The organism is Allocoprococcus comes (genome assembly GCF_013300725.1).
Taxonomy (GTDB): domain Bacteria; phylum Bacillota; class Clostridia; order Lachnospirales; family Lachnospiraceae; genus Allocoprococcus; species Allocoprococcus comes_A.
The window spans coordinates 1-57,671 of sequence record NZ_JAAIMM010000012.1 but is presented as its reverse complement, the minus strand read 5'-3'; the positions used below and the strand labels follow the sequence as shown (position 1 = coordinate 57,671).

The window sequence follows — 57,671 nt, the reverse complement described above, 5'->3', positions numbered from 1 at the left end:
AGCCGGATATGAATGTGGTTTCGTATTTGAACGTTTCAACGATGTCAAAGAAGGAGACCAGGTAGAAGCATTCAAGATGGTGGAAGTTCCTAGATAAAGAAGGGTAGAAAATGAGAAAAAACAGCATTAAGAATACAAGAGTAAACGCAGAGGTACAGCGTGAACTGAGTACTATTCTGCGCGGAGGAATCAAGGATCCGCGTGTTGCACCGATGACTTCGGTTGTAGCGGTAGAGGTTGCTCCGGATCTTAAAACCTGCAAAGCATATATCAGTGTCCTGGGCGATGAAAAAGCCCAGGCTGATACCCTGAAGGGATTACAGAGCGCAGAAGGCTATATCCGCCGCGAACTTGCTCATACACTGAATATGCGTAACACACCGGAGATCAAGTTCGTACTGGATCAGTCCATTGAATATGGTGTCCGGATGTCAAAGAAAATTGATGATGTAACCAGAGATTTACGGGAAGAGGATGATTAGTATGTTATTAGATGCAATTTCAAAAGCCGGGACGATCGCACTGGGCGGACATGTCCGCCCGGACGGGGACTGCGCAGGTTCCTGCATGGGATTGTATAACTATGTCAGAGAGAATTTTCCTGAAAAAGAGATTGATGTTTATCTGGAAGAGCTTCCGAATACACTGAAGTTCATGAAAAATACAGATAAGATCCGGCATGAAGTGACGGAAGAAAAAACCTATGATCTGTTTATCGCACTGGATTGCGGGGATATAGGAAGACTTGGATTTTCAGCAGTTCTTTTCAAAAAAGCGGCAGTAAGATTCTGCGTAGATCATCATGTGAGCAACCAGAGTTTTGCAGACCAGAACTATATCATGCCGGATGCAAGCTCGACAAGTGAGCTGATCTACGATCTGCTGGATTATGGGAAGATGTCTGTGGAGACTGCCGAGTGCCTTTACACGGGAATGGTGCATGATACCGGTGTGTTCCGTTATTCCTGTACCCATCCGTCGACCATGCGCGCGGCAGCATCACTGATGGAAAAAGGGATTGATTTTACAAAGATCATTACAGAGACTTTTGATGAAAAGACCTATGCACAGAACCAGGTTCTGGGGCGAGCATTGCTGGAAAGCTTTCTTTTTATGGACGGAAGATGTATTGTATCTTACGTCACAAAAGAAGAGATGGATTTCTACCAGGTAAAAGCGAAACATCTGGATGGAATCGTAAGCCAGCTGAAACTCACAAAAGATATCGATGTTGCAATTTTTATGTATGAGCTTGAACATGGAACCTTTAAGGTAAGTCTGCGATCCAGTGAAAAGATAGATGTAAGTGTAGTTGCAAGCTATTTTGGCGGCGGCGGACACGCAAGGGCAGCCGGATTCTCCATGACTGCCACACCGCATGATATCATCAACAATCTGGCAAGAAGACTGGAACTTCAGTTTAACAGTGGGAGCGAAGCGGAATGATACATGGCGTACTGAATGTATATAAAGAAAAAGGTTATACGTCCCATGATGTGGTTGCAAAGCTGCGCGGGATCGTAAAGCAGAAAAAGATCGGGCATACCGGAACCCTTGATCCGGATGCCGAAGGAGTACTTCCGGTCTGCTTTGGAAAAGCAACAAAGCTTTGTGACCTGCTGACAGATAAAGATAAAACCTATCAGGCGGTTCTTCTTCTTGGTCAGGTGACGGATACACAGGATACTTCCGGTCAGGTTCTGGAAAAGCACAGTACAGAAGATCTGACCAATGAAAAAGTGGAAAATGTGATCCGCAGCTTTGAGGGGGAATACGATCAGATTCCGCCGATGTATTCGGCACTCAAAGTTAACGGGAAAAAGCTTTATGAGCTTGCCAGAGAGGGCAAAGAAGTAGAGCGGAAAGCACGGAGAATCACGATTCATGAGATCCGGATCCTGGAGATCAGTCTTCCGGAGGTAAAACTGGAAGTGACCTGTTCAAAGGGAACGTATATCCGTACGCTGTGTCATGATATCGGTCAGAAGCTTGGCTGTGGCGGATGCATGAAAGAGCTTTTGAGAACACGTGTAGAGCGGTTTGAACTTCAAGACAGTATCCGGCTCGGTGAAATCGAACAGCTTCAGAAAGAAGGGATTCTGGAGGAGAAGATCATCGCGATAGATGAAATGTTTCCGGCGTATGCAAAGGTCGTACTGCCACCGAAAACGGCTGCGGCAGTACGGAACGGGAATAGTTTCAGAAGAAGAGAGATTTCACAGGAAACAGCATTAAAGGAGTATGAGAACGAAGAGAGAGTCCGTGTGTACGATGAATCCCATCAGTTTATTGCGATTTACTGTTACTGCAGGAAAGACGATCTCTTCAAGATTGTTAAAATGTTTTTTGATGGAAATGAAAAAAGTAATTAAAGAGGAAAGAACATGGACTATATCAGAGGTCTGGAAGCCTATCAGGATTCCAGAGAGGCAGCAATCACACTCGGTAAATTTGATGGAGTTCACAGAGGACATCAGAAGCTGATCAAAAAAGTATGTCAGCTGAAGGCGAAAAAAGGCGTTCGTTCTGTTGTGTTTGCATTTGATATGAATCCGCTTTATGAAAAGCTTGGAAAATCAAGAGAAGGGATCATGTCCAATGAGGAGCGCAGATGTCTTCTGGACGGGAAAGTAGATGTACTGCTGGAATGCCCGTTTTCCGAAGATGTCACAAGTATGTCGGCAGAGGATTTCATCAGGAAGATCCTGATTGAAAAAATTCATGCCCGGTATATTGTGATCGGAACGGATTTCCACTTTGGGCATGACAAGCGTGGCGATGCAAAAATGCTTGCAGAATATGCGGGTGTGTATGGATATGAACTTTTTGTGATTGAAAAAGAGATGTATGGAGACAGGGAAATCAGCAGCAGCTATGTTCGTGAAGAACTTCGCAAAGGTAACATGGAAGCGGTGAATGATATGCTTGGATATGCATATACTGTACGGGGGAAAGTAGAGTATGGACAGCAGCTTGGCAGAAAACTGGGATTTCCGACTCTTAATGTGCATCCGGCTAAAGATAAGCTCCTTCCACCGAACGGAGTTTATCTGGACAGCGTGAAGATTGACGGAATTTGGTATAATGGTATCGGAAATGTTGGATTCAAACCGACGGTATCAAGTGATAAACGTATGCTGATCGAGAGCAATCTTTTTGATTATAGCGGTAATGCATACGAAAAAGACGTAGAAATTCAGCTTTATCATTTTAAAAGACCGGAGCAGAAGTTTGAATCGGTAGAAACAATGAAGGCGCAGATTGATCAGGATATTGCTTACGCAAAAGAATTTTTCCGTTATCATCATAAGAAATAACAGAGCCGGTGAAAAAGCTCAGGAAATGCGGTCATTTACAGGCGGCCTGCGTTGCTGGTCACAGATACTGTGAACAGTAACTATGAAAACCTGCCAGATGCAGAAAAACCTGCCAGATGCAGAAAAACCTGCTTGACAGGATCCGGGGCATATGGTACACTAGGCAAGTATGAAAAACCGATGTTCGGCAGATGGATTCTCCAACCACTGCTTAATATCAGGCAATTAACAGTATATTTAGGAGGTAGTGACAAATGATCACAAAAGAAATGAAAGAACAGATTATCAAAGAATATGGAAGAACAGAAGGAGATACAGGATCTCCGGAAGTACAGGTAGCTCTTCTGACAGCTAGAATCAATGATCTTACAGATCACTTCAAAGCTAATCCGAAGGATCATCACTCAAGAAGAGGACTTCTTAAGATGGTTGGACAGAGAAGAGGACTTCTTGCATACCTTAAGAAGAATGACATTGAAAGATATCGTTCACTGATCGAAAGATTAGGTTTAAGAAAGTAAGACATATTTTTACAGGGAGCGAAAGGCATCGGATGGATGTCTTCGCTCCCTGTTTGTTTTCGCAAACAATGAGCCGAACCGGTACAACGTGCATCCTCCATGCCAATCAGCATAGTGATTAACACGGGAGTGACCAGTAACCCGCGTTTTGCCCCATTCTAAAGTTAGTTATATAGAATCTTGCAAGAGATGTAAGGATATGATATAATACAAAAGATTGTGGGTAGAGATTGTGTCCGAGACCACTGAAAAGTATATTTTGAGAAGTGTATTTTTCAGTAGTTTCGGAGATTTTACCCGTCAGATAAACAGATTAAGAAGGAGAACATTTATGTACAAAAAGTTTGAAATGGAACTTGCAGGCCGTACACTCCGCGTAGATATTGGAAGAGTTGCCAAACAGGCGAACGGCGCAGTACTTATGCATTATGGTGATACAGTTGTACTTTCGACAGCAACTGCATCCGACAAACCAAGAGAAGGAATTGATTTCTTCCCACTCAGTGTTGAATACAATGAAAAGCTTTACGCAGTAGGAAAGATCCCGGGAGGATTCAACAAGAGGGAAGGAAAAGCATCTGAAAATGCTGTTCTTACCTGCCGTGTGATCGACCGTCCGATGAGACCGCTTTTCCCGAAAGATTACAGAAATGATGTAACTTTGGAGAACCTGGTTCTTTCTGTTGAACAGGACTGCTCACCGGAGCTTACTGCTATGCTTGGATCAGCAATCGCAACCGCTATTTCGGATATCCCGTTTGACGGACCGACAGCTTCTACCCAGGTAGGACTTGTTGACGGAGAACTGGTATTCAACCCAACCGCAGAGCAGAAAGAAAAATCAGATCTTGCACTTACAGTTGCTTCTACAAAAGAAAAGGTTATCATGATCGAAGCAGGAGCAAATGAAGTACCGGAAGATAAGATGATCGAAGCTATTTTTGCAGCACATGAAGTGAACCAGAAAGTCATCGCATTCATCGACCAGATCGTTGCAGAATGCGGAAAACCAAAACATGACTATGTAAGCTTTGCTGTACCGGAAGAACTTTTCGCAGCAATCCAGGAGGTTGTAACTCCGGAAGAGATGGAAGTTGCTGTATTTACAGATGACAAGCAGACAAGAGAAGAGAACATCCGCAAGATCACAGAAAAGCTGGAAGAAGCTTTTGCCGACAATGAAGAATGGCTTGCCAAACTTGGTGAAGCTGTATATCAGTATCAGAAGAAAGTTGTCCGCAAGATGATCCTGAAAGATCATAAACGTCCGGATGGTCGTGAGATCGAACAGATCCGTCCGCTGGCTGCAGAAGTTGACCTGATCCCGAGAGTACATGGTTCTGCAATGTTCACTCGTGGACAGACACAGATCTGTACGATTACAACTCTGGCACCACTTTCTGAAGCACAGAAAGTAGATGGACTTGATGAAGCAGAAACATCCAAGAGATATATGCACCACTACAACTTCCCGTCATACTCTGTAGGTGAGACAAGACCTTCAAGAGGACCGGGACGTCGTGAGATCGGACACGGAGCACTTGCAGAGAGAGCACTCGTACCGGTACTTCCGTCAGAGGAAGAATTCCCGTATGCGATCCGTACTGTATCTGAGACATTTGAATCCAACGGTTCTACATCTCAGGCAAGTGTGTGTGCATCTTCTATGTCACTTATGGCAGCCGGTGTACCGATCAAATCTGCAGTTGCAGGTATCTCATGTGGTCTGGTAACAGGTGCTACTGATGATGATTATCTGGTACTTACAGATATCCAGGGACTGGAAGATTTCTTCGGAGATATGGACTTTAAGGTAGCAGGTACACACAAAGGTATCACAGCGATCCAGATGGATATCAAGATCCATGGACTGACAAGACCGATCATCGAAGAAGCAATTGCGCGTACAAGAAAAGCAAGACTTTACATCCTGGATGAAGTTATGGCTAAGACAATCGCTGAGCCAAGAGCACAGGTTGGCAAGTATGCACCGAAGATCATCCAGATGAACATTGATCCGGCTAAGATCGGTGAAGTTGTAGGTCAGAGAGGAAAGACCATCAACGCAATCATCGAAAAGACAGGCGTTAAGATTGATATCACAGACGAAGGAAGTGTATCTATCTGTGGCGTAGATGCAGACAGCATGGAACAGGCAAGAAAGATGATCGCTACCATCGTAACAGACTTCGAGGCAGGAATGGTTCTTGAAGGTGATGTTGTAAGCATCAAAGAATTCGGCGCATTCATCGAATTTGCACCGGGCAAAGAAGGAATGGTACACATTTCCAAGATCGCTAAGCAGAGAATCGATCATGTAGAAGATGTTCTTTCTATCGGAGATCACGTCAAAGTGGTTTGCCTTGGAAAAGACAAGATGGGACGTTTGAGCTTCAGCATCAAAGATGTTGCAGAATAGAGTTTTATAAAATCAGAAGGACTTTACCAGTATCGGTAGAGTCCTTTTTTAGTTCTATTTTTCTCCCGCTTTCCATATACATTCTTTAAAGAGAGGTGGACAAGATGAGAAGAGAAAAGAAAGATCAGATTCTGGCGGTGCTTCCGGAGAAAATCCGTGGGATCCTGCTGAATCATGGACTGGATTTTGAGAAGATCCAGGAGATCCGGCTTCGGGAAGAACAGCCGCTTGCAGTGAAAAAGGAAGGAAAGGAAGAACTTTTCACCCATCGGGTGACAAAAGAAGAACTGCGTGAAACGATGGAATATGTATCCAATTATTCCCTGTATGCATATGAAAATGAACTGCGCCAGGGGTTTCTGACGATTGAAGGAGGGCATCGGGTGGGAATTTCCGGGAAAATTATTCCGGAAAAGGGACAGATCCGGAATTTTCAGTATATTACATCGATCAATATCCGAATCTGCCATGAGATCACAGGCTGTGCGAATAAGCTGTTTCCTGTGATCCTTGAAAAGGGAAGACTTTGCCATACCATGATCATTTCCCCGCCAGGTGGGGGAAAGACTACGCTTTTGCGGGATCTGGTGCGGCAGATTTCGGATGGAAACCGCTGGGTGGAAGGAAGAAATGTGGGCGTGGTGGATGAACGTTCAGAGATTGGAGGATGCTACCGTGGCGTGCCACAGAACCAGCTTGGGATGCGGACGGATATTCTGGACAACTGCCCGAAAGCAGAAGGAATGATGATGCTGGTGCGGTCCATGGCGCCGGAGGTGATTGCGGCGGATGAGATCGGGACAGCGAAGGATGTAGAGGCGATCGAGTACGCCATGCACTGCGGGGCAACCATGCTGACGACGGTGCATGGTTCCGGTATGGATGAGATCCGCGAAAAGCCGCTGGTCAGCAATCTGGTAAAGGAAAGGTCTTTTGCCAGATATGTTGTGATGAAATCCGGGAAACATGTAGGAGAAATTGAAGGGATTTATAACGAACGGGGAGAAAAACTGTGTATCTGAAAATGGTCGGATGCCTGGGAATTGTGGCGGCGACATCCGGCTATGGATACAGCAGGGGAATGGAATATCAGAGGCAGATCACGGATACCGGAGAACTGCAAAGAGTGATCAGGCAGCTTGCGGGAGAAATGGAGTATACTTATGCACCACTCGCCCAGGTATGCGCTTCTGTTTCACGAAGATGCGGTCAGAACTACAGGATCTGGCTGGAACATCTGGCAAAAGAATTGGAGATGCCGTCAAGAAGTCTTGCAATAATCTGGGAGAGGTGCTGTGAAAGCGATCTTGAATGTCTGCTCCTTGGCAGGGAGGAAAGGGTACGTCTGCAGGAGCTTGGGATGCAGCTTGGCAGCCTGGATAAAAAGCAGGAAACACAGATTTTCTTGCAGTATGCAGAATTTCTGGAAGAAAAAAGAGGCAGTCTTTTAAAAGAAATTCAGGAAAAGCGGAGGCTCTGTAATCTCCTGGGTGTTACAGCAGGACTTTTCCTGACAATTTTGATTCTGTAAATAGGAGCGGAACATGAGTGTAAATCTGATATTTAAAATTGCGGCAGTCGGGATTCTGGTTTCTGTCCTGGGACAGGTGCTGAAACACAGTGGAAGAGAAGAGCAGGCATTTCTCACCAGTCTTGCAGGACTGCTCCTGGTTTTGTTCTGGATCCTTCCTTATATTTCAGATCTGTTTGACGATATCAGACGGCTCTTTGCTCTGTAAAGGAGGGAAAAGATGAGTATCCTTAAGGCAGTCTGCATCGGGATCGCAGGGACTTTCCTGGCATTGCAATTTCAAAATTCCAGAAAAGAATATGGGATCTATCTGGGGATTGCGGTCAGCATTTTCCTTTTTCTCGGAATGAGCCAGAATCTGTCGGTGATCCGGGAGACGCTGGAGCTGGTTGGCAGCTTTGTAAAGATTGATGCGGTATATCTGACGGCAATGCTGAAAATTCTGGGTGTGACCTATCTGGCGGAATTTGCGGCAACAATCTGCAAGGATGCCGGTTATCAGACGATCGCCGGACAGATCGAGGTCTTTGCAAGGCTCAGTATACTTGCAATCGGAATGCCGATATTAAAAGCACTGCTTCTTGCAATCCGCGAACTTGGACAGTAAAAGGGAAGAAAAATGAAACATTATTTTCAGAAATATGGCATAGCATGCATGATCGGACTTGTAATCTTCGTACTGATACTGCCGGTACAGGTATTTGCGGCAGGGGAAGATTCCTCTTCGGCAAACAGCCGGACAGAAGATAATATGACAGAAACGGATCTGGAAAAAACACAGGAGGAAACGGAGCAGAAAATCTGGGATCTGACAGAAGTAAAGGATCTGGATACGGCAATCCGGAAACTGTTCCCGGAAGAAAAACTGCATTTTCAGGATCTTGTTGAGTCTGTGATCCGGCAGGATGAGAACCTGTCTGCCGGGCAGATCAGAAACTTTGTGACGGATCAGTTTTTCTATGTGCTGAAGGTCAATAAACCGGTGCTTGCATCTATCATTTTTCTGGTGCTGATCGCAGCGGTTTTTTCCAGTTTTTCGGAAGTGTTCCAGAACCGTCAGATATCACAGACCGCCTTTTTTCTGGTATACCTGTCTGTGATTACAGTCGGCATACGGAATTTTCAGGTGGCAGCCGGGGAGGTACAGCAGGGACTCGAAAATCTGATCCTCTTTATGCGAGTGCTCTGTCCGGTCTACTTTGTCTGTATGGCGGTCGCAGTGGGAAGTATTTCTGCGATCGCATTTTACAATCTGGCGCTTTTCCTGATTTTTCTTGTGGAACTTGTGATTTTGAAATGGATCGTTCCACTGATCCAGATCGCACTTCTGATGGAAATCCTGAACAATCTGACAGAGGAGGAATTTCTTTCTAAGGCAGCGGAACTTTTGCGACTTATAATCGGATGGAGTCTGAAAAGTCTGCTTGCCCTGGTGACGGGGATCGGGTTTATCGAGCGGATCATCAGTCCGGCGGCAGATCAGGTGAAAAGGAGTGCCTGGACAAAAGGCGTGGGAATGATTCCGGGAATCGGTGATATAGTCAGCGGGACAAGCGAAGTCGTGCTTGGAAGTGCGGTTCTTTTAAAAAATGGAGTTGGAATTGCAGGGGCACTGCTTGTAACGGGAGTTGTGATGATCCCGGTCATCAATATGGGAATCCTGACGATTCTTTACAAAGGAACGGCGGCACTTATCCAGCCGGTGTCTGATAAACGGATCGTGGAGGCCATCAGTTTTACCGGGGAAGGTTATCATATGCTGCTAAAGACGGTGCTTGCGACGGCGGTCCTGTTTCTGGTGACACTTGCAGTTGCGGCATCGGCAGCTTCGTAGGAGGGATAAAATGATACAGCTGGTTTACAGGTGGATGCAGAATCTCGCCGTTTATATGATTCTTGTAACCGCATTCTTGCAGGCACTTCCAGAGAACAGCTACCGGAAATATGTCCGTTTTTTCTGTGGACTTCTTCTGACGGTTCTGCTTGCCCAGCCGGTTCTGAACCTTATGGGGGCAGCCGGACAGGTGACGGAGCTGTACCGGACGGCGGAGTATGAGCAGATGGTAAAAGAGATGGAGCATGCGGCGGATTTGCTCGAAAAGGGCGGTGAGTGAAGATGTTTGAAATCCGGAAAATAAAAAAAGACAAGTGGCTGATCATATTGCTTGTCGGACTGCTTCTGGTTGTGATCGCGATGCCTGTCTCCGATATAAAATCAGATCAGACACAGGATGAACAGCAGATGCAGAAGGTGGAAAATGCATCGGAGGATACTTATACAGATGCACTGGAAACACGGCTGGAAAATGCACTGGCAAAAGTAGAAGGAGTTGGAAATGTCAAGGTGATGATCACCCTGGCATCTTCCTCGGAAAAGGTAGTGGAAAAGGACCAGGAGATGACAAGTGAGGTGCAGGAAGGGGAGAGCGGAGGGAAAAATACCAGTTCTTCAGAGACGGCAGTTTATGCAAACAGAAATGGAGAAGAAACGCCATATGTGAAACAGGAATTAAGTCCCCGGATAGAAGGGGTTCTCGTAATTGCAGAAGGCGGAGATAATGCCGTCGTGATTGAAAATATCACAGAGGCTGTGCAGGCATTATTCGGAGTAGACACGCATAAGATAAAAGTAATGAAACATAACTAAAAAAGAATCTTATAGGAGGAAGGCTAGTGAAAAAAGTATTTAAGAAAAATCAGATTGTGATTGCGGTTCTTGCGGTGATGATCGCAGCGGCAGGATATCTGAACTATTCCGGAAAAATTTTTGGCTCGAAAAACAAAACAGCAGAGACGGGAAGCGAGATGGCAAATAAGGAGCTTCTGGATATTTCGGATCAAGATACAGAAAGTGACAGTTCCCTCCAGACAGCGAATGACGACCAGGTGGACGGGAATCCGGGAGAGGCGGTGCTGACAAACGGATCGGCCAGTGCGCTTGTGGCACAGGCAAAAGTGAACCGGGAGCAGGTGCGGGCAAAAAACAAAGAAACCCTGCAGGCGATCATTGATAATGCAGATATTGCAGAAGACCAGAAAGCAGATGCAGTTGCGCAGATGGTGGAGATGACACAGCGCGCCGAACAGGAGGTCGCAATTGAGACTCTGCTTGCCAGCAAAGGCTTTCAGGATGCGGTGGTAAGTCTTACCGAAGATTCCGCAGATGTGGTCGTTGATGTGGCGGATCTGTCGGATGCAAAACGGGCACAGATCGAGGATATTGTCACACGCAAAGCAGAGGTAAATGCTGCAAATGTGGTGATCACACCGATCCATGAAAGTATCCATGAAAGTACAAATACGAGTGAATCAGGGGATTGATATTATAGCAAAAATACCATATAATAAGAATTTGAGTGACATTGAGAAAATAGTAGGAGTAGAATAACATGGCAGATTTTACGAATGAGATAAAGAAAAGAAGAACATTTGCGATCATTTCCCATCCGGATGCAGGTAAGACTACCCTGACAGAGAAGTTTCTGTTATATGGCGGGGCGATCAATCAGGCAGGTTCTGTAAAAGGAAAGGCAACAGCGAAACATGCGGTTTCAGACTGGATGGAGATTGAAAAAGAAAGAGGTATTTCGGTAACATCTTCTGTCCTGCAGTTCCAGTATGACGGTTATTGCATCAATATTCTGGACACACCGGGACATCAGGATTTCTCGGAAGATACTTATCGTACTCTTATGGCGGCCGATTCGGCGGTTATGGTGATCGATGGATCAAAAGGTGTGGAGGCACAGACAAGAAAGCTGTTCAAAGTCTGCGTCATGCGTCATATTCCGATTTTTACATTTATCAATAAAATGGACCGTGAAGCGATGGATACCTTTGAATTACTGGATGATATTGAAAAGGAACTGGGAATCGCTACCTGTCCGATCAACTGGCCGATCGGTTCCGGAAAAGAATTCCGCGGCGTATTTGACCGGAACAGCAGAGAACTGGAGATTTTCTCAGATACCAAGAAAGGAACCTCGATCGGGGAAGTTGAGAAGGTTTCCATCGACAGTGAGGAAGCAAAGAGCATCGTAAGTGAAGCACAGTTTGCACAGCTGGAAGAAGAGATTGAGCTTCTGGATGGAGCGAGTGCAGAATTTGACCAGGAGATGGTCAGCAAAGGAGAACTCTCTCCGGTATTTTTCGGATCAGCGCTGACCAACTTCGGTGTGGAGACCTTCCTTCAGCATTTCCTTAAGATGACGACTTCACCGCTTCCGAGAATGTCCGACAAAGGAATGATCGATCCGATGAAGGAGGAAGATTTCTCCGCATTTGTGTTTAAGATCCAGGCAAATATGAATAAGGCACACCGGGACAGAATTGCATTTATGCGTATCTGTTCCGGTGAGTTCAAGGCGGGCATGGATGTCTTCCATATCCAGGGAGGCAAAAAAGTCCGTCTGTCCCAGCCGCAGCAGATGATGGCGAGTGAACGGCACATGATCGATACCGCATATGGCGGGGATATCATCGGTGTATTCGATCCGGGTATCTTCTCCATCGGGGATACACTGACCAATTCACCGGAAAAGTTTGCATACGAAGGAATCCCGACTTTCGCACCGGAGCATTTTGCAAGAGTGCGTCAGGTGGATACCATGAAGAGAAAGCAGTTCATCAAGGGAATCAACCAGATCGCCCAGGAAGGTGCGATCCAGATCTTCCAGGAATTCAACACCGGTATGGAAGAGATCATCGTCGGTGTTGTTGGTGTTCTGCAGTTTGATGTATTAAAATACCGTCTGGAAAATGAATATAACGTAGAGATCCGTCTGGAACCACTTCCATACGAACACATCCGCTGGATCGAGAACGAAGAGATCGAGATGGACAAGCTGGTCGGTACATCCGACATGAAGAAGATCAAGGATCTGAAAGACAGACCGCTTCTTCTGTTTGTCAACAGCTGGAGCATCCGTATGGTGCTGGAACGAAACGAAGGACTGAAACTTTCCGAATTCGGACGTTCCTAAAAAACTTTCCAATAGAGATCTTTTATGTTACAATGAACGCATAGCGACGAGCGCAGGGAAGGGAAGAAAGTGATCGGCTGCTAGCAGACGAATCACTTTCAGCCCAGACCTATGTGAGTGCAACGAACATCGAGGGACCGGAGGTTCCGAGATGAGCGCGAGGAGCGGAAAAACCGCAGACAGGAGGACTTATAATGAGTAAAGAAGAGAGAAATACCTATAAGATAGAATCAGATGAGAACCTCGGAGAAGTACAGATTGCTGATGAAGTAGTTGCAATTATTGCAGGACTTGCAGCAATGGAGGTAGAAGGGGTATCTTCCATGGCAGGAAATGCAACCAGAGAACTGATCGCAAAGCTTGGAATGAAGAGCCTTTCCAAAGGTGTAAAGGTAGACGTGCTGGAAGGTATCGTTACCGTATCCCTCGCCCTGAACCTCAAATATGGCAGCAGTATTAAAGATACTACTTTAAAGGTACAGGAAAAAGTAAAGGCAGCAATCGAGAATATGACAGGTCTTACCGTTGCAGACGTAAACATCCGTGTTGCAGGTGTGGACATGCCGGAAGAAGAATAATTGGAGAGGGAACATGCGAAGAAGTAAAGTCAGAGAACATATATTTAAAATGCTCTTCAGCATCGGATTTGATGCGGCTGATGCAGACGAACAGATCGAACTGTATCTGGAGCAGGTAGAAGAAGCGAGTGAGGAAGAGCGCGGATACATGCGCAAAAAGGTCAAAGATATCGCAGCACATGAAGAAGAAATCGATGCGATGATCAATGAACATACAACCGGCTGGAAAACCGGACGTATGAACAAAGTTGACCTTTCCATCCTTCGTCTTGCTGTATACGAGATGAAGTGGGATGACGAAGTGCCGGTCAAAGTAGCGATCAATGAAGCAGTTGAGCTGGCAAAGAACTTTTCAGGAGATGAGGGACCGGCATTTGTCAACGGTGTACTCGGAAAGCTTGCATAAGAATCAGAGATCATGCGAAATGTATATACTGTAAAACAGGTCAATGCGTACATTAAGAATATGTTTACGCAAGACTTTATGTTGAATCGAATTTATATCAAAGGGGAAGTGTCAAACTGTAAGTACCATACTTCAGGACATCTGTACTTTTCACTGAAAGATGAGTCCGGAACGATTGCCTGTGTTATGTTTGCCGGGCAGCGCAGCGGGCTTTCTTTTCGTATGCAGGAAGGACAGCAGGTAATCGTGCTTGGAAGCGTCAGCGTCTATGAAAGAGATGGCAGATATCAGGTTTATGCAAAGGAGATCGTACTGGATGGTGCGGGACTTCTCTATGAAAAATTTATAAAGCTCAAAAAAGAGCTGGAAGAAATGGGAATGTTTGCGCCGGAATATAAAAAGCCGATTCCGAAATATGTGCGGACAGTCGGTGTTGTAACGGCACCAACCGGAGCGGCAGTGCGCGATATTATCAACATTACCAGGCGGAGAAATCCGTATGTGCAGATTCTTCTGTATCCGGCACTGGTACAGGGGGATGGCGCGTCTGAAAGTGTGGTGCGGGGGATCCGTGCACTGGAGGAAGCAAAGGTCGATGTGATGATCGTTGGCAGAGGCGGAGGCTCTATTGAAGATCTGTGGGCATTTAACGAGGAAAATGTTGCGCGTGCAGTTTTTGAATGTAGTGTACCGGTTATTTCGGCAGTAGGACATGAGACAGACACGACGATCATAGATTATGTGGCGGATCTTCGTGCACCGACGCCTTCTGCTGCGGCAGAGCTTGCAATCTGTGATTACCGGGAACTTCTGGAAACGATCCGGACAGAACGGGAAAGGATGCACCGGAGTATGATGAGAAAGCTGGAAGTCGCATCGCTTCATACAGCGCGGTATGCAGAAAAATTCCGTTACTTAAGTCCGTCGGGGAAACTTAAGTCCATGCGTCAGCAGCTTGCAGATTATGAGGAGCAGATCCCAAAAGCCATGCATCAGCGGTTGGAACAGGAACGGGAGAGAACCCGCAAAGTGCAGGAGATGCTGCCACTTCTGATGGAGCGGAATCTGCGGGAAAGCCGTCAGCAGCTTGCAATCCGGATCGAACGGATGAAGGGACTTTCCCCACTCGCCAAGCTGAATCAGGGCTTCTCCTATGTACAGGGAGAGAAAGGTACGGTAAAAAAGATTTCCGATGTAGAAACGGGAGACCGGATCCGGATTTATGTGACAGACGGGCAGATCGAGGCACAGGTGACAGAGACGAAGAAGGAGTAAGAATATGGCAGATAAGAAAAAAGAGCTTGCAGATGAAATGCCGGAAGAATCTCTGGAGGAGCTTTTTGCAAAGCTGGATCAGGTGGCAAAGGAGCTGGAATCAGGAGATACTTCGCTGGAAGAGTCCTTCGGACTGTATCAGAAGGGCATGGAAATGCTGAAGCTTTGCAATGAGAAGATCGATACCGTAGAGAAAAAAGTGCAGGTGCTGGAAGAAAATGGAGAAATACATGACTTTTAAAGAAGAAATGAAAGAAAGAACAGAAGCGATTGAAAAGCTTCTTGTAAAATATCTGCCGAAAGCAGAAGGCTATCAGAGCCAGATCATGGAAGCGATGGAGTACAGTGTGATGGCAGGCGGAAAGAGACTCCGTCCGATGCTGATGCAGGAGACATACCGCCTGTTTGGAGGGGAAGGAAAAGAAATCGAGCCGTTTATGGCGGCAATTGAGATGATCCACACCTATTCCCTGGTACATGATGATCTTCCGGCGATGGACAATGATGAATACCGCAGGGGAAGAAAGACTACTCACATCGTCTATGGGGAGGCAATGGGAATCCTTGCAGGAGATGCCCTTCTGAACTATGCATTTGAAACGGCAGTGAGGGCGTTTGAGGTCGCGCCGGAGAAGAGTCTTCTGATCGGGAAAGCCCTGAAGATCCTTGCGGATAAAGCCGGTATTTACGGAATGGTAGGCGGTCAGGTCGTAGACGTGGCATCCTGTGGCGTGGGACTGGATGAAGGCATGCTGAATTTTATCTATGAGCTGAAGACGGGAGCACTGATCGAAAGTTCCATGATGATTGGAGCACTTCTTGCGGGTGCAGATACAGCAGAACTTGAGAAGGTACAGAAGATCGCATCGGATGTAGGAATCGCGTTCCAGATCCAGGACGATATTCTGGATGTGACAAGCACCACAGAAGAACTTGGCAAGCCGGTGCACAGTGATGAAAAGAATGAAAAGACAACCTATGTCACATTAAAAGGTCTGGAAAAGGCGACAGCAGATGTGGAAGCTATTTCACAGGAGGCGTTGGATCTGCTTGCCGGACTGGACAGAGAAAATCCGTATCTGACACAACTGATACAGGAACTGATACACAGGAAAAAATAAGCGGGGTGGATGAAGTGTATCTGGAGCAGATTCACGAAGCAAATGATATCAAAAAATTAAATGAACGGGAACTGACAGGACTGGCAGAAGAAATCCGCACGTTTCTTGTTGAGAAGATCAGCAAGACCGGTGGTCATCTTGCCTCCAACCTTGGAGTCGTAGAGCTTACCATGGCGATGCATCTCAGCTTTCAGCTTCCAGAAGATAAAATGATCTGGGATGTAGGGCATCAGTCTTATACGCATAAGATTCTGACCGGAAGGAAAGAAGGATTTGATGATCTGAGAAAATATGGCGGGATGAGCGGTTTCCCGAAGAGGAAAGAAAGTGACTGTGATGCCTTTGATACCGGTCATAGCTCCACTTCGATTTCGGCCGGACTTGGCTATGCCAGAGGAAGGGATATCCTGGGGCAGGATTATTATGTGATCTCTGTTATCGGGGACGGATCCCTGACCGGAGGAATGGCATATGAAGCACTGAATAATGCTGCGGAGATGAAGACGAATTTCATCATCGTACTCAACGATAACCATATGTCTATTTCCAAAAATGTCGGCGGAATGTCCAGTTATCTCGGAGAACTGCGCACTGCCCAGGCCTATACCGACCTGAAGGATACGGTGGAAAATGTACTTGGCAGTATTCCGTTTGGCGGTGAAAAGATGGTGCGGCATATTAAGCGCACCAAGAGCAGCATCAAGCAGCTTTTGGTTCCGGGAATGTTCTTTGAAGATATGGGAATCAAGTATTTAGGACCGGTGGACGGGCATGACCTGAAGGCACTGCGCCGTGCATTTACCGAGGCAAAAAGGGTAAAAGGACCGGTGCTTGTCCATGTACTGACAAAAAAGGGGAAAGGCTATCTTCCGGCAGAAGAAAACCCTTCCCGTTTCCATGGAACCGGTCCGTTTGATATCCAGACAGGAGAGCCGATTTCCAAAGGTGGAACGGATTCCTGTACAGATGTGTTTTCCAAGGTTATGCTGGATCTGGCAAAAAAAGATGACAGACTGGTAGCGATCACGGCGGCAATGGAAGACGGAACCGGTCTGGCAGCATTTCACAGATACTATCCGGACCGCTTTTTTGATGTGGGGATCGCAGAGGGGCATGGCGTGACCTTTGCGGCAGGACTTGCCGCGGCAGGATTGCATCCGGTATTTGCTGTATATTCTTCGTTTTTACAGAGAGGGTTTGACCAGATGATTCATGATGTCTGTCTGCAGAAGCTTCCGGTCGTATTTGCAGTGGACAGGGCAGGACTTGTGGGAAGCGACGGGGAGACCCACCAGGGGATCTTTGATCTTTCTTACCTGTCAATGATCCCGAATATGACCGTCCTTTCTCCGAAAAATAAATGGGAGTTGGCGGACATGGTGCGGTTTGCGGTGAGACTTGGAGCACCGGCAGCAGTGCGCTATCCAAGAGGCAGCGCATTTGACGGATTCCGTGAATACAGAGCACCGATCGAGTATGGAAAGAGTGAGCCGGTCTATGAAGAAGAGGATATTGCGATCATCAGTGTCGGACATATGTTTGAGCAGGCAGTTCAGGTTCGGAAGCGTTTGAAAGAGATTGGATATAACTGTACCCTGATTAATGCCCGGTTTGTAAAGCCGATGGATGAGGAGATGCTCCGGAAACTGACGGTGGAACACCGGCTGATCGTGACACTGGAAGAGAATATCCGCAGAGGCGGATTCGGAGAATCTGTGACTGCTTATCTGGCAGGTCTTGAGACAGACGCAGAGGTTCTGAATCTGGCACTGCCGGATGACTATATCGAACACGGAAGTGTAGACCTACTTCGCAGTGAGGTGATGCTGGATGTGGAATCCTGCGTGGCCAGGATTATCACTGCATATATAGCAGAAGAGAGCAGGAGGGATTGATAGAGAATGAAAGAACGGTTGGATGTATTACTTGTAAAGAGAAATCTGGCATCCTCCAGAGAAAAGGCAAAAGCGATCATTATGTCCGGCAATGTATTTGTGGACGGACAGAGAGAGGATAAAGCGGGAACTTCCTTTCCGGAAGAGGTTCAGATCGAAGTCCGTGGACATGCACTTCCGTATGTCAGCCGCGGAGGACTCAAGCTGGAAAAGGCGATGAAGAATTTTGATGTATCCATGGAAGGAAAGGTATGTACCGATGTGGGATCTTCGACAGGAGGCTTTACAGACTGCATGCTGCAAAATGGAGCAGTCAAGGTGTTTGCCATTGATGTGGGACATGGTCAGCTGGACTGGAAATTACGTCAGGATGAAAGAGTGGTCTGCATGGAAAAGACCAACATCCGTTATGTACAGCCGGAAGATCTGGGAGAACCGATTGATTTTTCATCGATCGATGTTTCTTTTATTTCGCTGACGAAGGTACTTCTCCCAATCCGTAATTACCTGAAAGAGAACGGAGAGATCGTTGCACTGATCAAGCCACAGTTTGAAGCCGGACGTGAGAAGGTTGGGAAAAAAGGTGTGGTAAGGGAAAAGAGTACCCATATCGAGGTCATTGAAAAAGTAACCGATTATGCTGTATCGATCGGCTTTGAAGTAGCAGCACTTGAATTTTCACCGATCAAAGGACCGGAAGGGAATATCGAGTATCTGGTACATCTGAAAAAATGCCCGGAGGAAGAGGCAAAGATTGTGGAGAGCGTAGACATTCGGGGGACTGTCGATGCTGCTTTTGACACACTTGCGAAAAAGGATCCGGCTGAGGAGAAGAAATAAAAAGATATGGAAAAGTTTTACATTATCACGAATGATATGAAGGATGCAAACCGGAAGATCACCGTGAAAATAAAAAAATGCATTGAATCCTACGGGAAGAAATGTTACCTGGAAGAGCAGCCGGAAGAAGGAAATTTTTCAAAGATCAAGATTCCGAAGGATATTGATTGTGTGTTGACGGTAGGCGGAGATGGAACCTTTATCCAGGCATCCAGACGTCTGTTCGGGCGGGATCTTCCGATGCTTGGAATCAATATGGGCACCCTTGGCTATCTGACTGAGGTAGAGGTGCAGAATGTAGAAGAGGCTGTAAAACAGCTCGTAGAGGGCAAATATACGATTGAAGAGCGGATGATGCTGTATGGATCCGCTGCATACCGCAATGTAAGAGATGTGGCACTCAATGATATTGTTATGACGAGATCCGGCAGCATGAAGATCGTTCATTTTAATCTCTATGTTAACGGAGAGTTTTTGAACTCCTATGATGCCGACGGGCTGATCGTGTCCACACCGACGGGTTCTACTGCGTACAATCTGTCTGCAGGAGGACCGATCGTGGAGCCGACAGCGTCTCTGATCGTTGTGACACCGATCTGCTCGCATGCACTCAATTCCCGCAGTATCGTTTTCTCAGACAAAGATGAGATCGTGATCGAGATCGGTGCAAAACGGGAGAATCAGATCGAGGAAGCAGTGATCGCATATGATGGTGCGGATGAAGTCCCGCTTCATACCGGCGACCGGATCCGGATCAAAAAGGCGTGGGAGACAGCGAAAATCGTAAAACTCAGCAAAGTGAGCTTTCTGGAAACATTACGTGAAAAGATGAAAGGAAACTAGAAGATGAAAGTAAACCGACATGCCAAAATTGTAGAATTGATCAACAAATATCAGATTGAGACACAGGATGAGCTTGCCGAGTATCTGAATGAAGCGGGATTTAAAGTGACGCAGGCAACGGTATCCAGAGATATCCGCGACTTAAAGCTCACCAAGGTTCCGGCAGAAAACGGAAGGCAGAAATATGCGGTACTCCAGGGTGCACAGAACGGAATGACTGAAAAATATGTGCGCATTTTGCGGGATGGATTCAGCTCTATGGATATGGCTCAGAACATTCTGGTACTGAAAACGGTATCTGGTATGGCGATGGCGGTGGCTGCGGCACTGGATGCGATGAACTGGAATGAGATCGTTGGCTGTATTGCCGGGGATGATACGATCATGTGCGCTGTGCGGACTGTGGATGATACGATCCTTCTGATGGAAAAGATCAAGAAACTACTGGAACAATAGACAGGAGAAAGAATGTTACAAAATTTGCATGTAAAAAATCTGGCGCTGATCGATGAGGCGGAAGTGGATTTCTCTGGTGGACTCAATATCCTGACCGGGGAAACCGGTGCCGGAAAATCAATTATCCTGGGGAGTGTCAGTCTTGCCCTGGGCGGAAGATATTCCGCAGATATGCTTCGTAAGGGAGCCGATAAGGGACTTGTAGAACTGACCTTTTATGTGGATAATCCGGAAACGGTACGGAAGCTGGAAGAGATGGATCTTTCGCCGGACGGAGGGCAGATCATTATCACCAGACGGTTTAACGGAAACCGAAGTGTGAGCCGGATCAACGGAGAGACTGTGACGCTGGGACGACTAAAGGAAGCAGCCCAGATTCTGATCGATATTCACGGACAGCATGAGCATCAGTCACTGTTATATAAAAAGAATCATCTGGCAATTCTGGATGCATTTGCAAAAGAAGCCGGAGAATGGAAGAAAAAAGTGGCGGATTCATACAGGGAATACCGCCGGCTGGAAAAAGAACTTAAGGAAGCCGATAAAGACGAGGCTGAGAGAGCCAAAGAGATTTCTTTTCTTGAATTTGAGATCGATGAAATTGAAAATGCTGGAATCACTGCGGCAGAATGCCAGTCGGTAGAAGAAGATTACCGGCGGATGATGCAGGGGAAAAAAATCGCGGAGAATCTGGAAGAGGCGTATCTGTATACAGCAGGAGAAGGCGGTATAAGTGCGGCAGAAGCGATCGGACGGGCAGTACGCGCGGCAGCTGTGGCGGCAGAACATGATGACAAATCGGGAGAGCTGTATGAACAGCTGGTCGAAGTGGAGAATCTGATCGGGGATTCCGGGCGCGAGCTTCGCGGTTATCTGGACAGCCTTTCTTTTGAACCGGAACAGTTCTATGAGACGGAGAGCCGGCTGAACCAGATCAATCATCTGAAGGTCAAATACGGAGATTCGGCAGAGGCGATCCTGCAGCATAAGGCAGATGACGAGGAGCGCCTCCTGATTTTAAAAAATTATGATGAATATTTAAATGAATTAAAGGGAAAACTGAAAAAAGCAGAGGAACGTCTGCGAAAAGAATGCGAGAGTCTGTCGAAGGTCCGTAAAAAAGAGGCAAAGCTTTTGCAGGCAAAGATCGCAGAAGGACTCCAGGATCTGAATTTTCTGGATGTCTGTTTTGAAATCCGGTTTTCAAAAACTTCCGGGTACACAGCAGAAGGGACGGATGAGGTGGAATTTATGATCTCCATGAATCCGGGCGAACCGACAAGACCGCTTGCAGCTGTGGCATCCGGCGGTGAACTTTCCCGGATCATGCTTGCGATCAAGGCAGTCATGGCGGATAAAGATGAGATCGAGACACTGATCTTTGATGAGATCGATGTAGGAATCAGCGGCCGTACCGCACAGAAGGTTTCCGAGAAGATGTGCCTGATCGGCAGGAAACATCAGGTGATCTGCATTACGCATCTGGCACAGATCGCTGCAATGGCAGATACCCATTACCTGATTGAAAAACGGGTGGAAGATCAGATGACAAAGACCAGGATCCGGCAGCTTGACGGGGAAGAATCTGTGCAGGAGCTGGGAAGGATCCTTGGAGGCGCAAAGATTACGGATGCGGTGCTGGAAAACGCACGGGAGATGAAAATTCTGGCATCCGGTTTGAAAAAATAAGATTGAGCACATACTAGAGGCAGGAGAAAAAATCCTGCCTTATTTTTTGCGAAATTTCAGGGAGGAAAAAGGGGTGTGCGATGTCGGTTAGAAGTTATCGGAAAATGTTAAGTGTGTTATTAGCGGTAATTGTGGTTATAGGAGGCAGCTATTGCTACAGGGAATGGCGGGCTGGGAAAGCGGAGAGGGAGGCTTCGGTCAGTGAGCTTTCTGGGGATCTTCTGATTCCGGGAGGGATGCCGGTGGGGATTTATATGGAAACGGATGGCGTGATGGTTCTGGGGACGCAGGAGATCAGGGGAGCAGACGGGATTGTTGTGAATCCGGCGAAGCATCTGGTTAAGGAGGGCGATTATATTGTGGGGGTGGATTCTGAAAGGATCGACAATAAAAGCGAACTTATCGAACGGGTTAGAAACTTATCGAATAAGTCAGTAATTTTACATGTTCGTCGAAAAAAAGTGTATATTGATGTACAACTTCATCCGACAAAGGATGAAGTCGGGGCATATAAACTTGGAATCTGGGTGCGTGATAACGCGCAGGGACTCGGCACAATCACTTTTCTGAATGCGGATAGTGAATACGGTGCGTTGGGACATGGAATACATGATGTAGATACCGGTAAGCTGATCGAAATGTCAACGGGAAGATTATATGATACCAGCATTCAGAATATCAAAAAAGGTGAGAACGGAAATCCCGGAGGGATGGAAGGGATCATTGTCTACAATCATTACAACATTTTAGGTTCGATTACCACAAACACAGAGACAGGGATTTATGGGAAATTAGACAGGATTGAGAGAATATTTGACAGCAAAGAAGCTTATCCGGCTGCGGCAAAGGAAGAAATTCAGGTCGGAGAGGCGTGTATCCGCTGTGCGGTAAGCGGAAAGCCAGAAGATTATACAGTCAGAATCACAAAAGTTGACCTGGATGCCAGGGAGGTGAACAAGGGGATTGAAATTCAGGTTACTGACAAACGGTTACTTAAACTGACCGGTGGGATTGTGCAGGGAATGAGTGGAAGCCCCATCATGCAGAATGGAAAGATTATAGGAGCAGTAACACATGTTTTCGTACAGGATGCGACAAAGGGATACGGAATATTTATCGAAAACATGCTGGAAAATCTGAAAAAAGATTGAGATGTGCGAATCATGTCAGATTGCTGCGACACCATTTGCTTGTATTTGCAGAACGAAGAAGGCTATAATAGGTTCCATTCCAGTGCAAATTGTCACTTTAAGGAGGAGAAAGGTTTTATGGAAAAACTGAATGTAGCGATTGCTGACGATAACGAAAGAATGTTGAATTTACTAGGAGAAATTGTAGAAAGTGATAAAGACCTGAAACTGGTGGGAAAAGCCATGGACGGAGAAGACATTTATCACATTATAAGAGATAAAGAGCCTGATGTTGTACTTCTTGACCTGATCATGCCGAAAATAGATGGAATCAGTGTGATGGAAATGATAGGCGCAGATAAAACAGTAAAGAAACAGCCGAATTTTATTATTGTAACTGCGATTGGACAGGAGAGGATCACGGAAGATGCCTTTGAAAAAGGAGCAGCTTTCTACATCCTGAAACCATTTCGCAATGAAACGATCCTTCAGCGGATCAAAAGCTCCGGACATGCGGAAAAGAATGTAGCACCTTACACAGATTATACCGTATATGCGGAACCTTCTGAGGAGGACCTGGAAACACAGGTGACAGAACTGCTTCATGAAATCGGAATCCCGGCACATATCAAAGGATATCATTACCTGAGGGATTCCATTCTGATGGCGATTGACGATATGGAAGTTTTAAATGCGATCACAAAGATTCTGTATCCGACAGTCGCGAAAAAGAACCAGACTACATCGAGCCGTGTTGAACGGGCAATCCGCCATGCGATCGAGGTTGCATGGAGCAGGGGAAAACTGGATACCTTAGAAGCTCTTTTCGGTTACACAGTAAGTAACGGGAAAGGAAAACCGACCAATTCTGAATTTATTGCTCTGGTCGCAGACACGATCAGACTGAAATCAAAGCGCAGATAATTCTTTTCAAACGAACGAAATTGCGGTATAATTATAAATAAGCCGCGAGAGTAAGGAGGGTGTTAAATGAAAAAAGTATTATTTGTGGCATCTGAATCAGTTCCGTTTATCAAAACCGGGGGATTAGCCGATGTAGTGGGATCACTTCCAAAATATTTTGACAAGAACAAATACGATGTACGTGTTATGCTTCCAAAGTATATGTGCATGAAAGATGAATGGAAAGATAAACTTTCTTACAGACTTCATTTCTATATGGATCTGAACTGGAGACAGCAGTATGTAGGGATTCTCGAACTTCAGCATGAAGGAATCACTTTTTATTTCATAGACAATGAATATTATTTTAATGGTCCGAAGCCATATGGTGATATTGCATACGATATTGAGAAGTTTGCATTCTTTTCAAAAGCAGCCTTAAGTGCACTGCCGCTTCTGGATTTCAGACCGGATATCATTCACTGCCATGACTGGCAGACCGGGCTTGTTCCGATTTATCTGGATAATTTCCGCTATAACAATGAGTTTTTCCGTGGAATCAAGACCGTGATCACCATACATAACCTCAAATTCCAGGGTGTCTGGGATAAGAAGACGGTTATGGATATCACCGGACTTCCGGCATACTATTTCTCACCGGATAAGCTGGAAGCATATGACGATGCCAACTATCTGAAAGGCGGAATCGTCTACGCTGACCGTGTGACAACGGTAAGCAGCAGCTATGCGGAAGAGATCAAGACACCGTTCTATGGGGAGAAGCTGGAAGGACTGATGCAGGCAAGAGCAAACTGCCTGTCGGGAATTGTCAATGGTATTGATTACGGTGATTTCAATCCGGCAACAGATACCAACATTGCAAGAACTTACTCTGTCGAAAACTTCCGCAAGGAAAAAGTAAAAAATAAAATGGCTCTGCAGGAAGAACTCGGACTGGAGAGAGATCCGCACCGTATGATGATCGGTATCGTATCCAGACTGACCGACCAGAAAGGCTTTGACCTGATCGACTGTGTGATGGATGAACTTTGCCAGGATGCGGTTCAGATCGTCGTACTCGGTACCGGAGATGAGAGATACGAGAACATGTTCCGTCATTTCGCATGGAAGTATCCGGATAAGGTATCTGCACAGATCTATTATTCAGAGCCGATGTCTCATAAGATCTATGCATCCTGTGATGCATTCCTGATGCCGTCGTTATTTGAACCATGTGGACTGAGCCAGCTGATGAGTCTGAGATATGGTACAGTGCCGATCGTAAGAGAGACAGGCGGACTCAAAGATACTGTAGAAGCTTACAACGAATACGAGAAGACCGGAACCGGATTCAGTTTCACCAATTACAATGCGCATGAGATGCTTGCAACCGTAAGATATGCAGAACAGATTTACTATGATAAGAAGCGTGACTGGAACAAGATCGTAGAGCGTGGTATGGAAAAAGACTTCTCATGGAAGAATTCAGCCAAGCTTTACGAAGATCTTTACGAAAATATGTAAAATGCATTCTGGTAATCTGCCGGAAAATATGGTATCATGAAATGAAAAATTTTACAGAGGAGAAACATTCATTATGAGGATTATAGACAAAATTAAAGCAGACGGAGTACATATTTCCTTTGAAGTGTTTCCACCGAAGACGGATGCGGGCTTTGAATCCGTGTTAAAAGCAACGGATGGAATCGCAGAACTTAACCCGTCATTTATCAGTGTTACCTATGGAGCCGGTGGTGGAACCAGTAAGAATACGGTTAAGATTGCAAGTCATATCAAGAATGACCTGAAGATTCCGGCACTTGCACATCTGACCTGTGTGTCCTCAACAAAGGAAGAGGTACATAAGGTCATCGGACAGCTTCAGAAAGAAGGGGTTGAGAATATCCTTGCACTCAGAGGAGACATCCCGCAGGATGGACAGTTTCCACTTCCGGGACAGTATTCTCATGCCTGTGAACTGATCGAAGACATCAAAAAAACGGGAGACTTCTGCATCGGAGCTGCATGCTATCCGGAAGGACATGTAGAGATGGAACACAAGAAAGATGATATCCGTTATCTCAAAGAAAAGGTAGATTGTGGAGTGGATTTTATTACCACACAGATGTTTTTCAATAATGATATTTTCTATAATTTCCTGTATCGTATCCGTGAACAGGGAATCATGATACCGGTGCTTCCGGGCATCATGCCGATCACAACGAAAAAGCAGCTCGCAAGAAGCTGTGCCCTTTCAGGAACTGCTGTTCCGCAGAGATTCCGTGCGATTGTCGATTATTTCGGAGATGATCCGGCAGCGATGAAGCAGGCGGGAATTGCATATGCGACCGACCAGATCATTGACCTGATCGCAAATGGAGTCCGCAATATCCACGTATATTCGATGAACAAACCGGAAGTGGCTGCTGCAATCATGCAGAACCTTTCAGAAATCGTAAAATAAAGGAACGTAAGAAAGATGACAGATGCCAGAACGAAAGAAGCAATTCGTTATCTGGGATATGGAAGACATGCGGTAGATGAACAGACGCTTGCGCTGATCGATGTTTCCTTCGGGGAACTCGATCAGACCACGCAGGCAAAATCCGTCTATCGCATTTTTGACTGTAAAGTTACAGGAGAAGACCAGGTGACGATCGGAAAAATGAATATTAAAAGCAGAAGTCTCGGAAAGAATCTCAGAGGCTGCAAAGAAGCAGTTGTATTTGGCGCAACACTCGGTACCGGTGTCGATATGCTGATGAAACGTTATTCACTGACAGATATGGCGAAATCTGTCGTATTGCAGGCATGCGCAGCTGCATATCTGGAGGAGTACTGTGACGATCTGCAGCTTTCGATCGAAGAAGAGTTAAAAGCGCAGAATAAATGGCTCAGACCGAGATTCAGTCCGGGATACGGTGATTTTGATATCCATCATCAGGACGATATCTTACGGATGCTGGATACGGCAAAGAAGATCGGACTTACCATGACAGACAGCTATATGCTCACACCGACAAAATCGGTGACTGCACTCATTGGGATCAGTGATACGCAGGAAAAATGCCACATCAAAGGCTGCGAAGTGTGTGAGAAGAAGGACTGCATTTACAGAAGAAATTAAGGAGCGTAGGGTATGAATATCAGAGAACGTTTGGGAAAAGAACTTTTATTTTTAGATGGAGGAATGGGAACTCTTCTGCAGGCAGAAGGACTTGCACCGGGAGAGCTTCCGGAGACCTGGAACATCGAGCATCCGGAGAAGGTGGAAGCGATTCACCGCAGATATTACGAAGCAGGAAGTGATGTGGTTCTTGCAAATACCTTTGGCGCTAATGTCTGCAAATTCCATGATGACAGATATACGGTTGAAGAAGTGATCCGTGCAGGGATTGCAAATGCAAAAAGAGCAGGGGAGCAGATCGGAAAAGAGACTTATGTGGCACTGGATATGGGACCGACCGGAAAGCTGTTAAAACCAATGGGAGATCTGGATTTTGATGATGCTTATGAAGCGTTTGCAGAAGCCGTCCGCTATGGAGAAAAGTACGGTGCAGACCTGATCCATATCGAGACCATGAGTGATACCTATGAGGTAAAGGCAGCCATTCTTGCAGCAAAAGAAAATTCTTCTCTTCCGGTATTCGTAACCATGATCTTTGACGAAAGAGGAAAGCTTCTGACAGGTGGGGATGTCCCTTCTGTTGTGGCAATGCTGGAAGGACTTCGCGTAGATGCACTGGGACTGAACTGTGGACTTGGACCGAAACAGATGCTTCCAATCCTGGAGGATTTAAGAAGATATACCTCCCTTCCGGTCATTGTGAAGCCAAATGCCGGACTTCCGAAGCAGAAGAACGGGGAAACGTATTACGATGTAGAGCCGGATGAGTTTGCCCGGATCATGCAGGAGGTTGTGAAGGGAGGAGCCTGTGTGATCGGCGGATGCTGCGGAACGACACCGGAGCATATTAAAAAGCTGGTAGAAGAATGCAAAGATCTTCCATTGTGCGGGATCGAGAAAAAGCATGATACGATCGTATCTTCTTATGGACAGGCTGTGATCCTGGATGATATGCCGCGTATCATCGGAGAAAGAATCAACCCGACCGGAAAGAAGAAATTCAAAGAAGCGCTGAAAAATGAAGATATGGACTACATCCTGAAAGAAGCGATCACGCAGCAGGATAAGGGTGCGCACATTCTGGATGTCAATGTAGGACTTCCGGATATTGACGAAGTTGCCATGATGGAAAAAGTTGTAAAAGAACTGCAGAGCGTGACCAGTCTTCCGCTTCAGATTGACACAGTAGATGGAAAGGCTATGGAACGCGCAATGCGTATCTACAATGGAAAGCCGATGATCAATTCTGTAAACGGAAAGCAGGTTTCTATGGACGAAGTATTCCCTCTGATCCGGAAATACGGCGGTGTAGTTGTCGGACTGACCATTGATGAAGAGGGGATTCCGAAGGATGCAGAAGGCCGTGTGCGTGTTGCGGGTAAGATCATCAACGAAGCAGCCAAATACGGAATCGACAAGAAAGATATCGTGATCGACGTGCTGACCATGACCATCAGTTCGGAAAAAGACGGGGCAAAGGTTACTCTGGAAGCACTGAAGAGAGTACGGGAAGAATTCGGTGTCAGGACCGTTCTTGGAGTATCGAATATTTCCTTTGGACTTCCAAGGCGTCCGATCGTCAACAGTTATTTCTATGCGATGGCAATGCAGAATGGACTGACGGCAGGAATCATCAATCCATCCTCAGAAGATATGATGAAGGCTTATCGTTCTTATAATGCACTGATGGGCTTTGATGAAAATTGTACGAATTATATCAGTACTTATGCGGGAACCACAGAAACGGTGACTGTCCAGGCCTCACAGACAGGTACAGCAACAGGAAGCGCGTCAAAAACAGCAGACGGTAAGATGACGCTCAAGTATGCGATCGAACGTGGACTCAAAGAAGAGGCGCATCATATTACCCGCGAGCTGATCGGTACAAGGGAACCGCTGGATATCATCCAGGAGGAGCTGATCCCGGCACTGAACGTGGTCGGTGATGGATTTGAGAAAGGAACCGTGTTCCTTCCGCAGCTTCTGATGAGTGCAGATGCTGCGAAGATTGCTTTTGCGGTTATCAAGGATGTGCTTGCTTCATCCGGACAGGAAGAAGAAAAGAAGGAGAAGATCATCCTTGCAACCGTAAAAGGTGATATCCATGATATCGGAAAGAATATCGTGAAAGTTCTTCTCGAAAATTATGGTTTTGATGTGATCGATCTCGGAAAGGATGTGCCGCCGGAGGCGATCGTAGAAAAAGCGGTTGAGGAGAATGTCACTTTGGTAGGCTTAAGTGCCCTGATGACCACAACTGTAGTCAGCATGGAAGAGACGATCAAACTTTTAAGAGAGAAAAAACCGGACTGTAAAGTCATGGTAGGCGGGGCTGTTCTGAACCAGGATTACGCGGATATGATCGGGGCGGATTTCTATGGAAAAGATGCCATGCAGTCCGTACACTATGCGCAGAAATTCTTTGGCATGGCGGAGTAGGAACTGTAAGGCAGATACAAAAGACCGAAAATGTATGTGAAAATGCTAAAAAAGTTTGGAAAAACTTTTTGTATATGCTATAATGTGCATAAATCAAGGAGAAAAGAAAATGATAGCATGGGAGGCATGACAAGATGGCATTTTTTTCAACACTGATCTCTACGGTATTGAAGATGCTCTTTATCGGAGCGTTTGCAGTCGGAGGGGTTTTTGCAGGCAAGAAGCTTCGCGAAAGAAAAGACGCAAAGAATTCAGAGACTAAGTAGAATGGAAAAAAGAAGGAATCGCAGAAAATGCGGTTCCTTTTTAAATTCCATTATATTGACAAGCCATCAAAATCTCTTTATAATTAGAATTTAGCTGATAGAAGCGAGGAGGATAAAGATGAAAGCTTACGGAGTTAACGAACTTAGACGCATGTTTCTTGACTTTTTCGAGAGCAAAGGTCATTTAAAAATGAAAAGCTTTTCGCTGGTGCCGCACAATGATAACAGCCTTCTGCTGATCAACTCAGGAATGGCACCGCTGAAACCATATTTTACAGGACAGGAGATCCCACCGAGACGCCGTGTGACAACCTGTCAGAAATGTATCCGTACAGGAGATATCGAGAACGTAGGAAAGACTGCACGTCACGGTACTTTCTTTGAGATGCTTGGTAACTTCTCATTCGGAGATTACTTTAAGACAGAAGCGATCCACTGGTCATGGGAATTCCTGACAGAAGTGGTTGGACTGGATCCGGATCGTCTGTACCCGTCTGTATATGAAGATGATGATGAAGCATGGAAGATCTGGAATGAAGAGATTGGTATTGCACCGGAGAGAATTTTCCGGTTCGGAAAAGAAGACAACTTCTGGGAGCATGGATCAGGTCCGTGCGGTCCGTGTTCAGAGATTTACTATGACCGTGGAGAAAAATACGGATGCGGTAAACCGGGATGTACAGTAGGCTGCGAATGTGACCGTTATATGGAGATCTGGAACAACGTATTTTCACAGTTCGACAATGATGGACATGGAAACTACAGCGAATTGAAGCAGAAGAATATTGATACCGGTATGGGACTTGAGAGACTTGCATGTATCGTGCAGGATGTAGACTCTATGTTCGATATTGATACTTTAAAAGCACTGCGTGACCAGGTATGTGAGATCGCAGGAGTATCTTATGGAGATAATGAAAGCACAGACGTATCTCTGCGTGTAATCACAGACCATGTGCGTTCTGTATCCTTCATGATCTCTGATGGTATTATGCCGTCTAATGAAGGAAGAGGATATGTTCTTCGCCGTCTTCTCCGCCGTGCATGCCGTCACGGAAGACTGCTGAACATTGCACCGGGATTCCTTACAGATCTTGCTGCAACTGTGATCGAAGGCTCTAAAGACGGATATCCGGAGCTGGAAGAAAAGAAAGACTTTATCATGAATGTCATCCGCAAGGAAGAAGAGCAGTTTGAGAAGACCATCGACCAGGGACTTGTCATCCTGAACGAGATGAAAGAAAAGATGGCAGAAGAAGGAACAAAGACTCTGTCCGGAGAAGATGCGTTCAAATTATATGATACCTATGGATTCCCGATCGATCTTACCAAAGAGATCCTGGAAGAAGAAGGCATGGATATCGATGAAGAGGGATTTAAAGCTGCAATGGAAGTTCAGCGTCAGACTGCAAGAAAAGCGCGTAAGGCAACGAACTACATGGGAGCAGATGCAACCGTATACGAATCCATCGATCCGTCTGTAACTTCCAAATTTGTCGGATACGATCATCTGGAATATGAATCGAAGATTACGGTACTTACCACAGAAAATGAGATCGTAGACGCTCTTTCTGACGGTGAGAGAGGAACCATCTTTGTAGATGAGACTCCGTTCTACGCAACAAGCGGTGGACAGGAAGCCGATCACGGTGTGATCAGATGCGGTGACGGTGAATTCGTTGTAGAAGACGTGAAGAAGATGCTTGGTGGCAAGATCGGTCATATCGGTCATATGACAAAGGGTATGATGAAGGCTGGAGATCAGGTGACTCTGACTGTTGATCCGCAGAGACGTGCGCTTTGTGCAAGAAACCACAGTGCGACACATCTGCTTCAGAAAGCACTCCGTACCGTACTTGGTACACATGTAGAACAGTCCGGATCTTATGTAGACGACAAGAGACTTCGTTTCGACTTCTCTCATTTCTCTGCAATGACACCGGAAGAACTGCAGAAAGTAGAAGATATGGTAAATGAAAGCATTTCCAGATCTCTGCAGGTTGTCATTAAGAACATGCCGATCGAAGAAGCAAGAAGGACCGGAGCACAGGCTCTATTCGGTGAGAAATACGGCGACATCGTCCGTGTTGTAAATATGGGAGATTACTCTATTGAGTTCTGTGGTGGTACACACGTTGCCAATACAAGCGAGATCGGAGCATTCAAGATCCTGTCTGAAAGTGGTGTGGCAGCAGGGGTACGCCGTATCGAAGCACTTACATCCAAAGGACTGATGGATTATTATGGAGAACTGGAACAGTTGCTTCATGAAGCAGCCAGGCTCCTGAAAGCAACTCCGGATACTGTATCTGAGAAGATTGCACATCTTCAGACTGAGAACAAAGAACTTCACAGTGAAGTAGAAAGCCTGAAGAGCAAGCTTGCAAAAGATGCCATGGGTGATGTGATGGATCAGGTAGAAGAAGTAGCCGGTGTAAAAGTGATTGCTGTCAGCGTAGAAGATATGGACATGAACGGACTGCGTGACCTTGGAGACCAGCTCAAGGAGAAGCTCGGAGAAGGCGTGGTCGTGATCGCATCCAGCGCGAACGGCAAGGTAAGCCTGATGGCTACAGCAACAGACGAAGCAATGAAGAAGGGTGCTCACGCAGGCAACCTGATCAAGGCAATCGCTTCCTGTGTAGGCGGTGGCGGCGGTGGACGTCCGAACATGGCACAGGCTGGCGGAAAGAACCCGGCCGGAATCCCGGATGCCCTTGCAAAAGTCAAAGAAGTACTGGCAGAACAGATAAAATAATGCCGGGAAATGACAGATTTATGCATATTTTTCCTATTTTTCAAAAAATTCTTGACTGAGAGGAAAAATATGATATAATCTAATGTAGTGCAATAAATATACCCGAACAGTCGTATGATGCACAATACCAGGCTGGAGGGGAGGTTAGGTGTGAGACTATGTCAAATGTAATCGTTAAAGAAAACGAAACGTTAGATAGTGCTTTACGCAGATTCAAAAGAAACTGTGCAAAAGCAGGAATTCAGCAGGAGATTCGCAAAAGAGAACATTACGAAAAACCAAGCGTTAGACGTAAAAAGAAATCTGAAGCTGCTAGAAAACGTAAATATAACTAATATGTGCAGAACAATAATGGAGGGTTTATGATTCATAAACCCTCCATTTTTACAGGAAAATTTTATGTGGTGGAATAAGATAATATTTGGAATTGATGGATATGAGGTTGTGATGTGGTTCCTGACCTACAGCATGATGGGATGGCTGGTGGAATCCATCTATATGTCATTTTGTAATCATAAGATTACGAACAGGGGCTTTGCAAAAGGTCCGTTTTGCCCGATTTACGGGTTTGGTGCGCTTACGGTATTTTTTATATTGCGTCCGTACAGTGATAACAGTATGCTGCTGTTTTTCCTTGGATCTTTCCTTGCGACGACACTGGAATTTCTGACGGCACTTGTGATGAAGCGCATTTTCGGTGAGATCTGGTGGGATTACCATGAGAAGCCGTTTAACTACAGAGGGATCATCTGTCTGGAAAGTTCGATCGCCTGGGGATTCTATACGTTGTTCCTTTTTATGTTCCTGCAGAATATTGTTGCAGCGTTTGTTGCCATGATACCGGTTCGTGCAGGGCGTGCAATTGGCAATCTGATCCTGATCGGATACATTATGGATTTCTCTGCGACGATTTACCGCCAGAAGAAAGAAAATCTTCAGGAAAGCACGGATGAGGAGCAGATACAGCAGATTGAACAAGCAAAAGACAAAATGAAAGATAATTTTTTAGCATAATTGTTGTTGACAAAACCATAGACTGTGGTCTATACTGTGTCTTGTAAACGACAAGGACGTCATGTACAGTTAGTACATGGCGTCTTTTTGTTTGGCGGAAAATTCCGAAGAAACTTCCTGCTAAACAAAAGGCACATTCTTTTACACATTTTTATTCGAAGTCCGGAACGAATAGCATGAAGTAGTATATGATCAAAAGAAGGAAAGCGAGGAGATTCTTATGAAACTCAAAGACACAGGACTTACAGCAGAAGAATTAAAGGACATTGTAAAAAAATATATGGTAGAAACCTATGCGAGATATGATTTTATCGCAGAACGTGCAGAAGGTATGTATCTCTATGATGAAAAAGGGGTAGCTTACCTCGACTTTTATGGTGGAGTTGCCGTAAATACACCAGGTAACAGAAATCCGAAGGTTGTCGCAGCAGTAAAAGACCAGCTTGATGATATCATGCATACATTCAACTATCCATACACAATTCCACAGGCACTTCTCGCAAAGAAGATCTGTGACACGATCGGAATGGATAAGATTTTCTTCCAGAACTCAGGAACAGAAGCCAATGAATGTATGATCAAGATGGCAAGAAAATACGGCGTTGAAAAATACGGTCCGGAACATTACCATATCGTAACAGCAATCAATGGCTTCCACGGAAGAACATACGGAGCACTTTCCGCAACAGGACAGCCGGATAACGCATGTCAGCTTGGATTCAAACCGATGCTTCCGGGATTCTCCTACGCAGAATATAACAACCTTGAAGATTTCAAGGCAAAAGTAACAGATAACACGATCGCGATCATGATCGAGCCGGTACAGGGCGAAGGCGGTGTACATCCGGCAACACAGGAATTCATCGAAGGACTTCGTAAGCTTTGTGATGAAAGAGGCATGCTTCTCCTTCTCGATGAAGTACAGACCGGATGGGGACGTACAGGATCTCCAATGGCATTTATGGGATATGGCGTAAAACCTGACTGTGTAACGATGGCAAAGGCAATGGGAGGCGGAATGCCGATCGGTGCATGCTGCGCAAGCGAAGAAGTAGCTGCAGTATTTACATCAGGAACACATGGTTCTACATACGGTGGACATCCACTTGCATGTGCCGCATCTCTTGCTTCTATTTCTGAAATCCTCGACAGAGATTTAAGTGGAAATGCAAAAGTAATGGGCGAATACATGAAAGAAAAGCTTGCAGAGCTTCCACATGTAAAAGAAGCAAGAGGAAAAGGACTTCTGGTAGGATGCGAATACGATATTCCGATCGCTCTTGAAGTAAAATGGGCATGCTTCAGAAGAAGACTTCTGATCACAGCGATCGGCGACAGCGTAAACCGTATGATCCCGCCACTGATCCTTGCAAAAGAACACGTAGATCAGGCAATCGAGATCATGAGAGATGCGATCAACGAAGCTGCTGCAAAATATGAGGCAGATCAGAAGACTGCATAGTATAGACATTCCTCCGACTTATTGATATAATTGTATAAAAAATAGAGTACCGGCACAGAAATCCCCCAGTTTCTGTGCCGGTTTTTGAGGTGAAAAATATGTTAGAAAGAATGCAGCTTTTTCCGCTGAATTTTTATAAAAAAGCGAAATTTAACGGAAGCATGGGAAAAATGAACTATCGCCTGGCGAAAGAGGAAAAAAAGACCGATGAGGAAAATTCAGAAACAATTCTTGTAGGAAGTATCTGGGAAGGACCGTTTATTTATGATAAAATCCCACAGGAAAAGATCACAAAGAGAGAATTCCCATTTGCAGAAGAAGGAATCTGTCAGGCAATGGACTGGTTCAATGAGGAAGGAGAAAAAATGAACCGGGAAGTATAAAGAAAGGTTCTATTTTCCTGTCAGGAGGCTTATTTATATAGTATCGATGGATGGAAAAAGGAGTCTTATGATGCGCAAATTTCTGGCAGGTCTGCTTGGCATGCTTCTGTGCGTGCAGACCGTATATGGAATTCCGGTCCGGGCGGCAGATGTTTTCGAGCCGGGAGAAAGACCGAAAGCTATGCAGGATGTGATTCGGCAGGAGGATCCGGAGCAGACGAACGGAGATAATTCGGGCAATCTGACCGGTCTGGAACTATCTGCTGAGTCCGCAGTTATTATGGAAGCTTCCGGCGGGCAGGTTCTCTTTGAAAAAAATGCGGATGAGAAAAAGCCACCGGCGAGTGTGACGAAGGTTATGACACTGCTCCTGATCTTTGATGCGCTGGCAGATGGAACGATCACGCCGGATACCGAGGTCACAACTTCTGAGTACGCCGCATCGATGGGCGGATCCCAGGTATTTCTGGAAGCGGGCGAGAAGCAGACTGTGGATACGATGATCAAGTGTATTGCTGTGGCAAGTGCCAATGATGCCTGCGTGGCGATGGCAGAAAAGATTGCCGGGAGTGAACCGGCTTTTGTGGAAAAGATGAATCAGAGATCGGCAGGGCTTGGAATGACGAATACCCATTTTGTCAACTGTAATGGACTGGACACGGAAGGGCATCTGACGACAGCGAGAGACATTGCACTGATGTCACGGGAACTGATCACGAAGTATCCACAGATCGAGAACTACTCAACAATCTGGATGGAAAATATTACCCACACTACGGCAAAGGGCAGCAGTGAATTCGGACTGAGTAATACCAATAAACTAATCCGGCAGTACGAATACGCAACTGGACTGAAGACCGGATCCACAAGCGGTGCGAAGTTCTGCTTGTCTGCGACGGCAAGAAAAGACGGGATCGATATGATTGCGGTTGTGATGGCAGAGCCGGATTCCAAGACACGGGTAAAGGATGCCATTGCCATGTTAAACTATGGCTTTGGAAAATGCAGTATTTACCAGGATGAAAGGGCACTGGAAAAAATTGTGTATGCCGAAGTGAAACATGGAATGCAGGAGAAGGCAAAGGGAGAGACGCCGGAGGGCTTCCGGTATGTGGATACCAGTGGATCAGATCTGTCTGCCGTGGAAAAAGAGGTACGGATGCAGAAGCAGACTGCCCCGGTAAAGAAAGGCGACCAGATCGGAGAAGTCATTTACCGGCTGAATGAGAAAACCATCGGAAGCGTTCCGGTTTATGCGACGGAAGATGTTGCGGAGTTGACATTTGGTGGCGCATTCCTTAAAATACTGGAAGAAATGATGGTATAACGAAAGAGGGAAGAGATGAAGGCAACAGGGATTATCGTATTGATACTGGTGATTTTTGCAGCAGCAGTTCTTGCAGAAGTATGGCGGGAGCTGCACTGCTTCAAGATTACAAGGTACCAGATCAGGACCAGTAAAATAAAGAGAGATGCCGGAAAAGTACGGATTGTTTTCTTAAGTGATCTGCATAATCATATCTATGGAAAAGAGAATGAGGAGCTGCTTTCGGCGATCAGGGAAGCAAAGCCGGATCTGATCCTGGCAGGCGGCGATATGCTGGTCGGGAAAGCCGGAAGAGACTGGACACCGGCAGCGGATTTGATGAAAAAACTTCCACAGATCGCACCGGTCTGGTGCTGTAATGGCAATCATGAGCAGAGAATGCATGAGCAGCCGGAGATTTACGGCAAAGAATATGGATATTATGAGAACGAACTGAAAAAGGCAGGGATCCATGTCCTGGTGAATGGATCAGAAGAGATCCGGGTAAACGGGATGAAGCTTCGCTTATATGGAATGGAGCTTCCATTTGGATGCTATAAAAAAGGATGGAAGGTGTGCCCGCTTACGACTGGCGAAATCAAAGAGAGAGCCGGCAGTGCGGAGAAAGACGCATACTGCATTCTGATGGCACATCATCCGCTTTACGCAGAAACCTACTGGAAGTGGGGAGCAGACCTGGTGCTGTCCGGACATTTACATGGCGGGATTGCCAGACTTCCACTGCTTGGTGGTGTGATCAGTCCGCAGTTCCGTCTGTTTCCACGCTACAGCGGGGACTGTTATGAAAAAGACGGGAAATATATTGTGGTCAGCAAAGGGCTCGGAACCCACACGATCAATTTCCGCTTCTGGAATCCGGCAGAGTTAGTCGTGCTTGATATCATCCCGGCTTTCCTGTATAATAAATAAGGTTAGCGACAATTTGACTGGAAAGGATATCTATGGGAAAAGGAATACCGGTAAAGCTGCAGGTTTTTGAGGGACCTCTGGATCTGCTCTTACATTTGATCGATAAAAATAAAATAGACATCTACGATATTCCGATCGTAGAGATCACCAACCAGTATATGGAATATATCCAGGCGATGGACAGAGAAGACCTGAATGTCATGAGTGAGTTCCTGGTCATGGCGGCGACACTTCTGGACATCAAATGCAAGATGCTTCTTCCAAAGGAAATCAATGAAGAGGGAGAGGAAGAAGATCCGCGTCAGGAACTGGTAGAGCAGCTTTTGCAGTACAAGATGTACAAATACATGTCTTATGAACTGCGTGACCGTCAGGTGGACGGGGAAAAATTGTTCTACAAGGGAGCGACCATTCCGGATGAAGTAAAGGAATACGAGGAACCGGTAGATCTGGATACGCTTCTTGACGGGCTGACACTGACGAAGCTGAATGATATTTTTCAGGATATCCTGAAAAGACAGGCAGATAAGACGGATCCGATCCGAAGTAAGTTCGGTAAGATCGAGAAAGAAGAGGTTACGCTTCCGGAGAAACTGGAATATGTTTATGAGTATGCAAAGGTACATCATAGATTCAGTTTCCGGGATCTCCTGAAAAAGCAGGCATCCAAGGTGCAGATCATTGTCACCTTCCTGGCGGTGCTGGAACTGATGAAGACAGGAGAGATACAGGTATATCAGGAACATACGTTTGATGATATCATTATTACATCGGACGAGGGACTGCGGCAAGGAGTATAGAAGAAAATGAGAACAAAACAGTTGGAGAGTATCATAGAGGCAATCCTGTTCACTATGGGAGATTCGGTCGAGGTGAGTAAGATCGCATCCGCGATCGAGCAGGACGTGCCGACGACGGAGAAACTTATCCATAATATGATGGACAAGTATCAGAAAGAGGAGCGTGGCATCCGGATCATTGAACTGGATCATGCATATCAGCTCTGTACCAAACCGGAAATGTATGAGTATCTGATCCGGATCGCAAAGCAGCCGAAAAAGTATGTCCTGACAGATGTCATGCTGGAGACACTTTCAATCATTGCTTACCGTCAGCCGATCACCAAGCTGGAGATTGAGAAGATCCGTGGGGTCAAATCGGATCATGCGGTAAACAAGCTGATCGAGTACAATCTGGTCTGCGAGCTTGGACGCCTTGATGCACCGGGACGTCCGCTGCTTTTTGGAACAACCGAAGAATTTCTGCGCAGATTCAGTGTGCAGTCCTTAGATGATCTCCCGGGCATTGAACCGGAGAAGCTGGAGACCTTCAAAGAAGAAGCGGAAGATGAGGCACAGATCCGGCTGAATATTTAAAATGGAATCCATAGTATAAACGTCCGTCCCTGTTCATAAAATGGAACAGAAAAGAGCAGGATGGAGACCGGGGCGCATGAAAAAGAAAGAAAAGAAGAGGAATGGAATACCGGCACAGACCAGAAGAGGGATTCTGGCAGCGTGCATGGTATTCTTTTTTAGTTTGCAGTTTTTTCAAGGAAAGATGCTATGGAGAGAATCCGCAGAAGAAAGTCGGGGTAAGGTTCTGTCTGGGGAAGTGCCTGCAGAAGAAAATGAACGGACACAGATAATGGAGACTACGCAGCAAAAGAATCCGGTCTCGGATGAGCAGGCTGCACAGGAAAAAGAAAACCGTGAACAGGAAAGGGAGCAGCTTCTTACCCGGCTCTATGCGCGCTCCGCTGCGCTGGTGGATGCGGACAGCGGCAGAGTTCTGCTCGGAAAAGAAGAGCATGTAATGCGCCCGATGGCAAGTACAACGAAGATCATGACCTGCATTCTTGCACTGGAAAAGGGAAATCCGAAGGACCTGGTGACAGCCTCTGCAAATGCGGTCGCACAGCCGAAGGTTCATCTGGGAATGCACGAAGGGGAGGCGTTTTATCTGGGGGATCTTCTATATTCCCTGATGCTGGAATCCCATAATGATTCTGCAGTGGCGATCGCGGAACACCTTGCAGGATCCGTTCCGCAATTTGCCAGGTGGATGAATGAAAAGGCAGAAGAGATTGGATGCACGGAGGCACATTTTGTTACGCCAAACGGACTGGATGGAGAGGACGCGGACGGTGTGCACAGCATTTCAGCCGCAGATCTGGCGAAAATCATGAGTTACTGTGTCCTGCATTCTCCCAAAGCCGCAGAATTTCTTGCGATCACGCAAACACCGTCATACAGCTTTTCTGATGCTGAAGGGAAGGGGAATTTTAGCTGCAATAACCACAATGCATTTCTTCAGATGATGGATGGGGCGATTTCCGGGAAAACAGGGTTTACCGGGGATGCCGGATACTGCTATGTGGGAGCTTTGCAGAATGAGGGGCGTACATTCGTGGTGGCACTGCTTGCCTGTGGCTGGCCAAACAACAAGAATTATAAATGGGCAGATACCAGAAAACTGATGGAGTACGGAATGGCGCATTATCGTTATGCTGAAGTGTGGAAAATACCGGAGCTTTCGAAAATACCCGTGGAAAACGGTGTTTCCCAAAATGGTTTGTTTGGAAAAGCAGCAGTGGAATTGGAAATCAAAGGAAAAGAAAGTCCGGGTAAGATTCTGGTAGGAGAAGATGACGTGGCAGAAGAAAAGGCAGAAGTACCGGAAAAACTGGATGCGCCGGTGAAAAGCGGAACACCGGTCGGACAGATCACGTATCTCTTAAACGGGGAGAAATGGGGGAGCTGCCAGGCAGTTGTAAAAGAAACAGTCAGACGGAGAACATTTACCTGGATAGCCATGAAAATGTGTGAAATGTTTTACCAATTTAATTTTTAAAACACGAGAAGAATAAAATAGATCAAGGAAATTGCTTAAATTCATCAATAGACTTTCACGATAAGATATGTTAGGATAAGTTAGACAACAAAATAAGACAAGAAAGTTGACGGATATTTGTGAAAAGTCAGGAATACGGCGAATTGTGTGATTTTTATGAAAAATTCCTTGTTTTTTCATATGAACAGAAGAAAAAGCAGATGCCGCCCTTTCCCGTTAAATAAAAGGAGAGAAACAAAATGGAAAACTGTAAAAAATACGAGAGACAATATTTCATGCCTCCGAAATTTGAATATGACTGGGTGAAAAAAGATTATGTAGACGCACCGCCAATCTGGTGCAGCGTTGACCTGCGTGATGGAAACCAGGCACTGATCGAGCCGATGAGTCTGGATGAAAAGCTGGAATTCTTTCAGTTATTAGTCGATGTGGGATTCAAAGAGATCGAAGTCGGATTTCCGGCAGCATCTGAGACAGAATACCAGTTCATGCGTACCCTGATCGAGAAAGACATGATCCCGGATGACGTGACTGTCCAGGTACTGACACAGGCAAGAGAGCACATCATCAAACGTACCTTCGAAGCCGTACAGGGAGCACCACATGCTGTGATCCACGTGTACAACTCAACCTCTGTTGCACAGAGAGAACAGGTTTTCAAAAAAGATAAAGAACAGGTAAAACAGATCGCCATCGACGGAGCAAAACTGTTGAAACAGCTTGCTGATCAGACAGAAGGAAACTTTACTTTCGAGTACAGCCCGGAAAGCTTTTCAGGAACAGAGGTGGACTATGCAGTGGATGTCTGCAATGCAGTACTGGATGTATGGCAGCCGACAAAAGATAAAAAAGTCATCATCAACATTCCGACAACCGTAGAAAACGCAATGCCGCATGTATTTGCAGGGCAGGTAGAATATGTAGACAAGAACCTGAAATACCGTGACGGGGTTGTACTCAGCCTTCACCCGCACAATGACCGTGGATGTGGTGTGGCAACTGCTGAGATGGGTATTCTTGCAGGCGCAGACCGTATCGAAGGAACCTTATTCGGAAATGGAGAACGTACCGGTAACGTGGATATCGTTACATTGGCACTCAATATGTTCTCGCAGGGTGTAGATCCGGGACTGGATTTCACTGACATTCCAAAGATCCGTGAGATCTACGAACGTCTGACCAGAATGCATGTCTATGAAAGACAGCCATATGCAGGAGATCTGGTATTTACCGCATTCTCCGGTTCCCATCAGGATGCCATCGCAAAAGGTATGGCATGGCGTGAAGCAGAAGAAAGAGATCACTGGACCGTACCGTATCTGCCGATCGATCCGAAGGACATCGGAAGAACTTACGATAAAGATGTTATCCGTATCAACAGCCAGTCAGGAAAAGGCGGTGTAAGCTACATTCTGAAGCAGAACTTCGGAATCAGCGTTCCGAAAGAAATGCGTGAAGAAGTCGGCTACATGGTAAAAGATGTATCCGATAAAGCACACAAAGAGCTGACTCCGGACTGGGTATACCACATTTTTGAAGATCACTATGTAAATTACAGAGGAATCTTCTCTATCGATGAATGCCACTTCAAACAGGAAGATGGTATTATGGCAGACGCAACCATTTCCCATGCAAATGGAAAACGTGTGGTAACAGCAGGCGGTAACGGACGTCTTGACGCAGTCAGCAATGCGATCAAACAGTACTTTGGTATCAGCTATGAACTGAGCTTCTACGAAGAACATTCCCTGACACGTGGTTCTTCTTCCAAAGCATGTGCTTATGTAGGTGTCATCTGCAATGGAAAGACCTACTGGGGAGTCGGAATTGATGCCGATATCATCAAAGCTTCTATTGAGGCATTGACAGTTGCCGTCAACAAGATCGATGAACTGAAGAATGCGAATGAATGTAAAGATGAAAGAATGGTAGAGATCATGAACTATATCCAGGCAAATTATCTGGATGTATCTCTGGATGATCTTGCAGAGAAATTCTTCCTGTCCAAACCATACCTTTCCAAATATATCAAAGAAAAATCCGGAATGACTTTCGGGGATATTGTCAAAAAAGTCAGAATGAAAAAGGCACGTGCCCTGTTAAAGAGCAGCAGCATGACCGTTGAAAACATTGCACTGACCGTTGGATATCAGAATGTAGAACACTTCAACAGACTCTTCAAGAAGGCGTACAATATCACACCGGTACAGTTCCGCAACCAGAAATAAATAATACAGAAAAACGACGAAAAAAGGGCGCAAAAACGGGTAAAAAGACGTTTTTTGCGTTCTTTTTTTATCAATGTTTATGAATATGAACAAAAATTCATATTTATAGGCAAAAATATTGACAAAGTAAACAAAAAAAAGTAAGATACTTGTATGTTCATAATAAAAAACAAAGGTTAAAAATTATGAAAAAAGGAGGAGTGAAGACATCTGAGGATGGGGAAACAATTAACGATTGTTTTTTGTTGAATGAATAGAATACAAAAGGTTATTTTGGAGGGAAAAATAATGAACGAACATGATGAGGCGTTAAGAAAACAAACCGCCTTTTTAGGACAGCCAAAGGGAGTGGGAACCCTGAGCTTTATGCAGCTTTGTAACTCTTTCGCAAACTATGCGATGAGTGCGGTATTGATTTACTACTTATACGCAAATGCACCGGAGGGACTTGGATTCAGCAAGGCAAATGCCGCACAGCTGATCTCTTTATATTCAACAGTTGTCGTACTGACAGGTATTGTCGGAAGCTTTGTCTGCGACCGTATCTTAGGATGCCGGAAGTCTTTATTTGTAGCAAGATCACTTTCGTTTATTGGATATGTATGCCTTGCATTACCACTTGGCGTTCCTGGCTATGGAATCGCTATGGGATGTCTGGCAATCGGACCGATGTTCGGTGGTAGATGTCTGGATGCTCTTCTTGGAAAATTCTATGATGAATCAGACGGAAGACGTGACAGTGCTTATACGATTTCTTACGTAATTTCCAACATTGGTGCAGCAGCTCCGGTACTTTCCGGTGCAATCGCAGCAGCACTTGGATACCATGCAGCATTCGCAGCATGTGCAGTCCTTGCTTTCTTAGGTATCGTTGTATATGCAGTTACATACAAACCGTTCTTCGGTAACATCGGTATTGAACCGGATGATCCGCTTCCGGATGATAAGAAACGTTCTTTCATCACAAAGATGATCGTTGTACTTGTTATCTGCGCAGTTGTTCTTGCAACACTTTTTGCAACAGGAACATTAACAATTTCTGTATTCTCAAATGTAATCAGTACTGTATCGATCATTATCCCGATCGCATACCTGGTAGTTATTTACAGAAGTAAAAAGACAGAGCCATATGAGAAGAAAAAAATCCTCTGCCTGGTTCCGCCGTTCATCTGTAACGCAGTTACCCTGCTGATCTGGACACAGACAATTTCAATTCTCGCAATCTTCTATGAAGAAAAGGTTAACCGTGTACTGTTCGGAATCGAAGTGCCTGCAGCATCTATGCAGACAATCCCGGCAGTGTTCGCAGTTATCATCGGAAGTATCCTGACAGCAGTATGGACAAAACTTGGAAAGAAACAGCCATACGGAACCACAAAGATGGGTATCGGAACTATCTTCTGGGGACTTGGAGCTTTGATCATTGCACTCCTCTATGTAATCTATCCTGGAGATGCAAAAGTCAGCGCATGGTGGATCGTATTATTCTACGCAATCCTGATGCTTGGTGAAGGATTTACCTGCCCGATCGGTTACTCGATCACGGCTGTTGCAGCACCGAAGGCATTCATGACACAGATGATGACAATCTGGTCAATGTCACAGTCTACAGGAGCTGCTCTTAACACGCTGCTCACAAACTTCTACAAAGAAGGAAGCGAAATTCCGTTCTTCGTAGCAATCGGTTTGGGTGTATGTGCAGTTGGTGCGGTTGTAGCAATCTTCAGTAAAAAACTTGCAGTCGGAATGGGACTGGACAAGAACGCAGAAGCATAAAAGATCAGAAAATAAGTTTATGTTTCAGGAGGATGAAAAATAAATGTCAGAGAATTGTAATTATGCACCGGTCGAAAAAGTCATTCTGATCGATGACAGAAGAATTGAGATTTATTGGGGCGAACAGATGCGCCGTGCTGATAATGAAAACGATTATCTGGTAAAATACAAAGGGGAAGTACAGGAACTGGTACACTGGACCAGTGATATGACATGGGATTATGGTACGGTATACCAGAAAGAATCCATGCGTACCACACTTTCCCTGGTTCATCCGGTTGATCCGGAATGTGCAGGAGAGGTTACTGTACAGATTGTCGGGAAGCTGACTGATGTAAAAGACAGACCGGTAGACAATGAAAAGGTTTACCAGACCGTGTATCAGCCATATTATGTAGTCCGCAAAAAAGGAACCTCCGGCATTGTAGTAAAAGCCGGAGAAAAAACAACACCGGCCGTAGTGGATAAAGCACTTGCAATTATTGATATGATGCTTGAAAAGATCCCGGAAGTAGCAGAAGAGCTTGTCCGCAGAGGCGCAGAGGTATCTGTGTTCGGACTGCTTGAGAATGCTTATGATGTCCCGGAACACAGAATGGGATATCTGCTTGCAACCCGCCATGTGGCAGGTTACGGCGGCGAGATGACGAATCCGGCATCCTCTATTTCAGAGGCAAATGTGATCCGTCTCAGAACCGGAAGATATGCAACCAGTTATCCAAATGAGATGATTCTTGTCCATGAATTCGGACATGCGATCCATCTGGTTGGAATGAATGGTCTGAAAGACCAGACGCTTGCAGACATGATCCGGAAAGCATATCAGCATGCCAGCGACAATGGTTTGTGGCCGGACACTTATGCGATCAGCAATTACGAAGAGTATTTTGCAACTTTAAGTACCGTCTGGTTCAATGTCATGCAGGAAGGTGTTGACGGACGATGGGATGGTATCCCCGGACCGGTCAACACAAGAGAGGAACTGAAGGTCTATGATCCGGAAGGATATGAGCTGATGAAGCACATTTATCCGGAGAAGACACTTCCGGAACCTTGGCATTATAATGTAAATATCTATGATATTGATGGAAAACCATACAAATCATATGATGAAAATATGAAATTCAACTGGGATTTTATTTAGTAGGAGATGGAACAATGAATACACGCATTCAGACAATTGTAGATGCTGCAAAGAAAAACGGTCATGACGGAATTGTGATCAGCAAAGGCAGCGACATCAAGTATCTGACCGGCTTTACCGGAGAATATGGAGTTGCAGTCCTGCTTCTGACAGAACAGAAAAATTATTTTGTGACAGACGGTCGGTTTGAATTCCAGGCCGCACAGGAAACAGAAGGATTTGAAGTTGTTGTCTATGGTGAAGGACTGAATTACTTCAGCCAGACCGGTAAATTGGCGGCAGAAGCAGGAGTAAAACAGTGTACAATCTGTGGAGCAGATCTTACGTTTGACGATTATCAGGATCTGGTAAGCCAGGCTCCTGATACCAAATTCGTTTCCGAAGGCTCTTATGTAGAACCTTTACGTGCGATCAAGACACCGGAAGAAATCGAGACGATCGAACAGGCATGCCGGATTTCAGAGAGATCTTTCTATGCACTGCTTGATGTGATCAAACCGGGCGTTACAGAGATCGATATTGCAAATGAACTGGAATATCAGTTCAGAAGCCGTGGCGGTTCAGGATTCTGCTTCGAGACGATCGTAGCATCTGGTCCGGATAACGGAGCAAACTGTCATGCGACGGCATCCGACAGAAAAATCCAGCTTGGTGATTTTGTGACGATTGATTTCGGAACTTATTATCACGGATACTGCTCGGACATTACCCGTACTGTTGCAGTAGGAAAAGCCAAGAATCCGGAGCTTTACAAGATGTTTGACGTAGTCAGAAAAGCAAAGGATGCCGGACAGAACAGCCTGAAACCGGGAATGGTTATGGGCGAGCTCAGAGATATCATCGTGAATGTAGTGGAAGATGCAGGCTATCATATTCCACATGGTCCGGGACACAACTTCGGACTGGATATTCATGAACAGCCGTATATCTGCACCGGCAGTAAAGTGGTCCTTCAGCCGGGAATGGTTCATACGATCGAACCTGGAATTTACATTCCGGGAATCGGTGGTGTCCGTCAGGAAGATGATTTCCTGATCACAGAAGATGGATACCGCAGAATTACAAATATTACAGATGCGCTGATCACACTGTAATAAAAATGTTGTCATCCTAAAAAAGTATAAAGAATAGAGGAAATCCTTATCTGGTGATTTGCCGGATAAGGATTTTCTTTTTTTAAATCTGCGCTGTAATCTTTGGACGCAGACCTGGGAGTCGCAAGATTTTAATATTGATTGTCAAACGATGTTGTGAATAAAATGAAAAGTGCAAGTGTATCTGTATAAAGTTTTGGACGTAAAACGGATTAAAAATTGCAAAATATTTAATAGATTCTGTGGAAAACGGTTGCGCCGGCTTGAAAAAACAAGTATAATACACTTCAAGACGGTTGCGCTTTAAAATGTTAAAGAATGAATGCAACGGGAGAGAGGCAGCATGAAAGGGCTGCGTGTATTTGAAAAATAAAGGAATTAAAGAGGGATCAAGGGATGATTATCAGTACGAAATATCTGATTACAGGAGATGGAAAGACCGTTCTTACGGATAAGGCGGTCTATGTCGGAGAGGACGGCAAGATCGGAAAAATTGCACCGAAAGAAGAGTTGCTGAAAGAATTTCCACAGGAGGAAGTTAAGGAGTATGGTGATGCGACACTTCTTCCGGGACTTATGGATATGCATGCGCATCTTGCATACGGCTATTCCCAGCCGGATAGCTTTAATTATGGATCACAGCTGATCATGTTATATGCGCTGCAGCATGCGCAGGCTGCATTTGAAAGAGGAATCACCACGGTGCGGGATATGTCTTCTGCACATGGTGTATGCAAGAATCTGAAACTGGCAGAAAAGAAGGGATTTATCGTGATCCCGAGAATCGTGCATACAGACACCGGAATCTGCATGACAGGCGGACATGCCTGGGAAGAGGTAGAGGAAATGGACGGTCCGTGGGCAATCCGTAAAGAGATCCGTAAGCAGGTGCGTGACGGTGCGGAATGGGTGAAGATCCTGACCACCAACCGGGAATCGTATCCGGAGTTTACCCAGGAAGAACTGGATGCGGCGGTGGATGAGTGCCACAGAAGAGGAATCAAGTGTGGTGTGCATGCCGGGACCAATCCGGGGATTCAGATGTGCATTGATGCCGGATTTGACACGATCGAACATGGAACCTTTATGACGCTGGATCATGCAAAGCAGATGGCAGAAAAAGGTATTGCCTGGACACCGACAATCATGGCATATACTTATCTCTATAAACTGTGCAAGGAAAATATCGAGAAGAATGGCGATGCACCGGTCAGCGATCCGGTCATGCAAAAAGAGATGGCAAATTATGAATTCTTTGAACCGGCATACAAAGCGTACCGGGATCATTTTAAAGAATTTTATGATACGGGTGTGACGGTTCTTGCCGGCACCGATATGGTGATGTATCATTCTCCGCTCCTGCCGCTTCCGAGAGAACTGCAATATATGGTGGAATACGGAATTACGCCGGTGCAGGCAGTACAGGTGGCAACCTCCAACCCGGCAAAGGTACTGGGTGTGGAAAAAGAACGCGGACTTGTTGCGGAAGGACTGGATGCAGATCTTCTGGTAGTTGGCGGTGACTTAAGCCGGGATATCACCAGATTAAAAGATGTAAAATTTGTTACACTTGGCGGAAAGAGAGTCTTTGAAGACGGCATCCGTTATGTTGGAACAGGGAATATGTTTATGTAAGAAAAGGCTTCTGCGTTGCAGAGGCTTTTTTACACGTGAAAATTACTTGTCGAAAATTTAACAAAATAAGAGAAAACTTATCAAAAACAGTTGCGTATTGCATAAAAAGCAAGTATAATATACACGGCAGAAAATTTGATTTAATTATTAAATTTATAAAAATGGAGGGCTAGATTTATGAGCAACACAACATCATCAAACCCGGCGAGCTTAAGAATTGCCAATTTGCTCGATGAGGGAAGCTTTGTTGAAATCGGTGGACAGGTAACTGCAAGAGCAACAGATTTCAACATGCAGGAGAAAAAAGCTCCGACAGATGGCGTCATCACAGGTTACGGTGTGATCGATGGAAACCTGGTATATGTATACAGCCAGGACGCATCTGTACTGAACGGAACCATCGGCGAGATGCACGCAAAGAAGATTGCGAACATTTATGATATGGCAATGAAGATGGGCGCACCGGTGATCGGTCTGATCGACTGCGCAGGACTTCGTCTTCAGGAAGCAACTGACGCACTGAACGCATTCGGAAGCTTCTATTACAAACAGGCTATGGCTTCTGGCGTAATTCCACAGATCACAGCAGTATTCGGCAATTGCGGTGGTGGACTGGCAGCGGCAGCAGCACTTTCTGATTTTACATTCATGGCAGAGAACGGAAAATTATTCGTAAACTCTCCGAACACCATTCCGGGCAACACCGCGGACAAATGCGATACAGCAAGCGCAAAATTCCAGAGCGAAGAATCCGGAATCGTTGACGGCGTAGGAAGCGAAGAAGAAATTCTTGACGAGATCCGCTCACTCGTAGCAATTCTTCCGGCTAACAATGAAGACAACGATGCATACGATGAATGCACAGACGATCTGAACAGAGTATGTGCAGATCTTGAGAACGCAGCAGAAGATGCAGCACTTGCTCTTTCTATGATCTCTGACAATGGTGTGTTCATTGAGACAAAGAAAGCATATGCAAAAGATATGGTAACAGGCTTCATCCGTCTGAACGGAATGACAGTAGGCGCTGTTGCCAACCGCTCAAAAGTATATGATGAAGAAGGAAACACAGCAGAAGAATTCGATGGCACACTCTCAGCAATGGGATGCAAGAAAGCAACCGCTTTCGTTAAATTCTGTGATGCATTCGGAATTCCTGTACTGACACTTACAAATGTAAAAGGACTTAAGGCATCTGCATGCTCAGAAAAGAACCTTGCAAGAGAGATGGCAGCTCTCACTTATGCATTTGCAGACGCAACTGTACCGAAAGTCAACGTGATCACAGGCAAAGCATTCGGAAGTGCATATGTGACCATGAACAGCAAAGCAATCGGTGCAGACATGGTATACGCATGGCCGGAAGCTGAGATCGGAATGATGGCAGCAGATATGGCAGCTAAGATCATGTACACAGATGCAGATGCAGACACATTAAAAGCAAAGACAGAAGAATACAAAGCACTTCAGTCAAGCCCGCTCTCAGCAGCAGGAAGAGGATATGTAGATACCATCATCGAACCGGCAGATACAAGAAAATATGTGATCGGTGCATTTGAGATGTTATTTACAAAAAGGGAAGAAAGACCATCCAAAAAACACGGAACAATTTAGCGAGGTGAAGCGAAGTGAAGAAAAAGATTAGTTTAGTAGTCGCAGTTCTGGTACTTGTGCTCGGCCTTGCAGGCTGCGGAAATGCAAAGACCGTCAGCTACGATAAAGATACACTGAGCCAGTCCTGTGATTCTGTTTTTGATATCATTCAGAGCGGATCCATCTCAAGTGACCAGATCACAGAGATGTCTGACTGGAACCAGGGATATCTGATGGCACAGTTTGAAAGCCAGACCGGTGTAATGATGGAAGCAGATGATTTTGCAACTGCACTGGAAGGATGGAAAGCATCCCTGGAAGAATGCGGCGATTATGAAAGTCATAAAGACTATGAATTCAAAGCAACTTCTACAGGAGTTACAGTAACTGCACCGGCTACATTTTCTGACAGAAGTGCAGATCTGGAATTCGTATTCGATGAAGATATGACTCTGGAATCATTTACAGTCAATGCTCATTATGGTATGAGCGAAATCCTTGAAAAAGCGGGACTTAACACATTACTTGGTATGGGAACTGTATTCGTAATGCTTATTTTCATGAGCTTCATCATTTCCCTGATCAAATACGTTCCTGCATTACTTAACGGTACATCCAAGAAGAAAAAAGAAGAAGCTCCGAAAGCAGCACCGGCTCCGGCAGTGGCAGCAGCTGTAGAAGAAGCAGAAGAAATGGATGATACCGAACTTGTTGCAGTTATCGCAGCAGCGATCGCGGCAGCAGAAGGAACTACTACAGACGGATTTGTAGTACGTTCTATCAAGAGAAGAAAATCAAACAAATGGAATGCATAGTGCGAATAGAATCAGGAGGATTTAAAGATGAAAAACTATACAATCACAGTTAACGGCAACGTATATGATGTTACAGTAGAAGAAAACGGAAACGGAGCAGCTGCAGCACCTGCAGCAGCACCAAAGGCAGCTCCGAAAGCAGCACCAAAGGCAGCTCCGAAAGCAGCAGCCGGAGCAGGAAGCATCAAAGTAGAAGCTGGTGCAGCCGGAAAAGTATTTAAGATCGAAGCAAGCGTAGGACAGAAAGTATCCCGCGGTGATGCAGTTCTTATCGTAGAAGCAATGAAGATGGAAATTCCTGTTGTAGCTCCGGAAGACGGAACAGTTGCAAGTATCGATGTAGCAGTAGGTGATGCAGTAGAAGCAGGACAGACACTGGCTACATTGAACTAAGGAGCAACATCCTTTTGAAAAACAGGAGGTTATAACATGGAATATATCACTAACACACTGGGAAACCTCGTGCAGCAGACTGCGTTCCTCAACCTGACTTGGGGTAACTACATCATGATCGCAGTTGCATGTTTTTTCCTTTATCTTGCAATCAAGCATGGGTTTGAACCGCTTCTGCTTGTACCGATTGCATTTGGTATGCTCCTGGTAAATATTTACCCGGATATCATGCTTCATGCAGAAGATTCGGCAAACGGAACGGGCGGACTTTTGTATTACTTCTTCCAGCTGGATGAGTGGTCTATTCTCCCGTCACTTATTTTCATGGGTGTCGGTGCGATGACTGACTTCGGACCGCTGATCGCCAACCCGATGAGCTTCCTCCTCGGTGCGGCAGCACAGTTTGGTATTTTCGCAGCTTATCTTGGTGCGATGGCTCTTGGTTTCTCTGATAAAGCAGCAGCTGCTATTTCCATCATCGGTGGAGCAGACGGACCGACATCCATCTTCCTTGCAGGTAAGCTCCAGCAGACGGCTCTGATGGGACCGATCGCCGTGGCGGCGTACTCGTACATGTCACTGGTTCCGATCATCCAGCCGCCGATCATGAAGCTTCTCACAACAGAGAAGGAAAGAAAGATCAAAATGGGACAGCTTCGTCCGGTTACACAGCTTGAGAAGATCCTGTTCCCGATCATCGTAACAATCGTTGTATGTATGATCCTTCCGACAACAGCTCCGCTGGTTGGTATGCTGATGCTTGGTAACCTGTTCAAGGAATCCGGTGTTGTAAGACAGCTGACAGAGACTGCATCCAACGCAATGATGTACATCGTAGTTATCCTGCTTGGAACATCTGTAGGTGCAACAACAAGTGCGGAAGCATTCCTGAATGTCAGCACACTGAAGATCGTAGTACTTGGTCTTATCGCATTTGCATTCGGTACTGCAGCAGGTGTCCTGTTCGGAAAACTTATGTGCGTCGCTACGCATGGCAAAGTTAACCCGCTGATCGGTTCAGCCGGAGTATCTGCCGTACCTATGGCAGCCCGTGTATCCCAGAAAGTAGGAGCGGAAGCAGATCCGACCAACTTCCTTCTGATGCATGCAATGGGACCGAACGTAGCCGGAGTTATCGGAACAGCCGTAGCAGCCGGAACATTTATGGCAATTTTCGGAGTTATGTAGCAACAGGAAGCGATTTGCTTGCTTGCAAGGGCAAATCGCGGTTGCTATCGAAATGTCAGACTGTGCCATCAGGCACAGAAGGAAACCGTCAGGTTCCCTTAGCGCTGCGAGCAGCGCGTATCTGACAGTGAGATAACAATCCTGGAGCGTAATAAACCTTATAATAATTGGAGGAAGATATAATGGCAGCAATTGAAAAGAAACCGATTAAGATTACGGAAACAGTTCTGCGTGATGCGCATCAGTCCCTGATCGCAACAAGACTTACCACAGAACAGATGCTTCCGATCGTAGATAAAATGGACAAAGTCGGATACCATTCCGTAGAATGCTGGGGCGGAGCTACATTTGATGCATCCCTTCGTTTCCTGCATGAAGATCCATGGTCAAGACTTCGTAAATTCCGTGACGGATTCAAGAACACCAAACTTCAGATGCTCTTCCGTGGACAGAACATCCTTGGATACCGTCCATATGCAGATGACGTAGTAGAATACTTCGTTAAGAAATCTGTTGCAAATGGAATCGATATCATTCGTATTTTTGACTGTCTGAATGACCTTAGAAACCTTCAGACAGCAGTAAAAGCAGCTAACGCTGAGAAAGCAGAAGCACAGATCGCACTTTCTTATACACTTGGAGATGCTTATACCTTAGATTACTGGGTAGACATCGCCAAGAGAATCGAAGATATGGGTGCAAACTCTATCTGTATCAAAGATATGGCAGGACTTCTTCTTCCGTACAAGGCAACAGAACTTGTCGGAGCATTGAAAGAAGCTGTTGATATCCCGATCCAGCTGCATACACATTACACATCAGGTGTTGCTTCAATGACATACTTAAAAGCAGTTGAAGCCGGTGTAGACGTGATCGATACTGCTATTTCACCGTTCGCACTTGGAACTTCCCAGCCAGCAACAGAAGTTATGGTTGAGACTTTCAAAGGAACACCTTATGATACAGGATTTGACCAGAGTCTTCTGGCTGAGATCGCTGATTACTTCCGTCCGATCCGTGACGAAGCACTTGACAGCGGACTTCTCAATCCGAAGAACCTTGGTGTTAACATCAAGACTCTTCTGTACCAGGTACCGGGCGGAATGCTTTCCAACCTTACTTCTCAGCTCAAAGAGCAGGGAGCAGAAGACAAGTTCTACGACGTACTTGAAGAAGTACCGAGAGTTCGTAAAGACCTTGGTGAACCACCGCTGGTTACTCCGTCATCACAGATCGTTGGTACACAGGCAGTATTCAATGTCCTGATGGGCGAACGCTACAAGATGGCAACAAAAGAGACAAAAGACATCCTGAGCGGAAAATACGGTGCAACTGTTAAACCGTTCAACCCGGATGTTGTTAAGAAAGTACTTGGAGACAATCCGGAAGTTATCACATGCCGTCCGGCAGATCTGATCCCGGATGAACTTGCTACTCTTGAAAAAGAGATGGAACAGTACAAAGAGCAGGATGAAGACGTACTCAGCTACGCACTCTTCCCGCAGGTAGCTACAGACTTCTTCAAATACCGCGAGGCACAGGAGAAGAAAGTAGATGCTACAATTGCAAAAGACGGAAGTTATCCGGTATAATAGCGACGAACTGACGAAAGCTGTTACAGACAGTATTTTGTGAGCAAAACGTAACTTCAGGAGCCATAAAATTCGAGTTGAATTTTATGGCTCTTTTGCTTATAATAAAAAGGGTTGTGACCTTATTTATAATAGAAGTAAATGATTTTATAAAAAGGCACGTTTCTTATTTGGAGGCAAATTGTGAGCACAAAAAATGAGTTACTGATAAGAATTGATGAGAGATATCCGAAGTTCAGCAAAGGACAGAAGCGGCTTGCGGATTACATCAAAGAAAATTATGATAAAGCAGCCTTCCTGACGGCTGCAAAGATGGGAGAGGCAGTTGGTGTCAGCGAATCAACGGTTGTCCGTTTCGCGACACAGCTTGGATACAAAGGCTATCCGGAATTCCAGAAAGCACTGGGAGAGCTGGTTCGTACCAAGCTGAATTCCATCCAGCGTATGGAAGTGACCTACGGACGGATCGACCGGAGTGAGATTCTGGCGACGGTTCTGCAGTCTGATATCGAGAAGATCAAGCAGACACTGGAATCCGTGGACAATCATGCATTTGAGCTGGCAGTGGATACGATCCTTGCGGCAAAAAAGGTTTATGTAATTGGAATCCGAAGCTGTGCACCGCTGGCGAAATTCCTGACTTTCTATCTGAATCTGATCTGTGAGGATGTGGTAGAGGTCGATACCAACAGTTCCAGCGAGATTTTTGAGCAGCTGATCCGGATCGGGGAAGAAGATGTGATCATCGGGATCAGTTTTCCGCGGTATTCCATGCGTACTTTAAAAGCGCTGGAATTTGCCAGCAACCGGAAAGCAAAGGTAATCACCCTGACCGACAGCGTGAATTCTCCGATGAATCTCTATTCCTCCTGCAACCTGATCGCCAAGAGTGATATGGCATCCATCGTAGATTCCCTGGTTGCACCGCTCAGTGTGATCAATGCACTGGTGGTTGCACTCTGTATGAAGAAGCAGGATGATGTCATCGAGACGCTGGAGACACTGGAGGACATCTGGGACGAATATCAGGTTTATTCCAGAGATGAGCTGGAGCCTGTAGAAGATGAGGTAAGGATCAAATGAGTAAAGTACTGATCGTAGGGGGCGGAGCTGCCGGTATGTTCGCATCCATATTTGCGGCGAAAAATGGCAATGAAGTCCACGTATTTGAGAAAAATGAAAAACTTGGGAAGAAGCTTTTTATCACAGGAAAAGGCAGATGCAACGTCACCAATGCCTGTGATGTAGAAGAGCTTTTCCAGAATATGATATCCAATGAGAAATTCATGTACAGCAGTTTTTATGGATTTACCAATCAGGATGTGATGGATTTCTTTGAAAATGCAGGTCTGCGTCTGAAGACTGAGCGTGGCAACCGTGTATTTCCACAGTCGGATCATTCTTCGGATGTGATCCGCACACTGGAGATGGAAATGAAGCGAAACGGTGTGCACATCCATCTTTATTCCAATGTGGACAAGGTTGTGGCAGAGGATGGAAGATTCTCCCACCTTGTGATGGCAGACGGAAGCAGAGAAGATGGGGATGCCTGTATTATCGCAACCGGTGGTGTCAGCTATCAGACAACAGGTTCAACCGGTGATGGCTACCGTTTCGCAGAAGCGATGGGACACAAGATCACCGAGCCTGCACCGTCACTGGTTCCGATGAATGTCAGAGAAGAGTATATTCCGGCACTGATGGGGCTTTCCCTCAGGAATGTCCAGGCAACGGTCTATGATGGGAAGAAAGAGCTGTACAGTGATTTCGGAGAAATGTTATTCACCCACTTTGGAGTCAGCGGGCCACTGATCATCAGTGCGAGTGCCTATGTAGGTAAAATCCTGCAGAAAAAGCATGAGTTAAAGCTGGTGATCGATCTGAAACCGGCACTTTCCGAAGAACAGCTGGATGCAAGAGTGCTGCGGGAATTTGATGCGAACCATAACAAACAGTTTAAAAATGCAGTCACCGGACTTTTCCCGGCAAAATTACTTCCGGTCATGATCCACTTAAGCGGCATTGATCCGGAGAAGAAGGTCAATGTGATCACAAAAGAAGAGCGGATGAATTTTGTCCATCTGATCAAGCATTTTACTGTGACACTGACCGGGCTTCGGGATTTCAAAGAGGCAATTATTACACGGGGTGGTGTAAAAGTCAAAGAAGTCAATCCATCTACGATGGAATCAAAGCTGGTACAGGGACTGTATTTTGCAGGGGAAGTGCTGGATCTGGATGCACTGACCGGTGGATTCAACCTGCAGATCGCGTGGTCGACTGCATTTGCGGCAGGAAGTAATATCTGGTAGTTTTAGGGATATAGAAATCGCATAACAATCCAGAGATGGCATAAACAGGAAATGATCCGGATGGAAGTCGAGAAAAGCTGAGGACGAGAATATCAGCGGAAAGCCGGAAAAAGAAACCGGTCAGATCTGGACAGGAACAGCAAAATGTGAGTGAAACAGGGAGGATACAAAATGGGATATAATATCGCAATTGACGGACCGGCAGGTGCCGGAAAGAGCACGATCGCAAAACTGGTTGCAAAGGAACTGGGATTCATCTATGTAGATACCGGGGCAATGTACCGCGGACTTGCCGTACATTTTCTGAAAAAAGGGATCGTACCGGGAGAAGTAGAGAAGATCGAGGCAGCATGCGAGGATGCAAAGGTAGAGCTTGGTTATGAAAATGGTGTACAGCAGGTTTATTTAAATGGAGAGAACATCACCGGAGAGCTTCGAGAGGAAGCTGTTGGAAATATGGCATCTGTAAGCTCGGCAGTACCGACAGTACGAGCAAAGCTTCTGGATCTGCAGAGAAATCTTGCAAAAGAAAAGGATGTCGTTATGGACGGAAGAGATATCGGAACCAATGTACTTCCGCATGCGGATGTAAAGGTGTATCTGACTGCAAGCGTAGAATGCCGTGCAATGCGCCGTTTCAAAGAACTGGAAGGAAAAGGAGAAGCCTGTGATTTTGGAAAGATCAAGCAGGATATCCAGGAAAGAGACGAGCGCGATATGACAAGAGAGATCGCACCGCTCAAACAGGCAGACGATGCAGTACTGATCGATAGCTCTGAGATGGGAATTGAGGATGTAGTGAAAGCAATCATTGCATTGAAAAAGTAGAAAATCTGTCAGAAATCAGATTGCAGCAGAAAAAAAGGTGATTATTGTATGGGAAGGGTAAAAAGCTATAATTGAAAATGCAATAATCGATAAATAATTAAAAAGTCATTAGTTTTAAGAAAAAAAGTATACAAAACTAATGACTTTTTTGTGCGAAAAGTTGAAAAAATGTCAAAAAAGAGAATTATACAGGGGGATTGCTTTACCTTTTGTGCGAAATATGTTATAAATGTTAGAGGAGACAAATTACGAAAGTAATGTTTAAGAGGGTTGGGTTTAATTATGTACAGAAAGAAAACTTCCAGTTGGTTAAAACACTGGGATTTTATTTTGTTAGATTTAATATTGTTGGAAGTATCTTATTTACTTGCCCAGTGGCTACGCCATGGATCTGCATATTACAGAGAAGCACCGCTTTATCGGAATGTATTTTTTGCGATTGCGGCGATTGATCTGGTTGTTGGTCTGACGATGGGAAGCTACAGAGGAATCTTGAGGAGAGGATACTGGTTGGAGGCTAAGGCAGTCGCAAAGCACGCGATCATCGTGACAGTGTGTGTGATTGTCTATTTGTGGATAATCAAAGTTCTTGAGGGTTTGCCGAACTAATTGAGGGTCAGTCGTGAGGG

57 protein-coding genes (1 of these 57 running past the window's edge) are annotated in these 57,671 nt (G+C 45.6%); all 57 read left to right on the top strand.

Features of this window, described 5'->3' with window-relative positions; all coding sequences use genetic code 11:
- Positions 1-97: the 3' end of a translation initiation factor IF-2 gene (gene infB / locus G4407_RS08210; RefSeq protein WP_173688475.1), read on the top strand. 2,528 nt of this gene lie to the left of the window's left edge; only the last 97 of its 2,625 coding nucleotides appear in the window; its start codon lies beyond the left edge, outside the window; it ends in the stop codon at positions 95-97.
- Positions 98-110: 13 nt separating this feature from the next.
- Positions 111-482, top strand: a complete 372-nt coding sequence (gene rbfA, locus G4407_RS08205; protein WP_008369305.1) for a 30S ribosome-binding factor RbfA — start codon at positions 111-113, stop codon at positions 480-482.
- Between the two features lies 1 nt (position 483).
- Positions 484-1,446 carry a DHH family phosphoesterase gene (locus G4407_RS08200; protein WP_173688474.1) on the top strand — a complete coding sequence of 321 codons (963 nt, stop codon included), beginning with the start codon at positions 484-486 and terminating at the stop codon, positions 1,444-1,446.
- Positions 1,443-2,372, top strand: a complete 930-nt coding sequence (gene truB, locus G4407_RS08195; protein ID WP_173688473.1) for a tRNA pseudouridine(55) synthase TruB — start codon at positions 1,443-1,445, stop codon at positions 2,370-2,372. Before G4407_RS08200 ends, truB begins: the two co-directional genes overlap by 4 nt.
- Positions 2,373-2,384: 12 nt before the next feature.
- Complete coding sequence (locus G4407_RS08190) at positions 2,385-3,317, top strand: bifunctional riboflavin kinase/FAD synthetase (RefSeq protein WP_173688472.1); 933 nt, start codon at positions 2,385-2,387, stop codon at positions 3,315-3,317.
- 254 nt (positions 3,318-3,571) lie between these two features.
- Positions 3,572-3,838: a 30S ribosomal protein S15 gene (gene rpsO / locus G4407_RS08185; RefSeq protein ID WP_008369295.1), complete on the top strand. Its 267-nt coding sequence runs from the start codon at positions 3,572-3,574 to the stop codon at positions 3,836-3,838.
- 331 nt (positions 3,839-4,169) lie between these two features.
- Positions 4,170-6,257 (top strand): polyribonucleotide nucleotidyltransferase, encoded by a 2,088-nt coding sequence (locus tag G4407_RS08180; RefSeq protein ID WP_173688471.1) that lies wholly within the window; start codon positions 4,170-4,172, stop codon positions 6,255-6,257.
- Positions 6,258-6,361: 104 nt separating this feature from the next.
- Positions 6,362-7,279: a stage III sporulation protein AA gene (spoIIIAA, locus tag G4407_RS08175; RefSeq protein ID WP_173688470.1), complete on the top strand. Its 918-nt coding sequence runs from the start codon at positions 6,362-6,364 to the stop codon at positions 7,277-7,279.
- Positions 7,270-7,788, top strand: coding sequence for a stage III sporulation protein AB (locus G4407_RS08170; protein WP_173688469.1), 519 nt, complete (start codon positions 7,270-7,272; stop codon positions 7,786-7,788). Before spoIIIAA ends, G4407_RS08170 begins: the two co-directional genes overlap by 10 nt.
- 13 nt (positions 7,789-7,801) lie before the next feature.
- Positions 7,802-7,996 carry a stage III sporulation protein AC gene (gene spoIIIAC / locus G4407_RS08165; protein ID WP_008369289.1) on the top strand — a complete coding sequence of 65 codons (195 nt, stop codon included), beginning with the start codon at positions 7,802-7,804 and terminating at the stop codon, positions 7,994-7,996.
- A 12-nt stretch (positions 7,997-8,008) separates the two neighbouring features.
- Entirely contained in the window at positions 8,009-8,395 is a 387-nt protein-coding gene (locus tag G4407_RS08160) for a SpoIIIAC/SpoIIIAD family protein (protein WP_173688468.1), read from the top strand.
- Positions 8,396-8,407: 12 nt separating this feature from the next.
- Positions 8,408-9,622: a stage III sporulation protein AE gene (locus G4407_RS08155; RefSeq protein ID WP_173688467.1), complete on the top strand. Its 1,215-nt coding sequence runs from the start codon at positions 8,408-8,410 to the stop codon at positions 9,620-9,622.
- Between the two features lie 10 nt (positions 9,623-9,632).
- Positions 9,633-9,902 (top strand): stage III sporulation protein AF, encoded by a 270-nt coding sequence (locus G4407_RS08150; protein WP_179963124.1) that lies wholly within the window; start codon positions 9,633-9,635, stop codon positions 9,900-9,902.
- 2 nt (positions 9,903-9,904) lie between these two features.
- Positions 9,905-10,435, top strand: a complete 531-nt coding sequence (locus G4407_RS08145; protein ID WP_179963128.1) for a stage III sporulation protein AG — start codon at positions 9,905-9,907, stop codon at positions 10,433-10,435.
- Positions 10,436-10,461: 26 nt separating this feature from the next.
- Complete coding sequence (locus tag G4407_RS08140; RefSeq protein ID WP_173688465.1) at positions 10,462-11,109, top strand: SpoIIIAH-like family protein; 648 nt, start codon at positions 10,462-10,464, stop codon at positions 11,107-11,109.
- A gap of 68 nt (positions 11,110-11,177) precedes the next feature.
- Positions 11,178-12,770 carry a peptide chain release factor 3 gene (locus G4407_RS08135; protein WP_173688464.1) on the top strand — a complete coding sequence of 531 codons (1,593 nt, stop codon included), beginning with the start codon at positions 11,178-11,180 and terminating at the stop codon, positions 12,768-12,770.
- Between the two features lie 194 nt (positions 12,771-12,964).
- Positions 12,965-13,348: an Asp23/Gls24 family envelope stress response protein gene (locus G4407_RS08130; protein WP_008369274.1), complete on the top strand. Its 384-nt coding sequence runs from the start codon at positions 12,965-12,967 to the stop codon at positions 13,346-13,348.
- Between the two features lie 13 nt (positions 13,349-13,361).
- Complete coding sequence (nusB, locus tag G4407_RS08125; protein ID WP_173688463.1) at positions 13,362-13,754, top strand: transcription antitermination factor NusB; 393 nt, start codon at positions 13,362-13,364, stop codon at positions 13,752-13,754.
- A gap of 12 nt (positions 13,755-13,766) precedes the next feature.
- Positions 13,767-15,029, top strand: a complete 1,263-nt coding sequence (gene xseA, locus G4407_RS08120) for an exodeoxyribonuclease VII large subunit (RefSeq protein ID WP_173688462.1) — start codon at positions 13,767-13,769, stop codon at positions 15,027-15,029.
- Positions 15,030-15,033: 4 nt separating this feature from the next.
- Positions 15,034-15,270, top strand: a complete 237-nt coding sequence (xseB, locus tag G4407_RS08115) for an exodeoxyribonuclease VII small subunit (RefSeq protein ID WP_173688461.1) — start codon at positions 15,034-15,036, stop codon at positions 15,268-15,270.
- Positions 15,260-16,150, top strand: a complete 891-nt coding sequence (locus tag G4407_RS08110; protein ID WP_173688460.1) for a polyprenyl synthetase family protein — start codon at positions 15,260-15,262, stop codon at positions 16,148-16,150. The genes xseB and G4407_RS08110 overlap by 11 nt, the downstream gene beginning before the upstream one ends.
- A gap of 14 nt (positions 16,151-16,164) precedes the next feature.
- A complete protein-coding gene (gene dxs / locus G4407_RS08105) occupies positions 16,165-18,045 on the top strand; it encodes a 1-deoxy-D-xylulose-5-phosphate synthase (protein ID WP_173688505.1) in 1,881 nt (626 codons plus the stop codon).
- A 6-nt stretch (positions 18,046-18,051) separates the two neighbouring features.
- A complete protein-coding gene (locus G4407_RS08100; protein WP_173688459.1) occupies positions 18,052-18,885 on the top strand; it encodes a TlyA family RNA methyltransferase in 834 nt (277 codons plus the stop codon).
- A gap of 6 nt (positions 18,886-18,891) precedes the next feature.
- Entirely contained in the window at positions 18,892-19,728 is an 837-nt protein-coding gene (locus G4407_RS08095) for an NAD(+)/NADH kinase (protein WP_173688458.1), read from the top strand.
- A gap of 3 nt (positions 19,729-19,731) precedes the next feature.
- The gene (gene argR, locus G4407_RS08090) at positions 19,732-20,184 is read left to right on the top strand and encodes an arginine repressor (RefSeq protein ID WP_173688457.1); all 453 of its coding nucleotides are present in this window, start codon (positions 19,732-19,734) and stop codon (positions 20,182-20,184) included.
- 12 nt (positions 20,185-20,196) lie between these two features.
- Positions 20,197-21,873: a DNA repair protein RecN gene (gene recN / locus G4407_RS08085; protein ID WP_173688456.1), complete on the top strand. Its 1,677-nt coding sequence runs from the start codon at positions 20,197-20,199 to the stop codon at positions 21,871-21,873.
- An 80-nt stretch (positions 21,874-21,953) separates the two neighbouring features.
- Positions 21,954-23,024 (top strand): SpoIVB peptidase, encoded by a 1,071-nt coding sequence (gene spoIVB / locus G4407_RS08080; RefSeq protein WP_173688455.1) that lies wholly within the window; start codon positions 21,954-21,956, stop codon positions 23,022-23,024.
- A 117-nt stretch (positions 23,025-23,141) separates the two neighbouring features.
- Positions 23,142-23,927, top strand: a complete 786-nt coding sequence (gene spo0A, locus G4407_RS08075) for a sporulation transcription factor Spo0A (RefSeq protein ID WP_173688454.1) — start codon at positions 23,142-23,144, stop codon at positions 23,925-23,927.
- Between the two features lie 66 nt (positions 23,928-23,993).
- Positions 23,994-25,430, top strand: a complete 1,437-nt coding sequence (glgA, locus tag G4407_RS08070) for a glycogen synthase GlgA (RefSeq protein WP_173688453.1) — start codon at positions 23,994-23,996, stop codon at positions 25,428-25,430.
- Positions 25,431-25,503: 73 nt separating this feature from the next.
- Positions 25,504-26,370, top strand: coding sequence for a methylenetetrahydrofolate reductase [NAD(P)H] (gene metF / locus G4407_RS08065; RefSeq protein ID WP_173688452.1), 867 nt, complete (start codon positions 25,504-25,506; stop codon positions 26,368-26,370).
- A gap of 15 nt (positions 26,371-26,385) precedes the next feature.
- On the top strand, positions 26,386-27,033 hold the full coding sequence (locus tag G4407_RS08060) for a vitamin B12 dependent-methionine synthase activation domain-containing protein (protein ID WP_173688451.1): 648 nt from the start codon (positions 26,386-26,388) through the stop codon (positions 27,031-27,033).
- Positions 27,034-27,045: 12 nt separating this feature from the next.
- On the top strand, positions 27,046-29,472 hold the full coding sequence (locus tag G4407_RS08055; protein WP_173688450.1) for a homocysteine S-methyltransferase family protein: 2,427 nt from the start codon (positions 27,046-27,048) through the stop codon (positions 29,470-29,472).
- A gap of 134 nt (positions 29,473-29,606) precedes the next feature.
- Complete coding sequence (locus G4407_RS16410; protein WP_195231449.1) at positions 29,607-29,738, top strand: vanadium nitrogenase; 132 nt, start codon at positions 29,607-29,609, stop codon at positions 29,736-29,738.
- Positions 29,739-29,856: 118 nt separating this feature from the next.
- Entirely contained in the window at positions 29,857-32,496 is a 2,640-nt protein-coding gene (gene alaS / locus G4407_RS08050) for an alanine--tRNA ligase (protein ID WP_173688449.1), read from the top strand.
- A 158-nt stretch (positions 32,497-32,654) separates the two neighbouring features.
- The gene (rpsU, locus tag G4407_RS08045) at positions 32,655-32,831 is read left to right on the top strand and encodes a 30S ribosomal protein S21 (RefSeq protein ID WP_004054229.1); all 177 of its coding nucleotides are present in this window, start codon (positions 32,655-32,657) and stop codon (positions 32,829-32,831) included.
- A 64-nt stretch (positions 32,832-32,895) separates the two neighbouring features.
- Positions 32,896-33,510 (top strand): putative ABC transporter permease, encoded by a 615-nt coding sequence (locus G4407_RS08040; RefSeq protein WP_173688448.1) that lies wholly within the window; start codon positions 32,896-32,898, stop codon positions 33,508-33,510.
- A gap of 220 nt (positions 33,511-33,730) precedes the next feature.
- Positions 33,731-34,972, top strand: a complete 1,242-nt coding sequence (locus G4407_RS08035; RefSeq protein ID WP_173688447.1) for an aspartate aminotransferase family protein — start codon at positions 33,731-33,733, stop codon at positions 34,970-34,972.
- Positions 34,973-35,070: 98 nt separating this feature from the next.
- Positions 35,071-35,355, top strand: coding sequence for a hypothetical protein (locus G4407_RS08030; RefSeq protein WP_022219906.1), 285 nt, complete (start codon positions 35,071-35,073; stop codon positions 35,353-35,355).
- A 70-nt stretch (positions 35,356-35,425) separates the two neighbouring features.
- Positions 35,426-36,682, top strand: a complete 1,257-nt coding sequence (locus tag G4407_RS08025; protein WP_173688504.1) for a D-alanyl-D-alanine carboxypeptidase family protein — start codon at positions 35,426-35,428, stop codon at positions 36,680-36,682.
- A 15-nt stretch (positions 36,683-36,697) separates the two neighbouring features.
- On the top strand, positions 36,698-37,591 hold the full coding sequence (locus G4407_RS08020) for a metallophosphoesterase (RefSeq protein WP_173688446.1): 894 nt from the start codon (positions 36,698-36,700) through the stop codon (positions 37,589-37,591).
- A gap of 32 nt (positions 37,592-37,623) precedes the next feature.
- Positions 37,624-38,391 carry a segregation and condensation protein A gene (locus tag G4407_RS08015; RefSeq protein WP_173688445.1) on the top strand — a complete coding sequence of 256 codons (768 nt, stop codon included), beginning with the start codon at positions 37,624-37,626 and terminating at the stop codon, positions 38,389-38,391.
- Positions 38,392-38,397: 6 nt separating this feature from the next.
- Positions 38,398-38,967, top strand: coding sequence for an SMC-Scp complex subunit ScpB (scpB, locus tag G4407_RS08010; protein ID WP_173688444.1), 570 nt, complete (start codon positions 38,398-38,400; stop codon positions 38,965-38,967).
- Positions 38,968-39,043: 76 nt separating this feature from the next.
- Complete coding sequence (locus tag G4407_RS08005) at positions 39,044-40,444, top strand: D-alanyl-D-alanine carboxypeptidase family protein (RefSeq protein WP_243868800.1); 1,401 nt, start codon at positions 39,044-39,046, stop codon at positions 40,442-40,444.
- A 239-nt stretch (positions 40,445-40,683) separates the two neighbouring features.
- Entirely contained in the window at positions 40,684-42,672 is a 1,989-nt protein-coding gene (locus tag G4407_RS08000) for a 2-isopropylmalate synthase (RefSeq protein ID WP_173688443.1), read from the top strand.
- A gap of 288 nt (positions 42,673-42,960) precedes the next feature.
- Positions 42,961-44,448: a peptide MFS transporter gene (locus G4407_RS07995; RefSeq protein WP_173688442.1), complete on the top strand. Its 1,488-nt coding sequence runs from the start codon at positions 42,961-42,963 to the stop codon at positions 44,446-44,448.
- A gap of 43 nt (positions 44,449-44,491) precedes the next feature.
- Positions 44,492-45,592, top strand: coding sequence for a hypothetical protein (locus G4407_RS07990; protein ID WP_173688441.1), 1,101 nt, complete (start codon positions 44,492-44,494; stop codon positions 45,590-45,592).
- Positions 45,593-45,606: 14 nt separating this feature from the next.
- Positions 45,607-46,686 (top strand): M24 family metallopeptidase, encoded by a 1,080-nt coding sequence (locus tag G4407_RS07985; protein WP_173688440.1) that lies wholly within the window; start codon positions 45,607-45,609, stop codon positions 46,684-46,686.
- A 396-nt stretch (positions 46,687-47,082) separates the two neighbouring features.
- The gene (locus tag G4407_RS07980; protein ID WP_173688439.1) at positions 47,083-48,321 is read left to right on the top strand and encodes an amidohydrolase family protein; all 1,239 of its coding nucleotides are present in this window, start codon (positions 47,083-47,085) and stop codon (positions 48,319-48,321) included.
- Between the two features lie 177 nt (positions 48,322-48,498).
- Entirely contained in the window at positions 48,499-49,935 is a 1,437-nt protein-coding gene (locus G4407_RS07975; protein WP_173688438.1) for an acyl-CoA carboxylase subunit beta, read from the top strand.
- 14 nt (positions 49,936-49,949) lie between these two features.
- Positions 49,950-50,729, top strand: a complete 780-nt coding sequence (locus tag G4407_RS07970; protein WP_173688437.1) for an OadG family transporter subunit — start codon at positions 49,950-49,952, stop codon at positions 50,727-50,729.
- Between the two features lie 27 nt (positions 50,730-50,756).
- Complete coding sequence (locus G4407_RS07965; protein WP_173688436.1) at positions 50,757-51,122, top strand: biotin/lipoyl-containing protein; 366 nt, start codon at positions 50,757-50,759, stop codon at positions 51,120-51,122.
- 36 nt (positions 51,123-51,158) lie between these two features.
- Positions 51,159-52,310, top strand: a complete 1,152-nt coding sequence (locus tag G4407_RS07960; protein ID WP_173688435.1) for a sodium ion-translocating decarboxylase subunit beta — start codon at positions 51,159-51,161, stop codon at positions 52,308-52,310.
- A gap of 182 nt (positions 52,311-52,492) precedes the next feature.
- Positions 52,493-53,902: an oxaloacetate decarboxylase subunit alpha gene (locus G4407_RS07955; protein WP_022219914.1), complete on the top strand. Its 1,410-nt coding sequence runs from the start codon at positions 52,493-52,495 to the stop codon at positions 53,900-53,902.
- A gap of 183 nt (positions 53,903-54,085) precedes the next feature.
- Positions 54,086-54,985 carry a MurR/RpiR family transcriptional regulator gene (locus G4407_RS07950; RefSeq protein WP_008369203.1) on the top strand — a complete coding sequence of 300 codons (900 nt, stop codon included), beginning with the start codon at positions 54,086-54,088 and terminating at the stop codon, positions 54,983-54,985.
- On the top strand, positions 54,982-56,214 hold the full coding sequence (locus tag G4407_RS07945; protein ID WP_173688434.1) for a BaiN/RdsA family NAD(P)/FAD-dependent oxidoreductase: 1,233 nt from the start codon (positions 54,982-54,984) through the stop codon (positions 56,212-56,214). Before G4407_RS07950 ends, G4407_RS07945 begins: the two co-directional genes overlap by 4 nt.
- Positions 56,215-56,385: 171 nt before the next feature.
- Positions 56,386-57,042, top strand: a complete 657-nt coding sequence (gene cmk / locus G4407_RS07940; RefSeq protein ID WP_173688433.1) for a (d)CMP kinase — start codon at positions 56,386-56,388, stop codon at positions 57,040-57,042.
- Between the two features lie 282 nt (positions 57,043-57,324).
- Positions 57,325-57,651, top strand: a complete 327-nt coding sequence (locus G4407_RS07935; protein WP_173688432.1) for a hypothetical protein — start codon at positions 57,325-57,327, stop codon at positions 57,649-57,651.
- Positions 57,652-57,671 lie beyond the last annotated feature (20 nt).

Bases quoted from the DNA above. Each gene is read 5' to 3' on its own strand.
- rbfA (WP_008369305.1), top strand. From the start codon at position 111: ATGAGAAAAAACAGCATTAAGAATACAAGAGTAAACGCAGAGGTACAG.
- G4407_RS08200 (WP_173688474.1), top strand. From the start codon at position 484: ATGTTATTAGATGCAATTTCAAAAGCCGGGACGATCGCACTGGGCGGA.
- truB (WP_173688473.1), top strand. From the start codon at position 1,443: ATGATACATGGCGTACTGAATGTATATAAAGAAAAAGGTTATACGTCC.
- G4407_RS08190 (WP_173688472.1), top strand. From the start codon at position 2,385: ATGGACTATATCAGAGGTCTGGAAGCCTATCAGGATTCCAGAGAGGCA.
- rpsO (WP_008369295.1), top strand. From the start codon at position 3,572: ATGATCACAAAAGAAATGAAAGAACAGATTATCAAAGAATATGGAAGA.
- G4407_RS08180 (WP_173688471.1), top strand. From the start codon at position 4,170: ATGTACAAAAAGTTTGAAATGGAACTTGCAGGCCGTACACTCCGCGTA.
- spoIIIAA (WP_173688470.1), top strand. From the start codon at position 6,362: ATGAGAAGAGAAAAGAAAGATCAGATTCTGGCGGTGCTTCCGGAGAAA.
- spoIIIAC (WP_008369289.1), top strand. From the start codon at position 7,802: ATGAGTGTAAATCTGATATTTAAAATTGCGGCAGTCGGGATTCTGGTT.
- G4407_RS08160 (WP_173688468.1), top strand. From the start codon at position 8,009: ATGAGTATCCTTAAGGCAGTCTGCATCGGGATCGCAGGGACTTTCCTG.
- G4407_RS08155 (WP_173688467.1), top strand. From the start codon at position 8,408: ATGAAACATTATTTTCAGAAATATGGCATAGCATGCATGATCGGACTT.
- G4407_RS08150 (WP_179963124.1), top strand. From the start codon at position 9,633: ATGATACAGCTGGTTTACAGGTGGATGCAGAATCTCGCCGTTTATATG.
- G4407_RS08145 (WP_179963128.1), top strand. From the start codon at position 9,905: ATGTTTGAAATCCGGAAAATAAAAAAAGACAAGTGGCTGATCATATTG.
- G4407_RS08135 (WP_173688464.1), top strand. From the start codon at position 11,178: ATGGCAGATTTTACGAATGAGATAAAGAAAAGAAGAACATTTGCGATC.
- G4407_RS08130 (WP_008369274.1), top strand. From the start codon at position 12,965: ATGAGTAAAGAAGAGAGAAATACCTATAAGATAGAATCAGATGAGAAC.
- nusB (WP_173688463.1), top strand. From the start codon at position 13,362: ATGCGAAGAAGTAAAGTCAGAGAACATATATTTAAAATGCTCTTCAGC.
- xseA (WP_173688462.1), top strand. From the start codon at position 13,767: ATGCGAAATGTATATACTGTAAAACAGGTCAATGCGTACATTAAGAAT.
- xseB (WP_173688461.1), top strand. From the start codon at position 15,034: ATGGCAGATAAGAAAAAAGAGCTTGCAGATGAAATGCCGGAAGAATCT.
- G4407_RS08110 (WP_173688460.1), top strand. From the start codon at position 15,260: ATGACTTTTAAAGAAGAAATGAAAGAAAGAACAGAAGCGATTGAAAAG.
- G4407_RS08100 (WP_173688459.1), top strand. From the start codon at position 18,052: ATGAAAGAACGGTTGGATGTATTACTTGTAAAGAGAAATCTGGCATCC.
- G4407_RS08095 (WP_173688458.1), top strand. From the start codon at position 18,892: ATGGAAAAGTTTTACATTATCACGAATGATATGAAGGATGCAAACCGG.
- argR (WP_173688457.1), top strand. From the start codon at position 19,732: ATGAAAGTAAACCGACATGCCAAAATTGTAGAATTGATCAACAAATAT.
- recN (WP_173688456.1), top strand. From the start codon at position 20,197: ATGTTACAAAATTTGCATGTAAAAAATCTGGCGCTGATCGATGAGGCG.
- spoIVB (WP_173688455.1), top strand. From the start codon at position 21,954: ATGTCGGTTAGAAGTTATCGGAAAATGTTAAGTGTGTTATTAGCGGTA.
- spo0A (WP_173688454.1), top strand. From the start codon at position 23,142: ATGGAAAAACTGAATGTAGCGATTGCTGACGATAACGAAAGAATGTTG.
- glgA (WP_173688453.1), top strand. From the start codon at position 23,994: ATGAAAAAAGTATTATTTGTGGCATCTGAATCAGTTCCGTTTATCAAA.
- metF (WP_173688452.1), top strand. From the start codon at position 25,504: ATGAGGATTATAGACAAAATTAAAGCAGACGGAGTACATATTTCCTTT.
- G4407_RS08060 (WP_173688451.1), top strand. From the start codon at position 26,386: ATGACAGATGCCAGAACGAAAGAAGCAATTCGTTATCTGGGATATGGA.
- G4407_RS08055 (WP_173688450.1), top strand. From the start codon at position 27,046: ATGAATATCAGAGAACGTTTGGGAAAAGAACTTTTATTTTTAGATGGA.
- G4407_RS16410 (WP_195231449.1), top strand. From the start codon at position 29,607: ATGGCATTTTTTTCAACACTGATCTCTACGGTATTGAAGATGCTCTTT.
- alaS (WP_173688449.1), top strand. From the start codon at position 29,857: ATGAAAGCTTACGGAGTTAACGAACTTAGACGCATGTTTCTTGACTTT.
- rpsU (WP_004054229.1), top strand. From the start codon at position 32,655: ATGTCAAATGTAATCGTTAAAGAAAACGAAACGTTAGATAGTGCTTTA.
- G4407_RS08040 (WP_173688448.1), top strand. From the start codon at position 32,896: ATGTGGTGGAATAAGATAATATTTGGAATTGATGGATATGAGGTTGTG.
- G4407_RS08035 (WP_173688447.1), top strand. From the start codon at position 33,731: ATGAAACTCAAAGACACAGGACTTACAGCAGAAGAATTAAAGGACATT.
- G4407_RS08030 (WP_022219906.1), top strand. From the start codon at position 35,071: ATGTTAGAAAGAATGCAGCTTTTTCCGCTGAATTTTTATAAAAAAGCG.
- G4407_RS08025 (WP_173688504.1), top strand. From the start codon at position 35,426: ATGCGCAAATTTCTGGCAGGTCTGCTTGGCATGCTTCTGTGCGTGCAG.
- G4407_RS08020 (WP_173688446.1), top strand. From the start codon at position 36,698: ATGAAGGCAACAGGGATTATCGTATTGATACTGGTGATTTTTGCAGCA.
- G4407_RS08015 (WP_173688445.1), top strand. From the start codon at position 37,624: ATGGGAAAAGGAATACCGGTAAAGCTGCAGGTTTTTGAGGGACCTCTG.
- scpB (WP_173688444.1), top strand. From the start codon at position 38,398: ATGAGAACAAAACAGTTGGAGAGTATCATAGAGGCAATCCTGTTCACT.
- G4407_RS08005 (WP_243868800.1), top strand. From the start codon at position 39,044: ATGAAAAAGAAAGAAAAGAAGAGGAATGGAATACCGGCACAGACCAGA.
- G4407_RS08000 (WP_173688443.1), top strand. From the start codon at position 40,684: ATGGAAAACTGTAAAAAATACGAGAGACAATATTTCATGCCTCCGAAA.
- G4407_RS07995 (WP_173688442.1), top strand. From the start codon at position 42,961: ATGAACGAACATGATGAGGCGTTAAGAAAACAAACCGCCTTTTTAGGA.
- G4407_RS07990 (WP_173688441.1), top strand. From the start codon at position 44,492: ATGTCAGAGAATTGTAATTATGCACCGGTCGAAAAAGTCATTCTGATC.
- G4407_RS07985 (WP_173688440.1), top strand. From the start codon at position 45,607: ATGAATACACGCATTCAGACAATTGTAGATGCTGCAAAGAAAAACGGT.
- G4407_RS07980 (WP_173688439.1), top strand. From the start codon at position 47,083: ATGATTATCAGTACGAAATATCTGATTACAGGAGATGGAAAGACCGTT.
- G4407_RS07975 (WP_173688438.1), top strand. From the start codon at position 48,499: ATGAGCAACACAACATCATCAAACCCGGCGAGCTTAAGAATTGCCAAT.
- G4407_RS07965 (WP_173688436.1), top strand. From the start codon at position 50,757: ATGAAAAACTATACAATCACAGTTAACGGCAACGTATATGATGTTACA.
- G4407_RS07960 (WP_173688435.1), top strand. From the start codon at position 51,159: ATGGAATATATCACTAACACACTGGGAAACCTCGTGCAGCAGACTGCG.
- G4407_RS07955 (WP_022219914.1), top strand. From the start codon at position 52,493: ATGGCAGCAATTGAAAAGAAACCGATTAAGATTACGGAAACAGTTCTG.
- G4407_RS07945 (WP_173688434.1), top strand. From the start codon at position 54,982: ATGAGTAAAGTACTGATCGTAGGGGGCGGAGCTGCCGGTATGTTCGCA.
- cmk (WP_173688433.1), top strand. From the start codon at position 56,386: ATGGGATATAATATCGCAATTGACGGACCGGCAGGTGCCGGAAAGAGC.
- G4407_RS07935 (WP_173688432.1), top strand. From the start codon at position 57,325: ATGTACAGAAAGAAAACTTCCAGTTGGTTAAAACACTGGGATTTTATT.